Source organism: Kitasatospora sp. NPDC002543, assembly GCF_053594915.1.
This window is the reverse complement of record NZ_JBSFWR010000072.1, coordinates 1-45,118: the sequence shown is the minus strand read 5'-3', so window position 1 is coordinate 45,118 and position 45,118 is coordinate 1. Positions and strand designations below refer to the sequence as shown.

General features: G+C 74.6%; 37 protein-coding genes, 1 tRNA gene and 3 pseudogenes. 18 read left to right on the top strand and 23 right to left on the bottom strand.

Annotated features, from left to right (window positions below; all coding sequences use genetic code 11):
- The 3 genes from ACWD4P_RS26465 to ACWD4P_RS26455 all read right to left on the bottom strand — a co-directional run.
- The coding region (locus ACWD4P_RS26465; RefSeq protein WP_449781295.1) for a hypothetical protein at nucleotides 1-197 on the bottom strand (197 nt) is incomplete at its 3' end.
- A gap of 113 nt (nucleotides 198-310) precedes the next feature.
- Nucleotides 311-862, bottom strand: a complete 552-nt coding sequence (locus ACWD4P_RS26460) for a hypothetical protein (RefSeq protein WP_449781294.1) — start codon at nucleotides 860-862, stop codon at nucleotides 311-313.
- Nucleotides 863-874: 12 nt separating this feature from the next.
- The gene (locus ACWD4P_RS26455; RefSeq protein WP_449781293.1) at nucleotides 875-1,288 is read right to left on the bottom strand and encodes an ATP-binding protein; all 414 of its coding nucleotides are present in this window, start codon (nucleotides 1,286-1,288) and stop codon (nucleotides 875-877) included.
- Between the two features lie 225 nt (nucleotides 1,289-1,513).
- Between ACWD4P_RS26455 and ACWD4P_RS26450 the strand changes: the two genes are divergently transcribed.
- The 11 genes and pseudogenes from ACWD4P_RS26450 to ACWD4P_RS26400 all read left to right on the top strand — a co-directional run bounded on the left by ACWD4P_RS26450 (nucleotide 1,514) and on the right by ACWD4P_RS26400 (nucleotide 10,781).
- The gene (locus tag ACWD4P_RS26450) at nucleotides 1,514-2,344 is read left to right on the top strand and encodes a helix-turn-helix domain-containing protein (RefSeq protein WP_359829595.1); all 831 of its coding nucleotides are present in this window, start codon (nucleotides 1,514-1,516) and stop codon (nucleotides 2,342-2,344) included.
- Complete coding sequence (locus ACWD4P_RS26445) at nucleotides 2,341-2,532, top strand: DUF397 domain-containing protein (RefSeq protein WP_359829594.1); 192 nt, start codon at nucleotides 2,341-2,343, stop codon at nucleotides 2,530-2,532. Before ACWD4P_RS26450 ends, ACWD4P_RS26445 begins: the two co-directional genes overlap by 4 nt.
- 75 nt (nucleotides 2,533-2,607) lie before the next feature.
- Nucleotides 2,608-3,070: pseudogene (locus ACWD4P_RS26440) on the top strand (NUDIX hydrolase).
- A 27-nt stretch (nucleotides 3,071-3,097) separates the two neighbouring features.
- Complete coding sequence (locus tag ACWD4P_RS26435) at nucleotides 3,098-3,565, top strand: NUDIX hydrolase (protein WP_449781292.1); 468 nt, start codon at nucleotides 3,098-3,100, stop codon at nucleotides 3,563-3,565.
- A gap of 67 nt (nucleotides 3,566-3,632) precedes the next feature.
- The gene (gene cyaB, locus ACWD4P_RS26430; protein ID WP_449781291.1) at nucleotides 3,633-4,196 is read left to right on the top strand and encodes a class IV adenylate cyclase; all 564 of its coding nucleotides are present in this window, start codon (nucleotides 3,633-3,635) and stop codon (nucleotides 4,194-4,196) included.
- A 158-nt stretch (nucleotides 4,197-4,354) separates the two neighbouring features.
- Nucleotides 4,355-4,930: an HD domain-containing protein gene (locus tag ACWD4P_RS26425; RefSeq protein WP_402403902.1), complete on the top strand. Its 576-nt coding sequence runs from the start codon at nucleotides 4,355-4,357 to the stop codon at nucleotides 4,928-4,930.
- 104 nt (nucleotides 4,931-5,034) lie between these two features.
- The gene (locus ACWD4P_RS26420) at nucleotides 5,035-5,394 is read left to right on the top strand and encodes a hypothetical protein (RefSeq protein WP_449781290.1); all 360 of its coding nucleotides are present in this window, start codon (nucleotides 5,035-5,037) and stop codon (nucleotides 5,392-5,394) included.
- A gap of 254 nt (nucleotides 5,395-5,648) precedes the next feature.
- The gene (locus ACWD4P_RS26415) at nucleotides 5,649-6,473 is read left to right on the top strand and encodes a hypothetical protein (RefSeq protein WP_449781289.1); all 825 of its coding nucleotides are present in this window, start codon (nucleotides 5,649-5,651) and stop codon (nucleotides 6,471-6,473) included.
- A 787-nt stretch (nucleotides 6,474-7,260) separates the two neighbouring features.
- Nucleotides 7,261-9,309 carry an NAD-dependent DNA ligase LigA gene (ligA, locus tag ACWD4P_RS26410; protein ID WP_449781288.1) on the top strand — a complete coding sequence of 683 codons (2,049 nt, stop codon included), beginning with the start codon at nucleotides 7,261-7,263 and terminating at the stop codon, nucleotides 9,307-9,309.
- Between the two features lie 183 nt (nucleotides 9,310-9,492).
- Nucleotides 9,493-10,131, top strand: coding sequence for a hypothetical protein (locus ACWD4P_RS26405; RefSeq protein WP_359827050.1), 639 nt, complete (start codon nucleotides 9,493-9,495; stop codon nucleotides 10,129-10,131).
- 32 nt (nucleotides 10,132-10,163) lie between these two features.
- A complete protein-coding gene (locus tag ACWD4P_RS26400; RefSeq protein WP_359827047.1) occupies nucleotides 10,164-10,781 on the top strand; it encodes an RICIN domain-containing protein in 618 nt (205 codons plus the stop codon).
- Nucleotides 10,782-10,825: 44 nt separating this feature from the next.
- Here the strand turns inward: ACWD4P_RS26400 and ACWD4P_RS26395 are convergent, their stop codons facing one another.
- From ACWD4P_RS26395 to ACWD4P_RS26365, 7 genes are all read right to left on the bottom strand, one after another.
- The gene (locus tag ACWD4P_RS26395; protein ID WP_449781287.1) at nucleotides 10,826-13,561 is read right to left on the bottom strand and encodes a hypothetical protein; all 2,736 of its coding nucleotides are present in this window, start codon (nucleotides 13,559-13,561) and stop codon (nucleotides 10,826-10,828) included.
- A gap of 35 nt (nucleotides 13,562-13,596) precedes the next feature.
- Nucleotides 13,597-14,607, bottom strand: a complete 1,011-nt coding sequence (locus ACWD4P_RS26390; protein WP_449781286.1) for a hypothetical protein — start codon at nucleotides 14,605-14,607, stop codon at nucleotides 13,597-13,599.
- Between the two features lie 133 nt (nucleotides 14,608-14,740).
- Nucleotides 14,741-16,057 (bottom strand): HAMP domain-containing sensor histidine kinase, encoded by a 1,317-nt coding sequence (locus tag ACWD4P_RS26385; protein ID WP_449781285.1) that lies wholly within the window; start codon nucleotides 16,055-16,057, stop codon nucleotides 14,741-14,743.
- Nucleotides 16,057-16,773, bottom strand: a complete 717-nt coding sequence (locus ACWD4P_RS26380; protein ID WP_449781284.1) for a response regulator transcription factor — start codon at nucleotides 16,771-16,773, stop codon at nucleotides 16,057-16,059. Before ACWD4P_RS26380 ends, ACWD4P_RS26385 begins: the two co-directional genes overlap by 1 nt.
- Before the next feature lie 59 nt (nucleotides 16,774-16,832).
- Nucleotides 16,833-18,386 carry an alpha/beta fold hydrolase gene (locus tag ACWD4P_RS26375; protein WP_449781283.1) on the bottom strand — a complete coding sequence of 518 codons (1,554 nt, stop codon included), beginning with the start codon at nucleotides 18,384-18,386 and terminating at the stop codon, nucleotides 16,833-16,835.
- Between the two features lie 275 nt (nucleotides 18,387-18,661).
- Nucleotides 18,662-19,090 carry a helix-turn-helix domain-containing protein gene (locus ACWD4P_RS26370; RefSeq protein WP_449781282.1) on the bottom strand — a complete coding sequence of 143 codons (429 nt, stop codon included), beginning with the start codon at nucleotides 19,088-19,090 and terminating at the stop codon, nucleotides 18,662-18,664.
- An 80-nt stretch (nucleotides 19,091-19,170) separates the two neighbouring features.
- Complete coding sequence (locus tag ACWD4P_RS26365) at nucleotides 19,171-19,707, bottom strand: AAA family ATPase (protein WP_449781281.1); 537 nt, start codon at nucleotides 19,705-19,707, stop codon at nucleotides 19,171-19,173.
- Nucleotides 19,708-19,998: 291 nt separating this feature from the next.
- Between ACWD4P_RS26365 and ACWD4P_RS26360 the strand changes: the two genes are divergently transcribed.
- Both ACWD4P_RS26360 and dpgD read left to right on the top strand, forming a co-directional pair.
- Complete coding sequence (locus tag ACWD4P_RS26360; RefSeq protein ID WP_449781280.1) at nucleotides 19,999-21,009, top strand: DUF4190 domain-containing protein; 1,011 nt, start codon at nucleotides 19,999-20,001, stop codon at nucleotides 21,007-21,009.
- Between the two features lie 26 nt (nucleotides 21,010-21,035).
- The gene (gene dpgD, locus ACWD4P_RS26355) at nucleotides 21,036-21,857 is read left to right on the top strand and encodes an enoyl-CoA-hydratase DpgD (RefSeq protein ID WP_449781279.1); all 822 of its coding nucleotides are present in this window, start codon (nucleotides 21,036-21,038) and stop codon (nucleotides 21,855-21,857) included.
- A 57-nt stretch (nucleotides 21,858-21,914) separates the two neighbouring features.
- Here dpgD and ACWD4P_RS26350 read toward each other — a convergent pair whose 3' ends face one another.
- The 7 genes from ACWD4P_RS26350 to ACWD4P_RS26320 form a co-directional block, all read right to left on the bottom strand.
- Nucleotides 21,915-26,951, bottom strand: coding sequence for an amino acid adenylation domain-containing protein (locus ACWD4P_RS26350; protein WP_449781278.1), 5,037 nt, complete (start codon nucleotides 26,949-26,951; stop codon nucleotides 21,915-21,917).
- A complete protein-coding gene (locus ACWD4P_RS26345) occupies nucleotides 26,951-28,978 on the bottom strand; it encodes an ABC transporter ATP-binding protein (protein ID WP_449781277.1) in 2,028 nt (675 codons plus the stop codon). Before ACWD4P_RS26345 ends, ACWD4P_RS26350 begins: the two co-directional genes overlap by 1 nt.
- Nucleotides 28,975-29,202 carry an MbtH family protein gene (locus ACWD4P_RS26340; RefSeq protein WP_449781276.1) on the bottom strand — a complete coding sequence of 76 codons (228 nt, stop codon included), beginning with the start codon at nucleotides 29,200-29,202 and terminating at the stop codon, nucleotides 28,975-28,977. The genes ACWD4P_RS26345 and ACWD4P_RS26340 overlap by 4 nt, the downstream gene beginning before the upstream one ends.
- A gap of 70 nt (nucleotides 29,203-29,272) precedes the next feature.
- Nucleotides 29,273-30,559 (bottom strand): (3,5-dihydroxyphenyl)acetyl-CoA 1,2-dioxygenase DpgC, encoded by a 1,287-nt coding sequence (gene dpgC, locus ACWD4P_RS26335; protein ID WP_449781275.1) that lies wholly within the window; start codon nucleotides 30,557-30,559, stop codon nucleotides 29,273-29,275.
- Nucleotides 30,556-31,239: an enoyl-CoA-hydratase DpgB gene (gene dpgB, locus ACWD4P_RS26330; protein WP_359818758.1), complete on the bottom strand. Its 684-nt coding sequence runs from the start codon at nucleotides 31,237-31,239 to the stop codon at nucleotides 30,556-30,558. Before dpgB ends, dpgC begins: the two co-directional genes overlap by 4 nt.
- Before the next feature lie 30 nt (nucleotides 31,240-31,269).
- Nucleotides 31,270-32,391, bottom strand: coding sequence for a 3,5-dihydroxyphenylacetyl-CoA synthase DpgA (dpgA, locus tag ACWD4P_RS26325; protein WP_359818761.1), 1,122 nt, complete (start codon nucleotides 32,389-32,391; stop codon nucleotides 31,270-31,272).
- The gene (locus tag ACWD4P_RS26320) at nucleotides 32,388-33,725 is read right to left on the bottom strand and encodes an aminotransferase-like domain-containing protein (protein WP_449781274.1); all 1,338 of its coding nucleotides are present in this window, start codon (nucleotides 33,723-33,725) and stop codon (nucleotides 32,388-32,390) included. Before ACWD4P_RS26320 ends, dpgA begins: the two co-directional genes overlap by 4 nt.
- A 928-nt stretch (nucleotides 33,726-34,653) precedes the next feature.
- On the opposite strand from ACWD4P_RS26320, the pseudogene ACWD4P_RS26315 reads away from it, so the two are divergent.
- Together ACWD4P_RS26315 and ACWD4P_RS26310 are read left to right on the top strand one after the other, a co-directional pair.
- Nucleotides 34,654-36,528: pseudogene (locus ACWD4P_RS26315) on the top strand (M4 family metallopeptidase); the annotation flags it as partial.
- Nucleotides 36,529-36,540: 12 nt separating this feature from the next.
- Nucleotides 36,541-36,666 (top strand): annotated as a pseudogene (locus tag ACWD4P_RS26310) (carbohydrate-binding protein); the annotation flags it as partial.
- 136 nt (nucleotides 36,667-36,802) lie between these two features.
- Here the strand turns inward: ACWD4P_RS26310 and ACWD4P_RS26305 are convergent.
- The 3 genes from ACWD4P_RS26305 to ACWD4P_RS26295 all read right to left on the bottom strand — a co-directional run bounded on the left by ACWD4P_RS26305 (nucleotide 36,803) and on the right by ACWD4P_RS26295 (nucleotide 38,783).
- Nucleotides 36,803-37,660 (bottom strand): hypothetical protein, encoded by an 858-nt coding sequence (locus tag ACWD4P_RS26305; protein WP_449781273.1) that lies wholly within the window; start codon nucleotides 37,658-37,660, stop codon nucleotides 36,803-36,805.
- Nucleotides 37,647-38,171: a SigE family RNA polymerase sigma factor gene (locus ACWD4P_RS26300; RefSeq protein ID WP_449781272.1), complete on the bottom strand. Its 525-nt coding sequence runs from the start codon at nucleotides 38,169-38,171 to the stop codon at nucleotides 37,647-37,649. The genes ACWD4P_RS26305 and ACWD4P_RS26300 overlap by 14 nt, the downstream gene beginning before the upstream one ends.
- Nucleotides 38,172-38,492: 321 nt before the next feature.
- On the bottom strand, nucleotides 38,493-38,783 hold the full coding sequence (locus ACWD4P_RS26295; RefSeq protein ID WP_449781271.1) for a hypothetical protein: 291 nt from the start codon (nucleotides 38,781-38,783) through the stop codon (nucleotides 38,493-38,495).
- Between the two features lie 208 nt (nucleotides 38,784-38,991).
- On the opposite strand from ACWD4P_RS26295, the gene ACWD4P_RS26290 reads away from it, so the two are divergent.
- Nucleotides 38,992-40,398, top strand: coding sequence for an eCIS core domain-containing protein (locus tag ACWD4P_RS26290; RefSeq protein WP_359818775.1), 1,407 nt, complete (start codon nucleotides 38,992-38,994; stop codon nucleotides 40,396-40,398).
- Nucleotides 40,399-40,444: 46 nt separating this feature from the next.
- On the opposite strand, the gene ACWD4P_RS26285 is transcribed toward ACWD4P_RS26290, so the two are convergent.
- Nucleotides 40,445-41,092: a hypothetical protein gene (locus ACWD4P_RS26285; RefSeq protein WP_359818777.1), complete on the bottom strand. Its 648-nt coding sequence runs from the start codon at nucleotides 41,090-41,092 to the stop codon at nucleotides 40,445-40,447.
- Nucleotides 41,093-41,462: 370 nt separating this feature from the next.
- On the opposite strand from ACWD4P_RS26285, the gene ACWD4P_RS26280 reads away from it, so the two are divergent.
- Nucleotides 41,463-42,134, top strand: a complete 672-nt coding sequence (locus tag ACWD4P_RS26280) for a polysaccharide deacetylase family protein (RefSeq protein ID WP_449781270.1) — start codon at nucleotides 41,463-41,465, stop codon at nucleotides 42,132-42,134.
- Nucleotides 42,135-42,141: 7 nt separating this feature from the next.
- Here the strand turns inward: ACWD4P_RS26280 and ACWD4P_RS26275 are convergent, their stop codons facing one another.
- Entirely contained in the window at nucleotides 42,142-42,999 is an 858-nt protein-coding gene (locus tag ACWD4P_RS26275) for a hypothetical protein (protein ID WP_449781269.1), read from the bottom strand.
- Between the two features lie 195 nt (nucleotides 43,000-43,194).
- Here ACWD4P_RS26275 and ACWD4P_RS26270 point away from each other — a divergent pair.
- Nucleotides 43,195-43,265: transfer RNA gene (locus tag ACWD4P_RS26270), tRNA-Cys, on the top strand.
- A gap of 103 nt (nucleotides 43,266-43,368) precedes the next feature.
- Here ACWD4P_RS26270 and ACWD4P_RS26265 read toward each other — a convergent pair.
- Nucleotides 43,369-44,847: a purine-cytosine permease family protein gene (locus ACWD4P_RS26265; RefSeq protein ID WP_449781268.1), complete on the bottom strand. Its 1,479-nt coding sequence runs from the start codon at nucleotides 44,845-44,847 to the stop codon at nucleotides 43,369-43,371.
- Between the last annotated feature and the right edge of the window lie 271 nt (nucleotides 44,848-45,118).

Sequence of the window (45,118 nt, the reverse complement as noted above, 5' to 3'; positions counted from 1 at the left end):
GCGGTGCCCCGCTCCTGCAGGCTGAGGATGAGTGACGGCGAGTCGCCGTCGCCGTCGGCGATCAGGCGCCTGCCCGGCCGGGCCGACTTCCTACGCGGACAGTGGACGGGCTGCGCCCGGGCCGTCCCGAACACCGAGTGCCCTCCCGGCCCCTCCGGCAGGGAGAACACGGTGCGGGCGGGCTCGTGTGCGGGCACGCGAGCCCCGCCCGAAGAGGAGCTTGGGCGGCCCCGGCCCTCGTGGCCGGGGCCGCCGAGTACGGACCCGACCGTCCGCTGCGCGGGAAGTCGGTGCGGCCGACTTCCCGCGCTCACGGGCGGGTTGCGAGGGTGCGGCAGCGGGTGAGGGCGTAGGTGATGCGGCGGTCGGAGGGGGCGGTGGTGGTGAGGAGTTCGCCGACGGTGGTGAGGGTGGTCCAGTAGGTGGTGGGGTCGCCGGTACGGGGGAGGGGGTGGGTGGTGGTGAGGGAGAGGTAGGCGGCGGTGAGGTTGCCGGTGGTGAACCAGCGTTGGAGGCCGTGATGGTGGCCGGGGCGGATGCCGCCGAGGGCGTCGATGGCGGTGAGGAGGAGGTCGACGATGGTGAGTTCGGTGTCGGTGAGGGACTTGGGGATGTCGAAGACGCCGAGGGCTTCGAGGAGTTCACCGGTGTCGTTCTCGGTGTCGGGGCGCGGGTCGGCGAGGAGTGCGTCGTAGCAGTCGGCGAGGCGGCGGGTGGTCTCGGCGTGGGGGATGTCGAGGGCGAGGCAGACGGCCCGGGCGACGGGCAGCGGCGGGTGGCCGAGACGGGCGAGGAGGGCATAGGTGGCGGCCGGGGTGGCGCCACGGGAAAGGGTGTGCCGGGCGAGGGTGGTGAGGTTCATGGTGACGTCTCTTCAGGCGACGGGGGCGATGAGGGCCCAGACGAACTTGCCGATGCCACAGGGGCGGGGGACGCAGCCCCAGCGTTCGGCGAGCTCGTCGACGAGGAACAGCCCGCGCCCGTGCTCGTCGTCGGGGGCGACGGTACGGAGGGACGGCTGCCCGGAGCTGGCGTCGTGGACTTCCAGCCGGAGGCGGGAGTTGACGAGGGCGAAGCGGACCTCGATGTGCCGGTCGTCGGGCGCGTCGGAGTGCTGGACGGCATTGGCGAAGAGCTCGCACAACAGCAGCTCGGCGGTGTCGCGATAGCGGTCCCCGGAGGGCAGCCCGGACAGGTAGGCCCGGAGCAAGTACCGTGCCAGCGGCGCGGATTCGATACGGGAATCGAGCCTGGCGACGAACGCACGGGGACGACAGCCAATGAGCATGGGGGAGCACCTCAGGGGACGGAGGGGGCGTGCGAAGGAGCGCGCGCTCAATGCTGCGCGTGTGGCTGATCGCGCTTCCGGTCTGAAGACCCGGGACGCGAAGGTGGCGCGGGCCGCAGCATCGCTCCAATCGGTAGTGATGCGACTACCCAGCGCACTCAATCTCCTCTAGACTCCGGAACTGTTCAACTTGTCAACGCCGTTTGATTGGTAGGATGAGTAGCTTTGAACAAGCGTGAACTTGACCCTCAGGCTTCCCCGGCGGCTGAGTTCGGGGCCTTTCTCCGCGAGGCCCGCGAGCAGCGGGGCTGGACGCAGGACCATCTCGCGGGGCTGATCGGCTGTACGTCTTCCTTCATCTCGGCCCTTGAAAATGGTCGAAGGAAACCAACTCAACGCATCGCTCACGCTCTTGACCGGGCATTTGACACATTGCAGGCCGGGACGTTCAAGTACAAGGCCAGCGACGTCAAGCACAGTGCGCTGCTGGAGGGGTTCGCCGAGTTCGTCGCCCAAGAGCGTCGGGCCGTTGAACTGCGGCTCTTCGAACTCGGTATCGTGCCGGGCTTGCTGCAGACGAGGGAGTATGCAACCGCCATCGCGGCGGGTGCCGTACGGCGGCGGAGCATCACGCAGGATCAGGCGGACGAGCGGGTGCGAGTCCTCATAAGCCGGCAGGCCGCCATGCGACGGGATCCGCCACCGCTGATCCACGTCGTCATGGACGAGAGTTGCATTCGTCGGTCCGTGGGCGGGGACGCCGTGATGGCTGCGCAGCTCGACCACCTGGTCGAGTTCGCCAGCGAGCCGACAGTCCGGCTCCAGCTGGCCCCGTTCACACTCGGCGAGAACAGGGCGTTCGATCTCCCAGTGTCCATCCTGACGTTGCCGGACCGGTCGCTGATCTCGTACGCGGAGAGTGCTCACCAGGGGCGCTTGGAGCGGGACATCAACGCGGTGACGGCAGAGCTGGCGGCCTACTATCAGCTGCAGACGCATGCCCTTTCACAAGCGGACTCGGTGGCGATGATCCGCGAGCTACGGAGGCGAGTATGACCCTCGATTGGTTCAAGTCCAGCTACAGCAGCAATGGCGGACAGTGCATCGAGGTATCCGACAGCATGCCCGGCGTCGTCCCTGTCCGCGACTCGAAGGACCCGGAGGGCCCTTCTCTGGCTTTCCCGGTCGGCGCCTGGTCGAGCTTCGTCATCGCCGTTCGCTCCGGAGAGTTCGGCGACGTCTGACGCATCATGTGTACCGGCCGAGGCTCCATTGCCCACCTACGGGCAATGGGGCCGCCGTAGTCCTTCAGTGCTTCTATCCTCCTGCACATGAGCAACAGTGCCGGGAAGTCCCGGTCAACGCCGCTCCACTCGGTGTCCGTCGCCGGCGTGGTGGTGCGTGAGGGCGGCTGCGTGCCGGCGATCCGTCGGGCGGACAACGGAACGTGGGAACCCCCGGGTGGCGTGCTGGAGATGGACGAGGCCATCGAGGACGGCGTGCGCCGCGAGGTCTACGAGGAGACCGGGATCAAGGTCGGCGTGGAGCGGCTGACCGGGGTCTACAAGAACGTGAACCGGGAGATCGTCGCCCTCGTCCTTCGCTGCCGACCGGAGAGCGATCAGGCGCGGCTCTCGGAGGAGTCGGTCGAGGCCGCTTGGCTCACTCCGGCCGAGGTGTCCGAGCGCATGGCCGAGGTCTATGCCGTGCGTGTCCTGGACGGGCTCCGGGGGCGACGCTGTACCGAGTGTCCGGACTCATGACGGCCGGCACCTGCTGTGACAGGTCAGGCAGTGGAGGTGGTGGATCATGTCCAGGCGTGACTACGTGGACGACCCGAACGCCCCGCAGGCGAACTCACTGGTTCCCGCCGCGTCCGTCGTGGTGGTCGACAACGCGGGCCGCGTCCTGCTCCAGCGCCGCACCGACAACGGGATGTGGGCCCTGCCGGGCGGCAGGATGGACATCGGTGAGTCTCTCTCCGGGTGCGGGATCCGCGAGACGCGCGAGGAGACCGGCATCGACGTCGAGATCACCGGGATCGTCGGCACCTACACCGACCCCCGTCATGTCTTCGCCTACGACGACGGCGAGGTCCGCCAGGAGTTCTCCATCTGCCTCCTCGCGCGCCCGCTCGGCGGCGAACTGCGGGTGTCCGACGAGTCCCACGAGGTGAGATGGTTCACCCCGGCCGAGACGGACGGGCTGCCGATGGTGTCGAGCATCCGCAGGCGGCTGGCCGACTGGCGATCCGGGGCGATCCCCGTGGTGCGTTAGCTACCTGCTGCCGAATCGATGGCGGCCCTGGGCGGCGCTCAACGCGTGATCTGAAGGAGGAGCCGGCGTGGCGATCGAAGCGGAGCTCAAGGCCGCCGTACGCGACCCCGAACTCGTCCTCGCACGATTGGAGAAGTCGTATGGCGCCGGGCGCGCCGAGGTGTACCGCGACACGTACTACGACGCCCCGGACGGCAGCCTGATGGGAACTGACCGCGAGCTGCGGATCCGCACCGTTCATGGGCCCGACGACACTCGCACCGTTCTCACGTACAAGGGCGCGCGGGTGGACGAGGCGTCCGGGTCGAAGTGGGAGGCCGAGACCCGGGTGGAGGACGCCGAGGCGGCCGACGAGATCATCCGGGGCCTCGGCTTCACCCCGCGCATCCGGTTCGAGAAGCGGTGCCGCAACTACGACTTCGAACGCAGCGGTCGGCGCTTCCTCGCGACGCTCGTCCGCGTGCCGGAGCTCGACGCGACGTTCATCGAGGTCGAGACCGCTGAGGTCGCCCAGCACGGCCTCGGAGCGGCGCTGGACGCCGTGCGGGCCGTGCTGGCGGAGCTCGGGATCAGCGAGGACGACCTGACAGCGGAGCTGTACACGGACGCGGTGGCGGCAGCTCGCACCTGATTCCGACGGCGCGTGGGCGGCCAGTGCGTGTCACGCCTGCGCATTCTCCTTGATGGTGACGGCCTTTCACGGGGGTCCCGTTGAGAGCTGGAGTCTGTGGACCACGGTCTGCGGGTAGGCGGCTACAGCAACAACCGATCCAGCAGCGGAGGACAGCCATGACGGACGACAAGCAGGTGAGGGGTACCGCGAGCTACCTGTTCGAGGCGGGCGTGCTCAAGCGGGCGAAGCGCCAGGGCTGGTGGATCGCCGGCGTCAAGGACCCCGAGTCGGTCGCGGAGCACTCGTTCCGGACCGGCATCATCGGCGCGGTGCTCGCGATGATGGAGGGCGCCGACCCGGCCAAGGTCGCCCTGCTGTGCCTCTTCCATGACACCCAGGAGACCCGGGTCGGCGACATCCCGCACGTCAGTCGGCGCTACCTCACCGCCGCGTCGAACGAGCGGGTGACCGCCGACCAGGTCAGCGCCGCTCACCCGGCCGTCGTTGCGGGACTCCAGGCCCTGGTGGAGGAGTACGAGAACGCCGAGAACCTGGAAGTCACCGTCGCCCACGACGCGGACAAGCTGGAGTGCCTGATCCAGGCCGTGGAGTACCGCGAGCAGGGCTACCAGAACGTCCAGCCGTGGATTGACAGCAGCCTCGGCAGCCTCAAGACCGAGTCGGCCCATGCCCTCGCCGAGGCCGCGCTGACCATGACGTCCCTGGAGTGGCAGAAGGTCTACCTCACGTGATGCTGCCGGCGCTCGCCGGTTGCGTTCGTGGCCGATGGCCGGGCCTCGGCTCTGTACCAGCAGATTTCGGCGCTTGACGGCGCCAACTGACGAAGGAGTACCGCATGGCGTCCGATGGGCAGATCTTCCGCGAAGCGTGGATCGCCGGGGTGTCGAAGCACTACCCGGGCGAGCCGAAGGCAGGCTATGTCGCCGCGTGGGCCGAGACTCCCGAGTGGGAGCGCGAGTGTGCCGCCGCTGTCTTCGGCCAGGTCCGCGACTTCATCGCCGTGAGCGGCGGCAGCACGTCCAAGCTCACTCGGGAGCAGAAGGGCCGGTTCGTGGCGACGTGTTGGATCGCCCAGATCCACAAGCACATCGAGAATCCGAAGCCGGGCTATGTCGCCGACTGGGCCGATCTGCCGTCGTGGCAGCAGGAGACCGATGCGGACATCTTCGAAGCGATCGAACGCGTCCATCCTTGAGTACTGCCGCGCTCCCGTCTTCGGTTGGTGGCGGGAGCGGGAGCGTGGGAAGTCGGTGGGGCCGACTTCCCGCGCAGGGGCGGGGGGTGTGCGTGGTGCGGGGAGGGCGGCTTCGCGCGGGAAGGGTTCGCACTCTGTGTATCCGGTGTGCTACTTTCCGCATCGTCAACAGAACATGGGAGACCCCGGCGGTGCTGGAACACCCCGGGGTCGGGCACCGGGAGCAGCAACTCCAGATGCGGATTTATCGTAGCGTGCACAGGCGCGCGTTCACCGTCATGCCGAACGTCCTGTTGCAGGACCGTCGGCTCAGTTACACCGCTCGTGGCCTCCTCGCCGATCTGCTCTCCCGTCCCGACGGGTGGCGGGAGGACGGGCGGCAGATGGCGGACAGCAGTCCGCAGGGGCGGGGCGCGATCCGGCGGGCGCTCAAGGAGCTGAAGGACGCCGGGTTCTACCGGGTCGAGAAGATCCGGATGCCCGACGGGACGATCCGGACCGTGGTCCACGTCTTCGACACCCCGCAGCCCTCACCGACTGCCCCCCGCCCGGACTTCGGTGGACCCGGGTCCGGCGGCGCTGTCATCCCTCCCGTAAAGGACCAGGGGCAAGAACCCACCCTCCCGGATGAAGGGACGCGGGCGGCCGTGGCCGCCCTGTTCCGGGTCCTTCGCCCCGAACCTCGCCTGCGCCTGGGCGAGGCCGAGGCGCTGGCGCTGGCGCCGCTCGTCGCGCAGTGGCTGGAACGCGGCTGCGGCGAGGCCGAGTTGGCGCAGGCCCTGCTGCCCGGGCTGCCGCAGTGGGTGCACTCCCCGGCGGCGATCCTCCGCGACCGCCTCCGGCGCAAGCTGCCGCCGGAACACCCCGAGGACCCGCCCGCGCCGCCCGCCTCGTACGCCGAATGCGGCCGCTGCCACGACCCGGTGCCCCACCCCGGCATCTGCCGCGCCTGTGCCGGCCTGGGCGGCACGAGAACCGTCGCGGTCGGCAGCGGGGCCGGAGCCACCGCCTGCGGCGTCGCCCGCGCCCGCGCGGCCCTGCGCGGGTGCGGGCCCCTCGCCACGGCGGTCGGCGGCTGAGGCGGGAACGCTCAGCACGTGCGCGGTGAGCCGAGCACCGGAAGTCGACCCGGCCGACTTCCTGTGCGGACAGTGGACGAGTTGTGCCCAGGCTGTCCCGAACACCGAGTGCCTCTCCCAGCGCCCCTCCGGCAGGGGCAGCAAGGTGCGGGCGGCCCGGCCGTTGTCGGCCGGGGTGCCCGCAAGGGAGGCGCGTCGGGGCGGCGGCAACCGCTCCGGAGGTCGGTTGATGGAGCGGGCGGGCTCGTGTGTGGGCACACGAGCCCGCCCGAAAAGGGAGCCTGGGCGGCCCCCGGCCTTCATGGCCGGGGCCGCCAGCACGGACCCGGCCGTCCGCTGCGCAGGAAGTCGACCCGGCCGACTTCCTGCTCGGACAGTGGACGGGCTACGCGCAGGCCAGGGCGGGGCCGAGCTGAAACGCGGGCTCGCCCCAAATAGCCCTCCGGCAGGGACAACAGGCTGCGGGCGGTCCGGCCGTTGTCGGCGGGGGTGCCCGCAAGGGAGGCGCGTTGGGGCGGCGCAACGGGTCCGCGGGCCGGTCCGTGGAGCGGGCGGGCACGGACCCGGCCGTCCGCTGCGCAGGAAGTCGGCGGGGCCGACTTCCTGCGCTCACGGGCGGGTCGCGCGGGTGCGGCAGTGGGTGAGGGCGTAGGTGATGCGGCGGTGAGGTCGGTCCGGTAGGCGGCGGGGGCGGGCCGGCGGTGTCGGGTACCTCGTCGATCACCGTGACGCCGGGGGTCTTCGCCACCGCCGGGCCGTTGTCAGTGCCGACCGCGATGATTCCCGCATGATCGACACCGCCGCTCCGCTCGCCACCCCGTCCGCGTACGCCGACGCCGTCGCCACCGCCGTCCAGGCCGCCGCCGCGTACTACGCCGACGGCTCCACCCCGCTCGGGGACGACGAGTACGACACCCTGCTGCGGGAGATCGCCGCCTACGAGGGCGCCCACCCCGGCGAGGTGCTGCCCGACTCGCCCACCGGCAAGGTGGCCGGCGGCGCCGCGAGCGGCGACGTCCCGCACAGCGTGCCGATGCTCTCCCTGGACAACGTGTTCTCCGCCGAGGAACTGGAGTCCTGGGCGGCCGGCCTGGAGCGGCGCCTGGGCCGGCCCGTCACCGCCTGGTGCGTGGAGCCCAAGCTCGACGGCCTCGCCATCGCCGCCCGCTACCGCGCCGGGCGCCTGCAGCAGGTCGTCACCCGCGGCGACGGTCTCGCCGGCGAGGACATCACCCACGCCGCCGACGCCATCCTCGGCCTGCCCACCGAACTCGCCGAGCCCGCCGACATCGAACTGCGCGGCGAAGTCCTGCTCACCCGGGACCAGTTCGAGCACGCCAACCGGGTGCGCGCCGAGCACGGCGCCACCCCCTTCGCCAACCCCCGCAACGGCGCCGCCGGCACCCTGCGGGCCAAGGACCGCCCCTACCGGATCGAACTGACCTTCTTCGCCTACGACGCCGTCGGCCCCGACGACCTCGCCCACAGCGCCCTCCTGGAGCACCTCGCCGCACTCGGCGCCAACACCGCCGCCGCCACCGCGGCCCACCCCCGGCACTGCGCGGGCCTGGAGGACGTCCAGCGGCGCGTCGAGGAGATCTCCGCGCTGCGCGCCGAACTGCCCTTCGGGATCGACGGCGTGGTGGTCAAGGCCGACCTCGCCGCCGACCGCGCCGAGGCCGGCTCCGGCTCGCGCGCCCCGCGCTGGGCGGTGGCCCGCAAACTGGCCGCCCAGCACAAGGTCACCCGGCTGCTCGGGGTCGAGTGGAACGTCGGCCGCACCGGCATCATCGCGCCGCGCGCCGTCCTCGAACCGGTCGTCGTCGACGGTGTCACCGTCACCTTCGCCACCCTGCACAACCCCGCCGACATCGAACGCCGCGGACTGATGATCGGCGACCAGGTCTTCGTCTACCGCGCCGGCGACGTCATCCCCCGCGTGGAGGCCCCGGTCCTCGACGCCCGCACCGGCGCCGAGCAGCCGATCGCCTTCCCCGAGGCGTGCCCGCGCTGCGGCGACGCCATCGACACCACCGAACAGCGCTGGCGCTGCATACGCGGCCGCGGCTGCCAGGCCGTCGCCTCCGTCCTGTACGCGGCCGGCCGCGACCAGCTCGACATCGAGGGCCTCGGCGGCACCCGCGCCGTCCAGCTCGTCGAAGCCGGCCTGGTCACCGACCTCGCCGACCTGTTCACCCTCACCCGCGAGCAACTGCTCACCCTGGAGCGGATGGGGGAGACCAGCGCCGTCAACCTGCTCACCGCGATCGCCACCGCCCGCACCCAGCCGCTCAACCGGGTCTTCTGCGCCCTCGGCATCCGCGGCACCGGCCGCACCATGTCCCGCCGGATCGCCGCGCACTTCGGCTCCATGGCCGCGATCCGGGCCGCCGACGCCGAGACCCTGGCCGGCGTCGACGGCATCGGCGCCGAGAAGGCCCGCGTCGTCGCCGCCGAACTCGCCGACCTCGCCCCGCTGCTGGACCGTCTCGCGGCCCTCGGCGTGGGCACCGCCGTCACCGCCCCGACGGCCCCCGCCGCCACGGCGGGCGAGGACGACGGCACCGCTGCGGCCGAGGGCGGCCCGCTCACCGGCGAGGCCGTCGTCGTCACCGGCAGCATGACCGGCGCCCTCGCCGAACTCTCCCGCAACCAGGTCAACGAACTGATCGAACGCGCGGGCGGCAAGGCCTCCTCCTCCGTCTCCAAGCGCACCACCCTCCTGGTCGCGGGCGAGAAGGCCGGCTCCAAGCGCGCCAAGGCCGAGGAACTCGGCATCCGCGTCCTCACCCCCGAGGAGTTCGCCGCCCTGGTCTCCGACCACCTCCCGGCCTGAGCGGGGCCGGCTCCTCCCCGCCTCGTGCGGCGGTCGTGCGGAAATCGTGACGGCCTGGCGCAGGATCGGCACCGGGCCGGGCGGCGTCCACCGCGCGACGGATCGCACCACCGCGCCCGCCCGTACCCGAGCGGTTCCGGTCGCAGGGGTGCGGGCCGTCCACCCGACCACGGAGGAGAACAGATGACCCTCGTCCCCGGGCCGCGCCGGCGCACCCTCGCCGCCTCGGCCGTCACCGCCGTCGCCGTGGGCCTGTTAAGCCTCGGCGCGGCCCCGGCCGCCCACGCCGACACCCTTCCGACGCTCTGCAACCCGGCCGTGGACCGCACCACGGCCGAGCCCGTCAACGTGCAGATCACGCCCCTCGTCACCGACTTCCTGATCTACAACGTCGCCCCGGGCACCACCGGGCAGCACAGCGACACCCTGACCCGGGTCAACTCGGCGACCACCACCGTCGACAACAAGACCGAGATCACCGCCTCCGCGAGCGCGCTGTTCGCCAAGGTCGAGGTGAAGGTCGGCTTCTCGGTGCAGAAGACCACCTCCAGCACCACCAGCGTGACCGTCAGCGACACGTGGAACCTCAACTCCCCGGGCCGGTACGGCCTCTACCGGGGAACCAGGGTCGTCACCGGCCAGTACGTCAACCGGATCTGCGCCCAGACCGGCGCCAACACCGGCATCTGGGTCACCACCTCGCCGTCCCCCGGGACCTTCACCACCTACGAGTCCCCGGAGATCGGCTCCGTCGGCTGCGCGCCCGCCGAACCGGCCGGCACCGTACGCCGGGCCGCCCAACTCCTCATCAGCAACTGCTGACCGTGCCCACCGACCTGACGACGGAGGACCCCGTGACGAACCGGCTCGGACACACGACCACCCGCCCGGGCAGGGCGCTGCGCGGCCTCGCCGCCGCCGCGCTCGCCTCGCTGGCCGGCCTGACCCTGCTCGCCGGCCCCGCCGCGGCCGCCACCGAGGGCCTGGCCTCCAGCGAGTGGCACGGCTACGTCTGCGACGACGGCTACTACCGGATCAAGACGCCGTTCGGACAGCTCGTGGAACGCAACCAGTACAGCGCCTGGGGGCAGGCCATCCAGAACCCCGACAGCGGTGCCTACCGCCAGCAGTGGAAGCTGTGCCACTACAAGGACGACAGCCAGTCGTTCATCTTCCGCAGCCGGGAGAACGAGGGCGACTGCCTGGGCGTCTGGAAGCAGAACCCGAACGACGGCAACGAGGGGCTGGCCGACGGCGCCAACTTCAACGTCTTCGACTGCCAGGGCTGGATCTACGGCAACCAGATCTTCCACTTCGTGTACCCGGCGCCCGGCTCCAACCAGGTGCTGATGAAGATCGGGCACAGCGGGAGCTTCGCGGCCGTCTCCGACGCGAACGGCGGCGCGGGCTCGTCCATCGCCCAGTACGGCTACCGGGCGTCCCTGTTCACGCTGGACCACCTCGCGGCCTGACGTCCCCGTGCGGGGCCGGCCCTTCCGGGGCCGGCCCCGCACGCTCACGCGGACGCTGCGGACCCGTCGGACTCGGCGGACTCGGCGGACTCCACGAGCCGGAACACCCCGACCTCCCAGCCGAAGCCGACCACCAGCCGGCCCCCGGGGGCCGCGGCCAGCGCGCCGACCGGCAGCGGCAGCACCAGGTCGGGGCCGACCCGCTCGAGCGTGGCCGGGTCCCAGGTCCGGACGGTGCCGTCGTCGTCGCCGGTGACGAGGACCGGACGGCCCGCGACCCGCGCCGCGGTCAGCACGGCGGTGTCGTCGGCGGCGGCGCGCAGGGGAGGGCCGAGCGGGGAGCGGGTGGCCAGGTCCCAGACGTGCACCAGGCCGTCGTCGCTGCCCGCCGCCACGACCGGGCGGCCGTCGACCACCACCGCCACCAGCGCCTCGATGCCCGGCCCGTCGTCCTCGTCGTCCTCGTCCGTCCACTCCTCGTCGTCGGCGTGGTCCGGTTCCTCCGCGTCGTCCTCGGCCGGTGAGGGGCGGCCCGGGAGCGCGATCGGCTCGCCGACCGCGGCGCCGGTGGCGAGGTCCCACACCCGCACGTCCCCGTCGTCCGCGGTGACGGCGACCGCCCGGCCGTCGAGCACCGTCGTGGCCACCGCGGTCACGTGGAACCGGTGTCCGGCCGCCGGCTCGTGGAGGACCTCCCCGGTGGCGAGGTCCCAGACCCGGACGAGGCCCTGCGAGTCCCCGGTGACGGCGAGCGCCCGGCCGTCCAGCACCGCCGTGGCCACCGCGCCCACCGAGCGGTCGTGGACCAGCGGCGGACCCGCCGGGCTCCCGGTGGCCGGATCCCACAGCCGGACCTCCCCGGCGCGCGGCTCGACGGTGGCCACCACGGGCCGGCCGTCGACCACCGCCGTCGCCATCGCCCGCACCGGCTCCCCGGAGCCGGCGAAGGGCGTGCCGGCGTCGGCGCCGTCGGCCAGGTCCCACAGGCGTGCCGTGCCGTCCCAGTCGGTGCTGACCACCAGCGCCCTGCCGTCGACCTCGACCGTCGCCGCGGCGGTCACCTCGGTGCCGTGTCCGGGCAGCGGGTCGCCCACGGAGCGGTCGTCGACGGCCGGGTCCCAGCGGTGCACCCGGCCGTCGGAGGTGCCGAGGAGCACCACCGGCCGTCCGTCCGGCGTCGAGGTCGACGCCAGCGACCTGGTCCGGCCGTTCGGCCCGGGGAAGGCCTGGGCGAGCTGCCGTCCGGTGGCCGCGTCCCACAGCCGCAGCAGGCCGGAGTCGTCGCTGGTGGCCACCGTCGTCCCGGCCCCGGTGGCCACCGCCGCCACCTCCTGCGGCCGCTCGTGCGCGACGGCGAGGCTCTCGCCCACCGGCCGGGCCGTGGCCAGGTCCCACAGGGTGGTGGTGCCGTCCCACGCGCCGACGGCCACGGCCGGGCGGCCGCCGGCGTCCACCACGGCCACCGCCTGCACCGGGCCGTGCCCGGTCCTCACCGGCGGCAGCAGCTCGCGGCCCCTCGCCAGGTCCCAGATCCGTACGGTTCCCTGGAAGTCGCCGGTCACCGCGACGGGCCGGCGCAGGATCACCGTCGTCGCCACCGCCGTCAGCCGGCCGGGGCGGGAGCCGGCGGGGGCGGCCGGGTCGCGCATCGGCTTGCCGACCGGCTCTCCGGTGGCCAGGTCCCAGACCCGCACGCTGCAGTCGTCGCCGCAGGTGACGGCCACCGGGCGGCGGCGCAGCACGGCGGTGGCCGCCCCGGTGACCCAGTCGGTGTGCCCGGGCAGCGGCGGGTGCAGCAGCCGGCGGGTCGTCAGGTCCCAGATCCGCACGGCCTCGTCGGTGCCGGCGGAGACCGCCACCGCCCGGCCGTCCAGCTCGGCCGCGGCCACGGCGTGGACGCGGCCGGTGTGGTCGGTCATCGGCTCGCCGACGGCCTCGCCGGTGGCCACGTCCCACAGCCGCACGGTGCCGTCGTCGCCGCCGGTGACCACGACCGCCCGGCCGTCCACCGCGGCCGGGACCGCCGCGATCGCCCCGACGGCCTCCCCGTGCCCGGCCACGCTCCAGCGGCAGCCGCCCAGTTGGGTGCCGCTGGCCCACTCGGCGCGCCGACGCGGGTACCGCTCCTCCGCCACCGGGACGGCCTCGAAGCGGGCGGCCAGTCGGGCGTCCCCGTAGCGCAGGGCGTCCAGCGCCAGCAGCTGTCGGCGCACCGCGGGGTCGGCCTCCCGGTGCCGGTGGACCGAGGCCTCGTACACCGCGGCGCCCGCCCGCCCGAACCCCCACGCCTCGGGGAGCAGGGCCAGCACGGTCGCCGGGTCGGCGTTCACCAGGAACCCGGCGTCGGCGAACGGGACGGAGCCCAGGTAGACGGCGACGGCGCGGCGCAGTTCGGGATCCGGCCCCTGGGCCGCGCGCAGCCACAGCGCCACGGCCTCGCCGACCTCGCCGTCCTCGGACAGCATCACCCCCAGCCGCTCCTCGGCGAGTTGGCGGTAGGGCGGGATCCGCGTGGCGACCGCCGTACGCAGCAGCCGGTGCGCCTCGGCCCGGTCGCCGTCGAAGCGCGCCTGGTCGGCCGCGTCGATGGTGGACGCGACCTCGACGAGTTCCTCGGCCACCTGCGGGGGCAGGGTGGAGAGGTCCATCAGTTCCCCGGGGCGCGCCCACGCCCTGGGGTCCCGGGCGGCGGGCGGGGCGGCCGCGGGCTGCCCGCCGTGCGGGCGGCGGCCGCCGAACAACCGGCCTATCCAGCCCCGGTGTTCCTTCGCGTCGGTCATCGACTCTCCCCACTTCCGTACCGATCCGCCCCACCCTACTGATCGGCCCGCGCTCGGTCCTCGGGCGCCACCGGGGGGTTGCCGTTGGCGGCGAGGCGGTCGCTCATCTCCTTGTGGGCGCGCCGGGAGTGCGGGTTGGCCGGGTCGTGGACGAGGCGCAGGTAGTCGTAGAGGATCCGCACGCACTCGTCCCGGGTGGAGCAGGGCGCGTCGGCGGCCAGGTCGAGGCCCCGGGTGACCTCCGTCAGCCGTCCGTCGGCGTCGGCGTACACCGGGTGCCAGACGAGCCGCACCGCCGGGTCGAGCGCCATGACCACCCGCAGCTGCGGCACCTCCTGCGCGATGAGGACGCTCTCGGGGTCGTACGCCCGCAGGAAGATGTGGACGGGGCCGCGGGCGCGGCTCACGAAGGCCTTGGACAGGACGTTCCACATGGGCGTCTTGAGCGCCCAGTCCGGGGTCAGCGTCAGCTTGTCGACGACCCCGCCGAAGGCGGTGGCCTCCAGCGGGGTGTGGCCCTTGGCGAGGGCGTAGTCGCTGACCTCCCGGCCGCCCGACCACAGGGCCAGCGTCGGGGTGTCGATCTCCAGGTGGTCGCCGACGACCCGCACCAGCTCCTGGTACCAGGTGTTGGAGGCGCGGTGGTCGCGCTGCTCCTGGCGTTCGGTGAAGCGCCCCATGGCCTCGTCGTTGAGCTGCCCCTGCTCGGCGATGCCGCCGAGGACGAGCTGCCAGGCGATCTCCGTGATGTCCGGGGAGAAGCCCGCCCGGGCCATGTCCTCGCGGAACGTGGCCCACTCGCCGTGCGAGACGGGGTCGGCGGCGTCGCGCCGGGCCTGTTCCCGGACGCCGGGGGCCGCCGTGCGCTGGATCCGGCGGGTGACGGCCGCGTTGCCCACCGTCCGTTGCAGGGCGGCGAGTTCGGCGGGGCGTGGCGCCCTGCCGGGGCTCGCGGGCGCCGGGGCCGGGGCCTGCGCCGCGCGCCTTCCCGGTACGGGTGCGGCCTCGGGCGCCCGTTCCGTCGAGGGTGTCACGGTCCTGCGCACGTTCCCCGGTCCTCCCGCCTCGCCGCCCGGCCCGGCCCCCGCTGTTCGGGGCCGTCCCCGTCGACCCTACGGCCCCGGCGCGGCGCCCGGCAGGGCCCGGAGGGGCAGCGCCGGGGCACGGTCGGGCGGCCGGTCAGCCGCCGGGGGCGGGCGGCAGCCGGAAGCCGACCTCGGCGCCGCCGCCCGGCGCGGCGTCGGCGAAGACGGTGCCGTGGTCGGCGGCCACCAGGTCGTGCACGATGGCCAGGCCCAGCCCCGAGCCCGGGGTGGACTGGGTGCCGGTGGCGCGGTAGAAGCGCTCGAAGACGGCCTGCCGGTCGCCGGGCGCGATGCCGGGCCCGTGGTCGCGCACGGCCAGCCGGGTGCCGGTGATCCGGATCTCCACCGGGCTGCCGTCCGGGCTGAACTTGACGGCGTTGCCCACCAGGTTGTCCACGCAGCGCTGCAGTGCCCGCGGGCGGGCGAGCACCGGCACCGGCCCGTCGGCGCTGACGGTGATCTCCCGGCCGGTCCGGCGGTGGAAGCGCCGGGCGCTGTCCTCGGCGGCCTCCGGCAGGTCGAGCGGCTCCGGGTCCTCCGCGGTCTGCCGGTCGGTGGCCAACTCGACCAGTTCGCGGACGAGTTCGTCGAGGGCGACGGTCTCGGTGACCAGGGTGGCGAGGATCTGCTCCTCGTCCTCGGGGGCGAGCCGGCCGCGGGCGCGCTGGAGGAGCTCGGCGCAGCCGCGCACCGAGGTCAGCGGGGTGCGCAGCTCGTGGCTGGCGTCCTGGACCAGGCGCTGCTGCTGCTCGCGGGAGCGGTGCAGCGCGCCGACCATCGACTCGAAGGCCCGGGTGAGGCCGCCGACCTCGTCGCGCCCGGCGGCGGGCAGCGGGGTGGCCAGGTCGCGGGTGGTGGTGATGTGCTCGGCGGCGGCGGCCAGGCGCCGCACCGGGCGCAGGATCCGGCCGAGGACGAACCAGCTGAGCAGGGCGCAGGCGGCCGCGGCCGCCGCGCCGGTGACGGTGATGCGCCGGAGGAACGCCTCGTCGACCTCGGTGACCCCGGCGTAGGTCTGGCCGACCATCACCGCGCCCTGCCCGTCCGGGCGGGCCAGGGTGAGCACGCCGTACGGGGTGCCGTCGACGGTGGCGTCCTCCTGGTGGGAGCCCTGCCCGGTGCGGGCCACCTCCAGGGCCCGGTCGGAGACCGGCAGCGCCGGTGCGCCCGGGGCCAGCGGCCGTACGGCGGTGCCGTCGGCGGGCAGCAGCTGCTCGACGGTGTCGGGCCGGGCGAGCGGGGGCCGGCCGAGCTCCAGGGCGGCGAGCACGGTGTGGGCGCGGTCCTGCAGGCTGCGGTCGAGCTGGTCGGAGACCAGGGTGCTGACGCCGCGGTAGGCGGCGGTGACGGGAACGGCGATCGCCAGCAGCACGGAGGCGAGGACGACGAGGCCGATCCGGGTGCGCAGCATCAGGCGCTCCGGGCGGTGTAGCCGACGTTGCGCACGGTGTGGATCAGCCGGGGCGCGCCGTCCTCCTCGGTCTTGCGGCGCAGGTAGCCGACGTAGACGTCGAGCGAGCGCGAGTCGGTGTCGAAGTCGTAGCCCCAGATGCGCTCGTAGATCCGGTGGCGGGTCAGGACGGTGCCCTGGTTGCGCAGGAGCAGTTCCAGCAGGTCGAACTCGGTCTTGGTCAGGTCCAGGCGCCGCCCGCCGCGGTGGGCCAGGCGGGCGGCGGGGTCCAGGGAGAGGTCGGCCAGGGCGAGGTCGGCGCCGGCGCCGGCGCCGACCTCGGCGCCGAGCGGTTCGGCGCGCCGTAGCAGGGCCCGTATGCGGGCCAGCAGTTCCTCGGTGGCGAAGGGCTTGGCGAGGTAGTCGTCGGCGCCCGCGTCAAGCCCGGCGACCCGGTCGCCGAGCTGGTGGCGGGCGGTGAGGACCAGGACGGGCAGCCGGTCGCCGCGCCGGCGCAGCATCCGGCACAGCGCGAGGCCGTCGAGGCGGGGCATGACCACGTCCACCACCGCGAGGTCGGGGCGCCGGTGCTCCAGGAGGTCCAGGGCCTCCTGGCCGTCGGCGGTGGTGAGCACCTGGTAGCCCTCGAAGCGCAGCAGGTGGTCCAGGGTGCTGCGGACGCCGGGGTCGTCCTCGACGACCAGGACGGTGCGCCGGGCGGTGATGGGATCTGTCATGGTGTCATCCTCGCTGGTGGCGGGGGGTGGTCGGGCCCGGCGGCGGCCCCGGGCGGCGGTCAGCGGGGGACGGGGACGACCGCGACCGGGGGGATCTGCGCGAGGCAGGAGGTGTCGCCGACCTCGCCGGTGCGGATGAAGTGACCGGAGATCTCCAGCGTGCAGCCGGTCGACTCCAGCTCCGGCACGTGCCCGGCGTTGGGCACCGAGACGAAGGCGCTGCGGCGGAACTGGGCCGCGGACAGGCGGGAGTTGACCTCCGGGGTGTTGGTGTCCAGGTCCCCGGAGAGGACCAGGACGGGAACGTCGGGCACGTTGCGCAGATCGGTGGGCTGGGGGCGGGCGGTGCCCCGGCGCGGCCAGTCCAGGCAGTTGTCCCCGCCGTCGGTCTGGCCCGCGGCCCAGCCCGCGGGGCTGAACGCCCCGAAGTCGGCCGGGTCCGCGGCGGCCACGGCGGCGCGGTACTGGCGGCGGCGCTCGGCCGGCGAGGCGTCCGGGTCCCAGGTGCGGGCGTAGTCGTTGCAGGTGACGGCCAGGAACGAGGCCTGGTCCTCGGTGCCGGTGTGCTCGATCTCGCGGCGCACCAGGGCGGCCAGCGGCGCCTCGTCGCCCGCCGCGAAGGCGTGCAGCGCGGCCGGCAGCTCGCCGAGCAGCGCGGGCGTCCCGGGGTCGGCGCCGGCGCCGCGGGTGGCCGGCTCGTACATCAGGTCGGCGAGCTTGTCCTCGGTGAACCGCACGGTGCGCCGCTCGCCGTCCACGGAGGCGGTCACCTTCAACGGGCGGGCGCGCAGCCGCTCGGTGACGGCGGCCAGGTCGTGCACGGCGGTCTGCGGGTCGCAGGCCCCGCTGCGCTCGCAGATCCGGCGCAGCGTCAGCGAGACCTGCTGGGCGCCGGGCCGGGCCAGGGAGTCGAAGGCGAGCGGGTAGGCGCCGGAGAGCACCATCCTCTCCACCCGCTCGGGGTGGCGGTCGGCGTACACCGGCATCAGGTAGGTGCCGTACGACAGGCCGTACAGGACCAGCTTCGGGGCGCCCAGGCGCTCGCGGGCCGCGTCGATGTCGTCGGCCGTGGCGGCGCTGGTGTAGCCGCGGGCCCGCGGGCCGAGCTCCTCGGCGCACTCGGCGACGGCCTCGCGCATCCCCGCCCGCGGGGCCCAGCGGTACTCGGCCTCCGTGACGCCGCAGGGCAGCCGGCCCGAGCGGCCGGTGCCGCGCGGGTCCAGCAGCAGCACGTCGTAGTCGTCCAGGACGCCCTCCAGCGCCCCGGCGACCTGCTCGGCGCGGTCGATCAGCGTCTCGCCGGGGCCGCCGGGGTTGAGCGCGACGGTGCCCAGGGCCGGGCCGGGGCGGCTGTGGCGCACCACCGCGTAGCTCACGTCGATGCCGCCCAGGCGCGGCTCGCCCGCCACCAGCGGGCGGCGCATCGTCGTGCAGTCGACCTGGTGCCCGGGCACGGCCGGGCACCACGCGGGGCCGGCCGGCGCCCCGGCGGGGGAGGCCTGCGCGGGGGTGGCGGCGACCGGCAGCACCGTCGCCAGCACCGCCAGGGCCGCCGCGGCCAGGCCGCCCCGCCGCTTCGCCCCGCTCGTCGCCGTGCCCGTGTTCGTCGTCATCGCCGTGCCCTTCGTCCGTCCTGCGGTCGGTGTGGGCACCACCTTGCGGGGCGCCCGTCAGCGGTTCGGCAGAGCGACGGCAAAGGCGTGTAAGAACCCGCGCCCGGCGGTTCGGGGCCGTCCGGGCCGGGAGCGGAGTCGGCGGCAACCGGCCCCGACGAGGAGAGGCCGGCGGGCCCCGGCCGTCGGCTACGGGATCGCCGAGCAGGTGCCGAGCGCGTGCGGCCGGGTACGGCGGGAGGCAGAGCCCTCCCGCCGTACGGCGAACGCTGGGGTCAGGCGGCCAGGCAGAGGCCGTTGTGGCGCCCCGTCGGCGCGGTGCGGCCCCGGCCCGCCAGGCTCCGGCCCGCTCGGCTCGGGGCGGCGTACCGGGCCAGCTCCTCCTGGGCGAGCGAGAGCAGGTCCCCGAGGCCGAGCCCCAGCGCCCGGGCGGCGGCCGCGAGCACCTCCGAGGAGGCCTCCTTGCGGCCGCGCTCCAGCTCCGACAGGTACGGCATCGAGATCCGGGCCGCCTCCGCGACGTCCTTCAGCGTGCGCTCCTGGGCGAGCCGTTCGCGCCGCAGCACGTCGCCGACGACGTCGCGCCACAGCGGCTCCCTCCGTGCGGGCGTGCGCGCGGGGCGGGGCTCCCCGCCGGCCGCGGGCGGCGAGGCCTGCGGGCGCAGCGGGATGACGCGGGCTTCGTTCGGCGCATGAGTGCTCACCCCCTCAGCCTAGGGACCGGCGGCCCGGGCGGAAGGGGGCGGCGTTCCGCCCTGGGAGAAGCCGCCGTACGGGCGCGGGTTCAGGGCCGGGGGACCCAGCCGGGCGGGGTGAGGCCGGTGTCGGCGAGGATCCGTCCGACCGTCTCGTCCAGGCCGCTGTGCGGGCCGACGACCCGTTCGATCCCGTGGGGGAGCAGGTCGTGGGGCCGGTACCAGTCGGCCATCTCCTCGGGGGAGAACTCGGCGGCCTGGGGACGGGTGGCGTGCCGGCGCACCGTCTCCTCGAAGCCGACGTCGAGGTAGTAGAGGAAGCAGCGCCCCCGGTGGTCGGCGGCGAGCCGGGCCAGCATCGGCCCGTAGTGCTCGGCGGTGAGGATGCCCTCGACGACCGTGTGGAAGCCGTGGCCGAGGGCGTGCCGCGCGACCAGGTCGATCAGCCCGATGTTCGCCCCGCCCGGGACGTCCCGCTCCCGCAGGACGGTGCGGCGCAGCACGTCCTGCCCGACGACGGCCAGGCCCCGCCCGTACGCGGCCCGCAGCCGCGCGGCGACGCTGGACTTCCCCGCACCGCTCGGACCGCGCACCACGACCAGCACGCTCTGCTGACTGCCCGCCATGCCGCAACCCTCCCCGCGCCGCGCCCCGGCCACACCGCCGGGTGCCCGGCGGCCCGCGGACCGCGGCGGTCGGGGCCCGCGCCGGGGCCGGCCCGGGCCCCTGTATGTTGATCACTCGCCGACCCCGTCGGTGTCCCGCCCCGGGGGTCGACGCGCGGGCCGGCCCGACGCGGCCGCCGTTGCGCGCGGGCCGGGCCACCGCCGCCGGGCAGCCGGAAGGACCACCCGGCCGAGACCGCGCCCCGGGGCCGAACAGCCGCTCACCGTCACGATGTTCCCGAAGGATCCCGCATGACCGTTCCCGCCCCGCCCGACAGCGGCCCGCCGTCCGCCGCGGAGCCGGCCGGCGCCGACCCGTGGGCGCCGCCGGACCCGGGCGTGGCCCCCACCGCCGCCGCGCCGGCCGCCCCGGGCATGCCGCCCGGCGGTGCCCCCGGCGGGCCGTACTGGCCGCCGTACCCGATGCCGACGCACGCCCCGCAGCCCCGCAACGGCCTGGGCATCGCCGCCCTGGTGCTCGGGATCGTCGGCGTCGTCCTCGGCCTGGTCATCGTCCTGTTCTGGCTGTCCTGGCTGCCGGCCCTGCTCGCCCTCGTCTTCGGCGCCATCGGCCTGGGCCACGCCCGCAAGGGCCTGGCGACCAACCGGGCGATGGCCCTGGCCGGCGTGGTCCTGGGCATCACCGGCCTGCTGGTCTCGGTCGGCACCGGCGTGTTCGTCGGGGTCCGGGTGCACGCCATCAACAAGGAGCTGAAGGCGGAGGCGGACGACGCCCGCGCCCGCTCCGAGGCCGCCACCAAGGCCGCCCAGGAACGGGCCGCCAAGGAGAAGGCCCGCCTCGACGCCGAACGCCAGAAGTACGAGGCCGAGCAGGAGAAGGCGGCCGCCGACGAGCGGGCCCGGCACCTGCCCTTCGGCCAGTCCTACACCTACCCGGACGGGCTGAAGGTCACCATGGCCGCGCCGGAGCCGTACACCCCGCGCGGGGCCGTCGGCGAGGTCCCCAAGGACGCCGAGGTCGTCCAGGTGCGGATCACCGTCGCCAACACCGGCCCCGCCGAGGTCTCGCTCTACGGATCGGGGATGCCCACCGTCAAGGACGCCAAGGGCAACCTCGTCTTCACCCTGATCGACGGCAGCGGCCGGATGAAGCTCCTCGCCGACTCCCTGGCCCCGGGCCAGGAGGCCGTCAGCCTGACCGCCTACGCCCTGCCGGCCGACGCCGGTCCCTTCACCGTCCGCTTCGACCACACCATGGGCACGGACCACCGGAGCGTCGTCTGGACCGGCTCCCCGGGCTGACCCGCCCCCGCCGGTACCCTGCCCGCGTGGACCCCGCCCAGGAGGAACCCGCGACCGACCGGCCCGTGCTCTACGAACGGGCCGGTCCCGTCGCCCGCGTGACGCTCAACCGGCCCCGTGTGCTCAACGCGATGGACCTGCGGATGCACACCGAGCTCGGCGCGGTCTGGGACGAGGTCGAACGCGACGACCGGGTACGGCTGGTCGTGCTCACCGGCGCCGGGGACCGCGCCTTCTCGGTCGGCCAGGACCTCACGGAACGGGCCCGCCTCGACCGCGAGGGCGCGCCGCCGACGACCTTCGGATCCCGGGGCCAGCCGGGCGCGCCCCGCCTGACCGACCGCTTCTCCCTGACCAAACCGGTCCTCGCCCGGGTCCGCGGCCACGCCCTCGGCGGCGGCTTCGAACTGGTCCTCGCCTGCGACCTGGTGATCGCCGCCGACAGCGCCGTCTTCGCCCTGCCCGAAGCCGCCCTCGGGCTCGTCCCGGGCGCGGGCGGCGCCTTCCGGCTGGCCCGCCAGATCCCGCTCAAGGCCGCGATGGGCTACCTGCTGACCGGACGCCGGATGACGGCGGCCGAGGCCCTGGCCTTCGGACTCGTCAACGAGGTCGTCCCGGACGACCGGCTCGACGAGTGCGTCGAACGCTGGACGGCCGACCTGCTGCGCTGCGCCCCCCTGTCGCAGCGCGCCCTGAAGGAGGCCGTGCTGCGCTCGCTGGACCTGCCGCTGGAGCGGGCGTTCACCACCCATTACCACTGGGAGCAGGTCCGCCGGGCCAGCGAGGACGCCCGCGAGGGGCCGCGCGCCTTCGCGGAGAAGCGCCCCCCGGTGTGGCGCGGACGCTGAACCACCCCGGGCCCGGGCCGAGTCGCCCGGGCCCGGGGCCGCCCGGCCCGGCCCCGCTCAGCCCTCCTCCCCGCCGCCGAAGGCCGACTCGAACTCGTCGATGTCCTCCTGGCCCAGCGAGATCAGCGAGAAGTCCGACGGGGTGTGACCGCCCGGGCCCTCGGCGGCGTGCCGCACCAGGCCCTCCAGCACGGCCCGCCACCGCCCGGCGAGGTCCTCCAGCTCCGCCGTGCCGAGCAGCCCGCCCGGCGACTCCAGGACGAAGCCCAGCTCGGGCCCCCGCGGCAGGTCCCGGGCCGAGCCGTTGATCTCCAGCACGTGCCGCAGCGGCGTCGACGGGTCGACCCCGCCGTCCGGCACCGGGCGCTCGCCCGCCGGCGTCCACGCCCGGGCCGCGCCACCGCCGCCACCGTCCGCACCGCCGGAACCCGTACCGCCGGAGCCCGCGCCGTCCGCGCCCGGGGAGTCCGAACCGCCGAACCGGCCCAGGTAGTTGAACCCGATCTGCGCCGCCGCCAACGGCTCAAGCACCGCCCGGGTGGCCGGGTTCAGGTACCTGAGCAGCCCGTACCCGAGGCCGTCGCCCGGCACCTGCCGCAGCTGCTCCTTGACCCGCTTGATCAGCCGCGCCGCGTCCGCCCCGCCCGCCCGGACCTCGGCCGGGTCGATCGGACCGGGCTCCAGCCACACCGGGTGGACGGCGGTGAACCACCCGACCGTCCGCGTCAGGTCCATGTCCTCGGCCAGCGGCACCCGCCCGTGCGCCTCCCGGTCGATCAGGAAGCCCTGCGGGGCCGGCCCGCCGCGCGAGCGCAGCCACTCGTCGAGCGCCGCGGTCAGCCCGGACAGCAGCACGTCGTCGACGCCCGCGTGATAGGCGGCGGGCAGCGCGGCCAGCAGCGATCCGGCCATCGGCGCCGCGACGGTCAGCTCCGCGCGGGACACCCCGGCCCCCACCGTGTCGGTCCGCGGGTCCAGCGGCCGCCCGGCGAGCGGCTCCTCGACCCGCTCGACCATCCGCCGCCAGGCCGGCAGCTCGTCCACCGTCCGCTGCGCCCTGGCCCGCTGCGCCAGGGCGTCCGCCCAGCGGCGGAAGGAGGCCGGCTCGGGGGCGACGGCCGCCCGCGCGGCGTCCGCGCCGCCGGTGGCCAGGGCCGCGTCCGCGAGCGCCAGGTCGGGCATCAGCACCCGCCAGGAGACCCCGTCGATCACCAGGTGGTGGGCCGTCAGCAGCACCAGGGCGTCCCGGCCGGGGCCGCGCTCGATCAGCACGGCCCGCAGCATCACGCCGTCGCCGGGCGCGAGCGCGGCCTGGGCGGCCGCGGCCCGCTCGTCGACCAGCGCGTCCAGCCGCGGCCCGTCCAGGCCCGCCGCGTCCACCCGGGTCACCAGGTCCGCCGGGTCCACGGCCGAGGCGTCCCGCGGCTCGGGGACCACCAGCTCCCCGTCCGCCAGCCGCGCCCGCAGCACGTCGTGCCGCGCCATGACGGCCCCGAGGACGGCGGCCAGCCGTCCGGGCGTCAGACCGGGCGGGGCGGTCAGCAGCATCGACTGGCTGCCGGCGCGCGCCGCCGAGCCCGTACGGGCCGCGATCTCGCGCATCACCGGGGTCAGCGGCACCGGGCCCCAGGGGACGTCCTCGGGGCGGTCCTGCCGTTCGGCGTCGACCGGCTCGGCCACCCGCGCCAGCTCCGCGGGCGTGCGCAGCTCGAAGATCTGACGCGGGGTGATCGCCAGGCCGGCCTTGCGGGCCCGCCCGGACAGCAGCATCGAGGTGATCGAGTCGCCGCCGAGGCCGAAGAACGAGTCCTCCGCTCCCGCCCGTTCCAGGTTCAGCACCTCGGCGAACAGGCGGCACAGCAGCTCCTCCGTGTCGGTGGCCGCGGCGCGTCCCGCCGTCCGGCCGGGGAAGTCGGGCAGCGGCAGGGCGGCCCGGTCGACCTTGCCGTTCGCCGTCACCGGCAGCGCCTCCAGCACGGTCACCGAGGCCGGGACCATGTAGTCGGGCAGCCGCGCGGCGAGGTGCTCCACCAGCGCCCGCGGTTCGGGCCGGGCCCGGTCGCCGCCGGCCGGCACCACGTACCCGGCCAGCCGCTTGCGGCCGTCCGCGTCCTCCAGCGCGACCACCAGCGCCTGCCCGACGTCCGGGTGCGCGGCCAGCTCGGCCTCGATCTCGGCCGGCTCGACGCGGAACCCGCGGATCTTGAGCTGCTTGTCGGCGCGGCCGAGGAAGAGCAGCTGCCCGTCCCGGGTCCACTGCGCCAGGTCGCCGGTGCGGTACATCCGCGCCCCCTCGGGCTCGCCCTCGGCGGGGAAGGGGCAGGCGACGAAGCGCTCCGCGGTGAGCGCGGGGCGCCCCAGGTAGCCGCGGGCCAGCCCGGCCCCGGCGAGGTAGAGCTCGCCGGTCATGCCGGCCGGCACGGGCCGCAGGAACGCGTCGAGGACGAACGCCCGGGTGTTGTCCATCGGCCGGCCCAGCGGCACCGCGTCGGGCACCGCGTCCGGGTCGGTGAAGGGCAGCTGGGTGGCGAAGGCGGTGGACTCGGTGGGGCCGTAGGTGGTGCGCACCACCAGGCCCGGGTGGGCGTGCAGCAGCGTCCGTACGGCGTGCGCGGAGACGACGTCGCCGCCGGTGGACACCTCGCGCACCCCGGCGAAGATGTGCGCGGCCTGCTCGGCGAGCACCCGGAAGTGCCCGGCCGTGGCGTGCACGCTGGTCACCTTCTGGGCCGCGATCAGCCGGCCGCGCTCGACGGTGTCGGTGTCCCCGGGGGGCACCAGCACCAGCCGGCCGCCGTGCAGCAGCGTCGTCCAGATCTCGTAGGTGGAGGCGTCGAAGGCGTGGTTGGCCTGCACCAGCACCCGTTCGAGGGTCTCGGCCGACCAACAGGTGTCCAGGCAGAACGCCAGGACGCTGCCGTACGTCACCGCGACGCCCTTGGGCAGGCCGGTGGAGCCGGAGGTGTAGATGACGTACATCAGGTTCTCCGGGCGCACCGGCACCGCGGGGAAGGCCTCGGCGTCGGCCGGGGAGTCCTCGTCGGGGGAGCCCTGGAAGAGGGGGTCCTGGGCGGGGGAGCCCGGGGCGGCGTCCCCGTCCGCGTCGGCCGGCTCCAGGCGCAGCACCTCGGCGCCGCCGAACAGCGCCGGGTCGGCCAGGCCGCGCCGCGCGTTCGGCCCGTCGACCAGCACCACGGCCGCGCCCGCCTGCGCCGCCACCGCGGAGAGCCGGGCGGCCGGGTGCCCGCCGTCCATCGGCAGGTACGCCGCCCCGGCCTTGACCACCGCCAGCAGCGCGGTGACCAGTTCGGGCGAGCGCTCGGCGACCACGCCCACCAGCGTCTCCGGGCCCACACCGAGCCCGGCCAGCCGGCGGGCCAGCCGGTTCGCGCGCCGGTCCAGCGCGGCGTAGGTCAGTTCGGTGTCCCCGGCCACCACGGCCACCGCCCCGGGGGTGCGGCGCACCTGCTGCCCGAAGAGCTCGGCGAGCGTGGCGGCGGGCAGTTCGCGGCGGGTCCGGTAGCCGGTCCCGTCGAGCTCGCCGCGCTCCTCGTCGAGCAGCACGTCGAGCCGGCCCAGGGGCACGTCCGGGTCGTCGGCGACCTGGCGCAGCACCAGGAGCATCCGGTCGACCAGGGCGCGGGCGGTGGGTTCGTCGAACAGGTCGGGCCGGTAGTCCAGCCGCAGTTCGATGTCGTCGGTCGGCGTGACCACGATCGTCAGCGGGTAGTGGGCGGCCTCCTCGCCGCCGCCGGCCGACACCCGGATGCCGGCCGGGCCCCGCAGGCCGATCCCCGGCGGCCCGCCCGCCGGTTCCCGCCCGCCGCCCGGCCCCGGCGGCACTCCGCCGCCCGGCCCCGGGGGCGCCTCGCCGTCCGGCCCGGCGGGCAGCGGGCCGCCCGCCTGCCGGCCGCTGCGCAGCGCCGTGCCGCCCAGGCCCTCGCCCCGCGGCGAGTCGGCGGAGGGCCGCGGCGCGTGGCCCGGTGCGCCGGGCCGCCGCGGGCCGGCCGAGGGGGCCGCCATCGGCCCGCGCGGATAGTTCTGGAAGACCATCAGGGTGTCGAAGACCGCGCCCGGGCCGCCGGCGCGCTGGATCTCGGGCAGGCTCAGCTGCTGGTGGTCCAGCAGGGCGGCCTGCTGGTCCTGCAGCGCCGCCATGGCCCGCCGGAACGGCACGGCCGGGTCCAGCGGCACCCGTACCGGCACGGTGTTGATGAACAGCCCGACCATCCGGTCCGCCCCCGCCACCTCGGCGGGGCGCCCGGAGACGGTCGCGCCGAAGACCGGGTCCAGCCGGCCGGACAGCTTGCCCACCAGCAGCGCCCAGGCGACCTGGAAGACCCGGTTGAAGGTGACCCCGGCGGAGCGCGCCGCCTCCCGCAGCCGCTCGGCGAGGTCGTCGCCGAGCCGTACGATGACGTGCCGCAGCATCACCGGCGGGCCGCCGCGGTCGCCGGGGCCCACCAGGGTGGGCTCCCGCGTGCCGGCCAGCATCGCGCGCCAGGCCTCGCGGGAGGCGTCGGTGTCCCGGCGCACCAGCCAGGCCAGGTAGTCCCGGTACTGCGGCACCGCGGGCAGCGCCGAGGCGTCGCCGCCGTTCTCGTAGATCTCCCACAGCTCGCCGAACACGATCGGCAGCGACCAGCCGTCCATCAGGATGTGGTGCATCGTCACCACCATCCGGTGCCGCCCGGGGCCCGCGCGCAGCAGCAGCACCCGCAGCAGCGGGGGCCTGCCGAGGTCGAAGCGCCGCGCGTCGACCGCGGCCAGGCGCTCGGCCTCCCGCTCGGCCTCCGCCTCGCCCAGGTCGCCGAGGTCCGCGTACGTCCACGGGATCCGCACGCCCTTGGCGATCACCTGGACGGTGTCGCCGGCCGAACGGGAGCGGAACGCGGCCCGCAGGCTCGCGTACCGCTCCAGCAGCGCCTGCCAGGACGCCCGGAGCACCTCGGGCCGCAGGTCCCCGTCGAGGTTGAGGATCCGCTGCCCCACGTACACGTCCCGGGGCGCGTCCTGGTCGTACGAGGCGTGGAACAGCAGTCCCTCCTGCAGCGGGGAAAGCGGCCACACGTCCTCGACCGTCAACTGGCTCATCATGCTCTCCGTTCGGGTCGGCCGGGCTCGGGCGCCGCGTCGGGCGGCGGCAGCCGGCGCAGGGGCCCTCCGCCGGGCGGCAGCGGGGGCAGGTCGCCGTAGCCGTTCGCCGGGGGCCGCTCGGCTTCCGGGCGCGGCTCGGGCGGCTTGGCGAACTGGGTCCGGTACAGCTCCGCGTACAGGCCGCCGGCGTCGACGAGGTCGGGGTGGCGGCCGCGTTCGACCACGCGCCCGCCCTTGAGCACGAGGATCTGGTCGGCCTCGCGGATGGTCGACAGGCGGTGCGCGATCACCAGGGCGGTCCGGCCGGACAGCGCGGTCCACAGCGCCTTCTGCAGGGCCGCCTCGGACTCCGAGTCCAGGTGCGCGGTGGCCTCGTCGAGCACCACCACCGACGGCTGCTTGAGCAGCAGCCGGGCGATCGACAGGCGCTGCTTCTCGCCGCCGGAGAAGCGGTAGCCGCGGTCGCCCACCACGGTGTCCAGGCCGTCGGGCAGCGCGCGGACCAGCTCCCAGACCTGGGCGGCCCCGCACGCCTCGACGAGCTGCGCCTCGGTGGCGTCCGGCTTGGCGTAGAGCAGGTTGGCGCGGATGGTGTCGTGGAACATGTGGGCCTCCTGGGTCACCATGCCGACGGTGTCGCGCAGCGAGGCCAGGGACAGGTCGCGCACGTCGTGGCCGCCGATCCGCACGGTGCCCGCGGTGGGCTCGTACAGCCGGGCCACCAGCTGGCTGATGGTGGTCTTGCCCGCGCCGGAGGGCCCGACGAGGGCGGTCAGCCGGCCGGCCGGGGCGCGGAAGCTCACCCCGCGCAGCGCCGGGGTGTCGTCGGGGCGCTCCGGGGCCGGCAGCGACAGCGTCTCCAGCGAGGCCAGGGAGACGTCCTTGGCCGCGGGGTAGCGGAAGGAGACGTCCTCGAACGCGACCTCCGGGGCCGACGAGCGGGCGACCGCGGGCAGCACGACGGGGTCGTGCCGTTCCACGATCGCCGGCCGCAGGTCCAGCACCTCGAAGAGCCGGTCGAAGGAGACCAGTGCGGTCAGGTAGTTCGACTGCAGGTTGGACAGCTGGTTGATCGGGCCGAACAGCCGCGCCAGCAGGGTGGCCAGGGCCACCAGGGTGCCGATCCGGATGGCGCCGCCGACGACCAGTTCGCCGCCCACGCCGTAGACCACCGCGGTGGCGAGCGAGGCCAGCAGCGTCACCGTCACCAGCAGCATCCGCGCGTAGACGGAGGTCACCACCCGCACGTCCCGCACCCGTGCCGCGGTGTCGGCGAAGTGCCGCTCCTCGCGCCGCGGGTCGCCGTAGAGCTTGACCAGCAGCGCGCCGGCCACGTTGAAGCGCTCCTGCATGAGCGAGCCGAGCCGGGCGTCCAGCTGCATCGAGGTGCGCAGGTTGCCCTGCAGCCGGCGCCCGACGACCCGGCCCGGCAGCACGAACAGGGGCACCGTGACGAGCACCACCAGGCCCACCACCCAGGACAGGTAGAAGATCGTGGCGACCACCAGGCCCAGCACCAGCAGGCTGGAGAGCACGTTGGACAGCAGGACGGTCACCGCCTGCTGGGCCTCCATCACGTCGGTGTTGAGCCGGCTCACCAGCGAACCGGTCTGGGTGCGGGTGAAGAACGCCAGCGGCTGGCGCTGCACGTGCCGGAAGACCTCGGTGCGCAGGTCGTAGATCAGCCCCTCGCCGATGCGCGCCGAACTGCGGCTGACGAGGAAGCCCACCAGCGCCTGCAGCAGCGCCAGGCCCGCCACCGCGGCGGCCGCGCCCGCCACCACGCCCCGGTCGCGGGGCACGATGCCGTGGTCGATGAGGACCTTGAACAGCAGCGGCGTGGAGACGGTGATGACGGCGTCGAACGCGGTCAGGCTCAGCAGCGCGGCGATCTGCCCCCGGTAGGGCCGCAGGTAGGGCCGGATCCGCCGCGCGGTGCCGGGCCGCACCCGGCCCCGGGCCGGGTCCGTCCCGTCCCCGGGGGTGGCCCGGATCGTGATCAGCGGGCCCGGGCCGGACATCATGACGCGGCGACCTCCCTGCCGTCGGCGGCCGTGACCGTCCCCGGCGGCCGCTGGTCGGTCCAGACGCGGTCGACGTACGCCAGGCACTCGTCCCGGGTGCCCTGGCCGTGGGCGGTCCGCCAGCCGGGCGGCACCTGCGCGAACGCCGGCCACAGCGAGTACTGGCCCATCGGGTTGACGAGCACCAGGTAGCGGGCGTCCGGGTCGTCGAAGGGGCTGGTCATCTCGGTCTCCTCGGTCGTTCGGGTCCGGGGCCGCCGGGGCGGCGGGGGAGGGGCGGGCACCGGCGCGGCGTCACCCGGGGGGCCCGGCCGCGAAGCGGCCCGCCTTGCCGAGCACGTCCGCCGCGTGGACGCGCAGCGCCTGCTGGACGGCGAACTCCGCCATGTAGGCGCGGAAGCCGTCCGCCGGCTCCAGGGCGAGGTTCACCATCCGGCGGTTGGCGGTGACGGCCGGGTCGCGCAGCAGCTCCAGCGACTCCTCGACGGCCGCGTCGAGGTCCGCCGGGTCGACGACCCGGTCGACGAGCGAGCGGGCCTCGGGGTCGCTCGCGCGCACCCGCCGCCCGCCGAGGATGATCTGCCGGGCCAGCCGCGGGCCGACCGCCGCCGGGAGGCGGAAGTCCGCCGCGCCCGGGACGATCCCCTCCTGCGCGGCCGGCAGGCTCAGATAGGCGTCCGAGGCCGCGAGCACGTGGTCCACCGCGAGCAGCAGCTGCATGCCGCCGCCGATCGCGAAGCCGTCCACCGCGGCCACCCACGGCATGTCCGTCAACGGGTAGCGCCAGGACGGCTCGTCGGTGCGCAGCCCCAGCAGCAGCTTGCGCAGGTAGCCGAGCTCGCGGCGCAGCAGGAACCCGACGAGGGTGATCTCGCCCGCGTGCAGGCGCTTGAGGTTGATCCCGGCGCTGAACACCCGCCGGCCCGCGTGGCGCGGGTGCGTCATCACGCCGCCGCGGATCAGCCCGATCGCGCACCGCCCGTCCAGCAGCGCGAGGTCCACCGCGGTCTCCATGTCGTCGACCTGCTGCTCGTCCTCGGCGTTGAGGCGGTCCCCGGCGCACATGGTGATCCGGGCCACCCCCGCGTCCCGCTCCAGGACGGTGCTCTCCATCCGCACCACCCCGGTGGCCCGGAACTCCCCGAGCAGGCCCAGCGCGCGCCCGGTGGGCCGCAGCATGGAGTCCATCAGGTGCTGCCCGGCGGCCGGGCAGCGCAGCAGGCCGCGCAGCAGGACGCCGACGTCGATCTCGTAGCCGACGCGCTCGGGCACCGGGACGGCCCGCTCCGCCCGCAGCTGCGCGGGCGAGGGCACCAGGTTCGGCACGGCCGCCGCGGCGCCCTCCACCAGCTCGTCCAGGCGCGGGCGCAGCACGCCGCCTCGGGTGAGCCGGTCGTAGAGCTCGCCGGCGTGGCGCTCCAGGAAGGCGGTGCGCTGTGCGCGCCCGGCCTCCAGCGCCCGCTCGGTGCCGGCGTCCGGCCGGGGCCCGGGGAACGGCGGCAGCAGCCGCGCGGCCCGGTCGAGCCCGTCCCCGGCCCGCTCCCGTACGGCGGCCGGCGCCCGCCCGTTCGGCGCGCTCACGTCCTCACCCCGTCCGCGGCCCGGGTGCGCCGCAGCGAGCGGTCGCAGGCGGCCAGGTGCGGGCCGAGCGCGTCCTCGAAGCTCATCCACTGGGCGTCGAAGGCCAGTTGGCGGCGGATCGCGAGCTCCGGGCCGGACAGCCGGCGCAGCAGCCGGGCCGCGGCCGCCACCGCGCGCCCCGGGTCCTCGCTCACCTCGTCCACCAGGCCCCGCTCCAGGGCCTCGCGGGCGGTGATCGGCACCCCGAACAGCACCGCGCGCCGGGCCGGGGCCAGCCCGAGCTGCTGCACCAGCCGGAACCCGGCCATGCCCGGCCAGGTGGCCTGCCCGTGGAAGGACAGCAGCAGCCGCACGTCCGGCGCCGCCACCCGCACGTCGCAGGCCAGCAGCAGGTCCAGCGCCACGCCGCCGCACTCCCCGCTCGCCGCCGCCAGCGTCGCCAGCCGCAGCCGCTCGAAGCGCCGCACCGCCCGCTCCCACTTCGTCACGGCGGCGACGTCGGCGACCTTCCCCACCGCCTCGCCGCTCGGCGCGCCGGAGACGTACACGGCCGCGACGTCGGACCCGGCGGCCTCCGCCTCGTCGCACAGCGCCGACAGGGCGGCGGTCAGCTCGGCCGAGATCTCCCGGGCGCCGTCCACGTGCAGCACGGGTCCTTCGGGCAGGGCGTTGACGGGCATCGGGGACTCCCTCGCGTCGGGTCACCACTGTCACCACTGGATGAGCGCGGATTCGATCGTCGAACCCGGGCCCATGGTCATGAGCACGCCGTAGTCGCCGCCGCGCACCACCCCCTCCTGCAACAGCCGGTCGTAGGAGAACAGGAACGAACCGCTGGAGACGTTGCCGAAGTCGCGCAGCACGGTGATGGTGTGCCGCAGGTCGTGCCGGGTCAGCCCGAGGTTGACGGCCACCGCGTCGATCACCTTCTTGCCGCCCGAGTGCACCAGCCAGTGCGCCACGTCGTCACGGCGCAGCGACGTGCCCGCCAGCAGCCGGTCGATCACGCCCTCCACGTGCGCGCCGACCAGGTACGGGATCTGCGGGTCCAGGAAGAAGCTGAACCGGCCCTGGTCGCGGTCCCAGTCGTAGCGCATCGCGTCGATGGCGTCGACGACCGTCACGCTCGCGCTGCGCAGGATCCGCGGCCCCTCCAGCCGCGGGCCCGGACCCTCGCCGTCCCCCTGCGGCCGCTCGTCCTCCCGGGGCCCGGCCATCACCGCCACCGCCGCCGCGCCGTCGCCGAACAGGCTGTTGACCACGGCCGTGCGCATCGTGGAGTCCATCGTGTACGCCGCCGAGCAGGCCTCCGAGCAGACCATCACGGCCAGCCGGCCCGGATTGGCCACCGCCCAATTACCCACCACCGCCAGCGCGTTGAGCCCCGCATTGCAGCCCATGCCGACGATGTCGGCCCGCGCCGTGTGCCAGTCCATGCCCATCTCGCGGATCATCAGCGCGCTCAGCCCCGGCGTCAGGAACCCGGTCGAGGTCACACAGCACAGGTACGCCACCTCCGACAGGTCCGCCCCGATCCGCTTCAGGCACACCGACAGCGCGTCCGCCCCCATGCTCACCGCCCACGCCCTGTGCTTGTCCAGCAGGTCGCCCTGCGACTCCCGCACCCGCCCGCCGTCCGGCCCCGCCGGGGGCAGCACCAGCGAACGCTGCCGGATCGACCCCAGCAGGAACACCGAGCGCACCTTCCGGTCGGTGATCTCGAACAGGTCGAGCAGTTCCTCCTGCGAATAGTGCTCCGGCGGCACCGCCGTGCCCACGCTCAGGATACGCGGGGCCGTCGCGGCCGGCGCCCGGTCCAGGGTCGCGGTCATGATGCGTCACTCTCCGTTCCGGGTACCGGGCCCGCCGCCGCACGCCCCCCGCTGGACGCCTCCACGAACCGCACGAGCCGCTCCACGCCCTCGACCACCTGCCCCGGCGTCAGCGAACTGATCGACAGCCGGATGTCCCGCTCGCCCCCACCGAACGGATGGAAGAACTCCATCGGCGTCCAGAGCACCCCGAACTCCCGCGCCGAACGCTCCAACGCCGCCGTACCGGTACGGAAACCGGTCCGCAGCGTGAGGAAGAACCCGCCCCCCGGACGGTTCCACCCCACCCCCAGCTCCCGGCGCCGCCCCGGCGGCAGCCACCGCTCCAACTCCGCCAGCGTCGCCGCCATGGCGCGCCGGTAGTGCTCGGCCGCCCCCGCGTTCAGCACCGACAGCCGCCCGTCCACCCCCAGCAGCGCCCCCGCCACCACCGCCTGGCCCAGCGAGGAGGTGTTGACCGTCACCATGCTCTTCACCCTCGCCAGATCCCGCGCCAGCGGCCGGATCCGCCCCCGGCCGTCCCGCACCTCCTGGTCGGCCACCACGTAGCCCACCCGCGCCCCCGGGAACACCGTCTTGGAGAAGGTGCCGAGCTGCACCACGCACCGCGACCCGTCCAGCGCCTTGAGCATCGCGGGCCGCGGCCCCGGACCGCTCAACCGGTACGGGGAGTCCTCCAGCACCAGCAGCCCGCACCGCCGCGCCAGCTCCAGCAGCTCCACCCGCGTCGCCAGGTCCAGCGTCGACCCGGTCGGATTGGCGTGGTCCGGCACCACGTACACCGCCCGTGGCCGCCGGCCCGCCGCCCGCTGCGCCCGCACCGCCCGCGCCAAGTCCGCCACCACCAGCCGACCGTCACGCTCCGGCACCGCGGCCACCGTGACGTCCAGCAGCCGCGCCGCCCCGATGATCCCGGCATAACAGGGAGTCACCAGCAGCAGCACGTCCTCGGGCGTCGCGAACAGCGTGCGCAGCACCAGGAACATCGCCTCCTGCGCACCGACCGTCACCACGATCGACTCCGGCGCGACCTCGAACCCCTCCTCCTGGCGCAGCGAGTGCGCGATCAGCTCCCGGATCTGCCCCGCGGCCGGCGCGTACCGGTGGAAGGCGGCGCGCACCTGCGCCGGCCCCGCGCCCGAGTCCTCCAGGTACTTCGCGTACCGGCGCAGGCAGGCGTGGACGTCCTCGACCTCGAAGAAGCCGTCATACGGCTGCCCCGGCGCGAAGGACACCGCGTCCGGGTACCTGAACGTGATCTCGTTCAGGAAGCTCAGCCGGTCGAGAACCGGGTCCTCGATGCTCGAATGCAGCGTGGTCGAATCGAGCACCATGGTGTCCGCCTTTCCGTGGACGAGCCGCGGGCCGGCACCCCGTCGCCGGGCGGATGCCGGGGCCCGCGTGCAGCACGCACGGCAGGGCGGCGATCCGGCGGCGCCCTGCCGACGGCTCGCCGGTACCGTCCTCCCGCGTTCCAACATCGACCGATCTCGACGTCAACCTCATGGCGGCCCCTCGACCCGGGCCGTGCGCTCCGGCCCCGGCGGCGCCACCACGGGTGCGCCGCCGCATCGGACGGCGCAGGCGCGGTGCTCGCACGGGAGGACGGCCGTCGAAGGCGCGGACCGAACGCGACGCGGGGGTGCGGAGATACCGGCACGCCCTGTCGCCGCTTCGCGCCGGCCACGGATATCGAACGGATACCTGGAGCACAGGGCCCTGTCTGCTGTTTGTCCTTGTTCCAGTACGCGCCTTCGGGCAAGGGACTGTCAAGCGCTGAGGGTTTCCCCTTAATCACGCTCCGCTACGAACCGGCGGGCGGCGGACGGCCGCCCCGGACCCCGCGCCACCCGTCGCCCGGCCCCGCGGCCCCGCGCCGCCGAACCGCCCGGGGCGCCGCCGGCCCGCGCCCCCGCGGCCCGCGCCCACCCGCCCCCGGCCCCCGCCCCGCCGCCCGGAGCCGGGCCCCGCCTGCCGCCGCCCGACACCTGACGTGGTCTCAACCACTGGAAGAAAACCCCAGCTCGACGCAAAGCCGGACCAGCCGACTTGACGGAACTTGCCAACCCCGCACCCCACCCGCACCAGGCATTGACCTGCGCATGACGCCGTGTGAGTGTTCGGGCACCCGAGCGCGGACGGCCCGCACGGCCGCCCCCCGGACGCGGCCCCGCGGCGCGCCCCCAGCCACTGCCGTCCGCGATCGAGGACCCCCACATGCGAGGAGCCCCGATGCGACACAGAGTCACCGCAGGCCGGTTGCTGACCACCGCGACCACCCTGACCCTCCTGGCCGGCACGATCGCCGCCACCGCCGCCGGCCCGGCCACCGCCGCACCCGCGCCCACCCCGGCGCCCAGCGCCCTGGCCGCCGCCGTCAACGCCGCCGACGCCGCCGCGAACGCCGGACTCGACGCCCTGGCCAAGGGATCCGAGGAGACCTACCAGCGCCGGACCGTCACCCCCTGGCTCGGCGGCCTCTACTCGGTCTCCTACGAGCGCAGCTACCACGGCCTGCCCGTGGTCGGCGGCGACGCCGTCGTCCTCGCCGACGGCCAGGGCAAGGTCCGCGCCCTGCAGTCCGCCACCACCGGACCGCTCGGCGCCCCGACCACCCCGAAGGTCAGCGCCGAGCACGCCGAGAAGACCGCCCGCACCAAGCTGGCCGCCGTCGACTCGGTGGACTCCCGCCGCCTGGTCGTCCGGGCCAAGGACGGCAGCAGCAGCCTCGCCTGGGAGACCGTCCTCAAGGGCCGCACCGAAACGGCGCCCAGCACCCTGCACGTCTTCGTCGACGCCACCACCGGCGAGGTCGTCGACAGCTACGACGACGCCCGCGCCGGCACCGTCAACAGCAAGTGGAACGGCCCCGGCCCGCTGACCATCAGCACCACCAACTCCGGCGGCTCCTACTCGCTGCGCGACCCCAACCGCCCCGGCCTGAGCTGCTCCGACTACAGCACCGGCCAGGTCTTCTCCAAGTCCAGCGACTCCTGGGGCAACGGCAGCCCGTCCACCAAGGAAACCGGCTGCGGCGACGCCATGTGGGCGGCCCAGAAGGAATGGGACATGCTCCGCGACTGGCTGGGCCGCAACGGCCACGACGGCAACGGCGGCAGCTGGCCGATCAAGGTCGGCCTCAACGACGTCAACGCCTACTGGGACGGCAGCTCCGTCTCCATCGGCCACAGCCAGAGCGGCGAGTGGATAGCCGCCCAGGACGTCGTCGGCCACGAGTTCGGCCACGGCATCGACCAGTACACCCCCGGCGGCGCCAACAACGAGAACGGCCTCGGCGAGGGCACCGGCGACATCTTCGGCGCGCTCACCAAGGAGTACAACAACGAGCCCGCGCCGTACGACTACCCGGACTACCAGGTCGGCCGCCTGATCAACCTGGTCGGCCAGGGCCCGATCCGCAACCTCTACCAGCCGTCCCTGGTCAACAACGACCCGAACTGCTACTCCTCCGCCATCCCCGGCACCGAGGTGCACGCCGCGGCCGGCCCGCTGAACCACTGGTTCTACCTGCTGTCCAACGGCTCCAACCCCGGCGGCGGCAAGCCCTCCAGCCCCACCTGCAACAACTCCTCCGTCACCGGCATCGGCGTCAAGCAGGCCGGCCAGGTCTTCTACGGCGGCATGCTGCTCAAGACCAGCGGCATGACCTACAAGCGCTACCGCACCACCACCCTGACCGCCGCCAAGAACCTCGACCCGACCTGCACCTTCTTCAACCGCACCAAGGCCGCCTGGGACGCCGTCAGCGTCCCCGCCCAGGCCGGCGACCCGACCTGCACCGGCAACGGCAGCAACGACTTCTCGCTGTCGCTCACCCCGTCCTCCGGCTCCGTCCAGCCCGGCGCCACCACCACCGCCACGGTCGGCACCGCCATCACCTCCGGCACCGCCCAGACCGTCGCCCTGACCGCCTCCGGCCTCCCGGCGGGCGTCACCGCGAGCTTCAACCCCTCCTCCGTGCAGGCCGGTTCGTCCGCCACGCTCACCCTGTCGGCCGCCGCGAGCGCCGCGAGCGGGACGTACCAGATCACCGTCACCGGCACCGCCGGCGCCACCACCCACACCGCCCAGTACAGCCTCACCGTCGGCGGCGGGGGCACCCCCAACCCCGGCGGCACCTGGACCGCCGGCACCACCTACCAGGCCGGCGACGTGGTGACCTACAACGGAGTCAGCTACCGCTGCCTCCAGGGCCACACCGCCCTCGTCGGCTGGGAGCCGCCGAACGTCCCCGCCCTGTGGCAGGCCGTGTGACCCACCCGCGCTGACACCCACTGAGCTGCTGCGCCGCGGCCCGTCGAGGGGGACGGACCGCGGCGCAGCCGTGTGCGCGCGGCAACAGGACCCCGCGCTCCCGCGTGACCGCTTCCGCCGCCGGGCGCCGCCGCGGTTACGGCGTCGCCGCGGGACTCACGGTGCCCGGCGGTGACGGCAACGGCGGCTGTGTCACCGGGACGGAGCGGATGGAGGCGAACACCTGCCGCACCCGCAGCAGCGTCGGCTCGGACGGCTGCCGCAGACAGGCCGTCACCTCGACCACCGCCCCGGCCCCCGACCGGTCCACGGTGCGCAGGCCCGCCAGCTCTCGGCTGCCGCCGAGCGCCGCGCAGTCCTTGTCGAGGCCCGTGTCGGCGAGCGCGGGCGGGCCCGCGCCGATCTTGCCGGCCAACCCCTGCCCGTCCACCAGCCGGAACGACAGGACGACGCCGTCCACGGGCAGCCGCCCGTACAGCGGGCAGCGGGCGGCACCGGCCGTGCAGGACGGTTCCGGCCCCAGCGCCTCGGTGCCGAGGTAGCCGAACTTCTCCTGGGGGTCGGCGGGCAGCGTGGCCATGGCGTGCCAGCCCGGCGGCGGGTCGAGCACCATCTCCGGCAGCCGCGGGAAGAACAGCCTGCTCCCGGTCGGGGCGGCCGTCGGGGTGGCCGAGGCCGTCGGCAGGGGCGGCACCGTCGGGGCCTGGGCGGCCCCGGAGCCCGCCGGCCCCAGCGCCGCCCCCCGCACCGGGGACGGCGCGAGCGCGGGCGCGGCGGCCAGCACGGCGGCGCTCAGGCCGACGGCCAGTCCGGCCGCCAGCCCGGCCGCCCGGCGCCGGCGCCTGGACCTCTCGACCCGGGCGAGGACGCGCTCCATCCGGTCCTCGGGCGAGGCCAGCGCCGGCACCGCGCGGCGCAGCAGCACCCGCAGCTCCTCCTCGTCGTGCCCGCCGTCGTCCGGCCCCGGCGGGCCGAGCAGCTCAGTTCCGTTCACGAGGTCCCCCGTCCAGCAGCAGCTCCCGGGCCGGGAAGCGTCCGCGCAGGGCGGTGAGCGCCCGGTGCGTCTGGCTCTTGACGGTACCCGTGCTGCAGCGCAGCACCTCGGCGGTCTCCTCGACGCTGAGATCCTCGAAGAAGCGCAGCACCACCACGGCCCGCTGACGCGGCGGCAGCGACCGTACGGCCTCGGCGACCACCTGGCCGATCACCACCCCGTCGAACGGGTCCTCCCGCGGCGGCGGCTCCGGCAGCTCGCCGTGCGGCAGCTCCCCGGTCCAGCGCCGCCGCCACCAGGAGACGTGGCAGTTCACCAGGACCTTGCGCAGGTACGCCTCGGGCCGGTCGGGGGCGACGCGCGTCCACTTGGGCCAGACCCTGGCGAGCGCCGTCTGCAGCAGGTCCTCGGCCTGGTGCGGGTCGCCGGTCAGCAGCCACGCGGTGCGCAGCAGCTTCGGCCCGCAGGCGGCCACGAACTCCTCGAAGTCCGGCGGTATCGCGTTCGTCATCCTGCCGTCGTCCCCGCCATGGTGCCCGTGCCGTTCCCGTCCGCCGTGTCGGCCGCTCGGGCCGCTGTCTCGTTCTTCCTCTCACGGCAGCTCGACGCGGTGGGGAGCCGTTCGGGTTGCCTGCCGCGGGCGTGCTCCTTGCCCGCGGCAAGGTCCTCGCCTGGGGCCGCCGCCCCTGGCCGGCCCCGGCCTTCCCCGGGCTCTTCGCCGCGCCCTGAGCCCGGGCTCTTCGCCGCGCCCTGAGCCCGTGCCCTGAGCCCGCGCCCGTTCCCGGCCGCGAGCCCGGCCGCCGGAGCCGCCTGCCGCTCCCGGCCGCCGGTCTCAGTGGGGCGGGGAGCCGTCCGGAAGGGCCGCCGCGCCCCCGTCGGCCTCGCGGCACGCCCCGCAGGTGTTCCAGCGGGGCCGGCCGGGAGCGGGGGAGCGGTGCGGAGCGAGGGTCATGTCGCCGGTGCGCAGGCCGCACAGGGTGAGGGGCCCGCAGACGCCGGAGGCCTCCGCGACGGCGGCGTGCGCGAGGCGCACCGGGTTCTCGGGGTCCGCCGGGACGCGGCCGGGGCCGAGGATCCGCACATTGGTCGGCGTATCGGGTTCGAGCACGATGACGGTGTCCATCTCCACAACTTCGCCGCCCCGCGGGTCCGCTGCAACGCGCGCGGGCATCCGGACCAGCCACCGACACCCCCGGGGAGCGCGGACGGCCTCATCGCCGCGCTGCCCGCCCGGGCACCGCATCCTGCCCGTACATCCCTTACCCGCGGCCCGCCGCACCGGGTATGCAGGGAGGGCACAGCGAAACTGCCAGCCCTACGAGCGGAGTTCCATGCACGCGCACGAGCCGACGAAGAAGGACGGGCAGCCGCGGCGCAGCACCGGGAACACGGCCGAACGGCCGGGACGGGCAGCGAGCGGGCAGCTGCCCGACGCGCTCCTCGCACTGCAGCGCACCGCCGGCAACGCGGCCGTCGTCCGCATGATCCAGCGGGGCCGCCACCCGTACCCGCACCCGGCGGAGCCGGTGCAGCGCTCCGCCGTGCACGACGTCCTGCGCGCCTCCGGCAAGCCGCTGGACGAACCGCTGCGCCGGGAGATGGAGTCCCGCCTGGGCGCCGACTTCTCCGACGTCCGGCTGCACACCGGCTCCGCGGCCCGCGCGTCCGCCGCCGAGGTGGGCGCCCGGGCCTACACCTCCGGCAGCCACGTCGTCATCGGCGAGGGCGGCGGCGACAAGCACACCCTCGCCCACGAGCTGACGCACGTCCTGCAGCAGCGCCGGGGGCCGGTGGCCGGTACGGACAACGGGTCGGGGCTGAGCGTCTCCGACCCCGGCGACCGCTTCGAGCGCGAGGCCGAGGCCAACGCGACCCGGGTGATGGCACGGGTGCCCGGGCCGGGCGCCGCCGTCCAGCGGGAGGCCGACGCCGGGGCCCGGGACGCCGCGCGCGCCGCCGGCCCGACGGCCGTCCAGCGTTTCACGGAGGTCACCACCGAGGAGTTGGGGCCCGTGCGGGCCTCGCAGAACGGCCTCTACCTGCTGACCGTCGACCCCGGGGCGGACACCACCGTCATCTGGGTCCGGGAGGACGCCCCGGCGCCCCGGTACTGCAAGCGGACCAAGCAGAGCGGGCTGATCGGGGAGCACACCTACACCCAGTACGAGCCGAAGACGTCCTTCCTCGCGGACTGCGCCCACACGGCCGAGGAGATCATGCACGGGCAGCGGCTGGCCCTGGGGCAGGACGCCAGCGAATTCGCCCTGGGCGGCAACCAGTTCGGCCTGGGCGAGCAGGAGAACGTGGCGGGCGCCCGGGCCTACGCGAACGCCAGGCCCGGCGGCCCGCAGGCGGACGGCGAGGAGCGGCCGGCGCCCGGGCAGGCGTTCGCCATCGTGGAGACCGCCTGGGACGAGGACTTCGAGCACCCCGAGAACACCACCGGGTGGCCCTACCACGTGGCGGCCGTCGTCGCCGTGGACGGCGACGACCACATCACCGTGGAGCAGGCCGCGGACGGCAACGACGCGCAGGCCCGCCAGGGGCACGAGGGCATCGTCGACATCTACACCGCCGGCACCGACCCGACCACCGGCCGGGCGCTGCCGCACAGCTTCCACGGCCGCAACACCGGCGGCGAGACGCAGAACTTCTCGGACGGCGCCATCACCGTCATCCTCCAGCCCGTCAACCTGGGCGAACTCGACGAGGAGTCCGGCCGCCGCAAGCTCGTCTGACCCGCCGGGGCCCGCTCGCCGGCCCGGGGGCGGCGAGCGGGGAGGCTCAGTGGCAGACGAGCTTGTTGCGGGCGAGTTCCTGCACGGTGCCGGGGGAGACCGGGGTGTCGCAGGAGACGGTGCCCTCGATCTCGGCGTCGAAGGTGCTGTAGGTGGGGTGGTAGCCGAAGACGTACGCCCAGTGCCCCTTGCTCGGGTCGCCGCCGATGGGCCCGGAGTTGACGCACGTGAAGGCGTCGGCCGTGCCCTGGACGCGGTGGGTGCCCTTGAACACCGCGTAGTCGCCGGGGCGGGAGAAGTTCAGGGTGATCTTCTGGGACCAGCTGCTGGTGGTGGACTTGCCGGTCTGCACGGAGAAGCCGACCTTGACGGCGACCTTCGCGAAGAGCGCGTTGGCCGCCGAGCTGATCTCGGTCGATGCGTTGAACGTCGTGCTGACGGCCTGCACCTCGGAGACGGTGGTCTCGATGGTGCCGGTGGTGCCCGGGGCGATGGTGATGCCCTTCCAGTGCGTCAGCACCGGGTCGACGGTGGCTGTGGAGACCTCGAACAGCTGGGTCTGCGGGACGCGCGGGTCGCAGGGCTCGTCCAACGGGTCGGCGTGGGCGGTGCCCGCGCCGAGGGCAGAGGCGGCCGCGGTCAGGACGGCGATGACGGCGGGTAACGCGATCCGCCGCCGGGATGTGTTCGTCAACGGGACTCCTCGGGGGAGGGGTGTGTCGGACCGTCATGCTATCGACACATGGCATGGCCTGGTCAGGGTCGGGCGGTGACGGATCCCCGGCCGCGGCCGCCCCGGCGTCGGCGCCCCCTCGCCCCGGAGCCGGTCCCGGCGCCCTTCCCGTCCCGTTCCCCCGCCCGCTCGGGCATCCGGGTGAAATGACGCGGAGTCGCCTGGCGAGAAAGGAAGCCGGGTCCGACGCTGCCAGAATGCAATTTCTTCGAGGGCCACCCGCACAGGGGGTGTCGCCGGACAGCTGGAGCGGAACATGCGAATCATTCGACCACGCAATAGTCCGGAAAGAGGGACCGGCGCCGGAACGGGATGCTTCCCGTGGACGCTCATGTACCACTCGGTGACATCGGCGGCCGAGGACCCCTATCTGATCACCGTCGATCCCGCGCGTTTCCGCCGCCAGCTGCGCTGGCTGTCGGCCCGGGGGCTGCGCGGGGTGTCGGTGGGCGCCCTGATGCGCTCCCACCGGGAGGGCCGCGCGGCGGGCCTGGTCGGGCTCAGCTTCGACGACGGGTACCGCGACTTCGTGGAGGAGGCCATGCCCGCGCTGGCGGAGCACGGCTTCACCGCGACGGTCTACGTGGTGGCCGACCGGCTGGGCGGCTACAACGACTGGGACCGGCAGGGCCCGCGCAAGCCGCTGATGACGGCCCGGCAGGTCCGCGAGGCGGCCGCCGCCGGGGTGGAGATCGGCTCGCACGGGCTGACGCACCGCCGTCTGGCCGGCCTGGGCGCGCGGGACCTGGCCGCCCAGGTCGCCGACAGCCGCCGCCTGCTGGAGGACGTCACGGGCTCGCCCGTCGACGGGTTCTGCTACCCGTACGGCTCGTTCGACGACGCCGCGGTGGAGGCGGTGGCCGAGGCCGGCTACGACTACGGGTGCGCGGTCAGTCCCGGCGTCCACAGCGGGGTGTTCGCGCTTCCCCGATGTTACGTCGGCGACCGGGACGGACCGCTGCACCTGACCGCGAAGCTGGTGCGCGACCGCTGGCGGCGCTGACCGCCGCTCAGCGCGCGGCGGCGGGCTCCGCGGCGGGCTCCTCGACGGGCTCCGCTGAGGGCCGCGCGGCGGGCTCCAGGCGCAGCCAGGACTCGTGCCACAGCAGGGCGCAGCGGCGGTCGCAGCCCGTGGCCAGCGGCTCGCCGCCGCAGCGCAGGCCCTGCAGGATGAACCAGCGCCCGCCGGTCGGGTACTGCCACCAGGCGAGGGAGCGGTGGCGCAGCTCGACGGCGCCGTGCCGGGTGCCGGCGTAACGCTCCATCCCGGGCTGGAAGGGGACGCCCCGCAGGCGCCCGTCGGGGTCGAGGGTCGCCCGGATCTCGGCCAGGCCGCGCACGGTCGCCCACAGGGCGACGGGCCGGGCGGCGGGGGCCGGCGCGGGGGCGGGCTCCAGCCACTCGTCGCGGAACAGCAGTGCGCAGTCCATCCCGCAGCCCTGGGTGCCGTCGGCGCCGTGGCAGGTGGCGCCGGCCAGCGCGACGGTGCCCGACAGGCGCCGTACCCGGTAGTGGTCGTCGATCATGCGGCGCACGACGCGTTCGACCTGGTAGACGCCGCCGCAGAAGGACCACTGGCTGCCGGTGAACCACAGGCCGCGGTGGCGGTCCCGGTCGTCGAGGGTGGCGCGGACCGCCGCCTCGTCCTTCACCCGCACCCAGTCCCCCTCGGCGAAGCGGGAGGGCCGCCCGGGTGCCGGGATGTCGGCGCGGCGCTCGCGCAGCTCCTCGCGGGCGATCCGTGCGCGGCGCACGACGCCGAGCGGGGGGAGGTCCCGCAGCGGCAGGCTCTTGTACTGGCACCGGTTCGCGGCGGTCCCGCAGCGCAGCTCCGTGGCACGGGTGAACCGTGATTCCTCGACGGCCATCAATGAAATCCCATCGGGTTTGGAGATATCGGCACAGGCTAGCGCAACCTGCCTTTCCCCGGCCCGGCTCCGGGCCCTGTTCGATGCCATGTCGAAAGAAATAGCACTAGACCAACTAAGAGCCTTCTTGAGTGAAAAACCGGCATTTCCGGAGGGCCCGGGTTCACAGGCGTGTAATGTTCCCACCGTTGCCGGGGTGGAGTGGCCGAGTGGCGAGGCGACGGCTTGCAGGGCCGTTCAGATGGGTTCGATTCCTATCTCCACCTTTTCCTCCGCGGGCGCCGAAACCGGACCGCCCGGCCGCCGGCTCGATGGAGCCGGCGACCGGGCGGTCACGGGTGTGCGGGGCCGCGTCGCGCGGCCGGGCGGTCAGACGGCGGTCTTCTCGCTCCGCTCCGCCGGGAGGCCGGCGGGCTGCCCGGCGGCGGGGGAGGTGTTCTCCCGGGGCGTGGGGAGCACGGCCATGATCGCGGCGGAGATGACGATGGTCGCCGCCCAGGCGAGCCCGTACTTGCCGACGAAGGTGTCGGAGAGCGGCCCGGCGAACCAGTCGCACGTGGTGAAGGCGAGCCCGAACAGCAGCGCGACCACCCAGGACACCATCGCCTGCCAGCAGAAACCGCCCTTGTACCAGTAGCGGCTGGTCCGGCCGGTGTCCATCAGCGCGGCGGCGTCGTAGCGCACCGCGCGCGAGCGGCGGCGGAACATGTCCACCGCGTAGACGCCGATCCAGGCCGAGAAGGAGACGGCGAGCAGGATCAGGAAGGTGATGAAGGAGCCGAGGAAGCTCTTGGCGACCAGCATCAGCAGCAGGCCGCCGACCAGCGAGATCACGGCGTTGATGCTGACGGCCGTGGCGCGCGGCAGCTTGACGCCCATGGTCTGCGCGGTGAAGCCGGCCGAGTACATGGAGAGGCTGTTGATCAGCAGCATGCCCACGATCGCGGTCAGCAGGTAGGGCACGGCCAGCCAGGTCGGCAGCAGGTCGCCGAGGAAGGAGACCGGGTCGGCGGCCTGCGCCAGGCCGGGGGAGGCCACCGCCATCACGGCGCCCATCAGCACCATCGGCACCATCACCAGGCCGGCGCCGGAGACCGTCACGCCGACGATCCTGCGGCCGGAGGCGGCGTGCGGCAGGTAGCGGGTGAAGTCCGGGCCGGTGGGGACCCAGCTGATGCCGCCGGCGGCGATGGTCCCGATGCCGGCGATCATCATCGCGGTGGTGCCCGCGGGCTTGGCGAAGACCTCGCTCCAGTGGATGGTGGCGACCAGGTAGCCCAGCACCAGGATGCTGAAGACGCCGAAGAGGTACGTCGACCAGGTGTTGCAGACGTTCAGCGCCTTGCGGCCCATGCCGGAGACCAGGAAGGTGCAGGCGACGAAGGCGAAGAGCGTGACGACGATCAGCGCGGTGTTGCTCTTGACGCCGAAGAGCAGGTCGAGGACGGTCAGCACGGCGTAGGCGCCGGTGACGGCGTTGATCGTCTCCCAGCCGAAGCGGGCGATCCACAGGATCGCGCCGGGGAAGAGGTTGCCGCGCACGCCGAAGGTGGCCCGGGAGAGCGTGGCCCCCGGGGCTCCGCCCCACTTCCCGGAGACCGACAGCAGGCCGACCATGCCGAAGGAGGCGAGCGCCGCGCACGCGGCGACGACCAGGACCTGCCAGAAGTTCAACTGGTTGAACACCACGAGGGCCGCACCCATGGTGAGGAGCAGGACGCTGATGTTCGCCGCGACCCAGGTCGGGAAGAGCTCGCGGACTCTGCCCCGGCGCTCGTGGTCAGGGACGGGTTCGATACCGCGGGTCTCTATCGCGCCGTCGACGTCGACGGTGGACAGGTTGTCCATGAGGGTGGCTCCGTGCGTGTGAAGCGGGGAGGTGAAAACAGACAAATGGAACATTTACTGAACTCTTCGCGCGTAGCGCGGGAGTTCAGCCATCCTACTTTGTCCACTTCGTTCCCGATCCGGCCCGGAGCGCGGGGCGAGGGCGCCGCCACGGTCGGTGACCCGCCCGCCCGGGCGGGCGGGTCACCGAAGTGGCAACTGCCTGAGGCGAGGGACGTGAGTTCAGCACTCACCGCGGACTCCTTCGTCGTGACGCATGGTTACGGCAACC

Coding starts and splice junctions, on each gene's coding strand:
- ACWD4P_RS26420 (WP_449781290.1), top strand. CDS start 5,035: ATGGCGTCCGATGGGCAGATCTTCCGCGAAGCGTGGATCGCCGGGGTG.
- ACWD4P_RS26280 (WP_449781270.1), top strand. CDS start 41,463: ATGTACCACTCGGTGACATCGGCGGCCGAGGACCCCTATCTGATCACC.
- ACWD4P_RS26300 (WP_449781272.1), bottom strand. CDS start 38,171: ATGACGAACGCGATACCGCCGGACTTCGAGGAGTTCGTGGCCGCCTGC.
- ACWD4P_RS26290 (WP_359818775.1), top strand. CDS start 38,992: ATGCACGCGCACGAGCCGACGAAGAAGGACGGGCAGCCGCGGCGCAGC.
- ACWD4P_RS26380 (WP_449781284.1), bottom strand. CDS start 16,773: ATGACAGATCCCATCACCGCCCGGCGCACCGTCCTGGTCGTCGAGGAC.
- ACWD4P_RS26425 (WP_402403902.1), top strand. CDS start 4,355: ATGACGGACGACAAGCAGGTGAGGGGTACCGCGAGCTACCTGTTCGAG.
- ligA (WP_449781288.1), top strand. CDS start 7,261: ATGATCGACACCGCCGCTCCGCTCGCCACCCCGTCCGCGTACGCCGAC.
- ACWD4P_RS26455 (WP_449781293.1), bottom strand. CDS start 1,288: ATGCTCATTGGCTGTCGTCCCCGTGCGTTCGTCGCCAGGCTCGATTCC.
- ACWD4P_RS26405 (WP_359827050.1), top strand. CDS start 9,493: ATGACCCTCGTCCCCGGGCCGCGCCGGCGCACCCTCGCCGCCTCGGCC.
- ACWD4P_RS26350 (WP_449781278.1), bottom strand. CDS start 26,951: ATGAGCCAGTTGACGGTCGAGGACGTGTGGCCGCTTTCCCCGCTGCAG.
- ACWD4P_RS26360 (WP_449781280.1), top strand. CDS start 19,999: ATGACCGTTCCCGCCCCGCCCGACAGCGGCCCGCCGTCCGCCGCGGAG.
- ACWD4P_RS26445 (WP_359829594.1), top strand. CDS start 2,341: ATGACCCTCGATTGGTTCAAGTCCAGCTACAGCAGCAATGGCGGACAG.
- ACWD4P_RS26275 (WP_449781269.1), bottom strand. CDS start 42,999: ATGGCCGTCGAGGAATCACGGTTCACCCGTGCCACGGAGCTGCGCTGC.
- dpgA (WP_359818761.1), bottom strand. CDS start 32,391: ATGACCGCGACCCTGGACCGGGCGCCGGCCGCGACGGCCCCGCGTATC.
- ACWD4P_RS26395 (WP_449781287.1), bottom strand. CDS start 13,561: ATGACCGACGCGAAGGAACACCGGGGCTGGATAGGCCGGTTGTTCGGC.
- ACWD4P_RS26265 (WP_449781268.1), bottom strand. CDS start 44,847: ATGGACAACCTGTCCACCGTCGACGTCGACGGCGCGATAGAGACCCGC.
- ACWD4P_RS26320 (WP_449781274.1), bottom strand. CDS start 33,725: ATGGTGCTCGATTCGACCACGCTGCATTCGAGCATCGAGGACCCGGTT.
- ACWD4P_RS26375 (WP_449781283.1), bottom strand. CDS start 18,386: ATGACGACGAACACGGGCACGGCGACGAGCGGGGCGAAGCGGCGGGGC.
- ACWD4P_RS26385 (WP_449781285.1), bottom strand. CDS start 16,057: ATGCTGCGCACCCGGATCGGCCTCGTCGTCCTCGCCTCCGTGCTGCTG.
- ACWD4P_RS26295 (WP_449781271.1), bottom strand. CDS start 38,783: ATGGACACCGTCATCGTGCTCGAACCCGATACGCCGACCAATGTGCGG.
- ACWD4P_RS26460 (WP_449781294.1), bottom strand. CDS start 862: ATGAACCTCACCACCCTCGCCCGGCACACCCTTTCCCGTGGCGCCACC.
- dpgB (WP_359818758.1), bottom strand. CDS start 31,239: ATGCCCGTCAACGCCCTGCCCGAAGGACCCGTGCTGCACGTGGACGGC.
- ACWD4P_RS26340 (WP_449781276.1), bottom strand. CDS start 29,202: ATGACCAGCCCCTTCGACGACCCGGACGCCCGCTACCTGGTGCTCGTC.
- ACWD4P_RS26345 (WP_449781277.1), bottom strand. CDS start 28,978: ATGATGTCCGGCCCGGGCCCGCTGATCACGATCCGGGCCACCCCCGGG.
- ACWD4P_RS26365 (WP_449781281.1), bottom strand. CDS start 19,707: ATGGCGGGCAGTCAGCAGAGCGTGCTGGTCGTGGTGCGCGGTCCGAGC.
- ACWD4P_RS26435 (WP_449781292.1), top strand. CDS start 3,098: ATGTCCAGGCGTGACTACGTGGACGACCCGAACGCCCCGCAGGCGAAC.